This window comes from Citrobacter cronae (assembly GCF_016893685.1).
Classification (GTDB): Bacteria; Pseudomonadota; Gammaproteobacteria; order Enterobacterales; family Enterobacteriaceae; genus Citrobacter; species Citrobacter werkmanii.
Map to the genome: position 1 here is coordinate 3,306,889 of NZ_CP069763.1, position 56,753 is coordinate 3,363,641.

58 protein-coding genes and 2 pseudogenes (1 of these 60 running past the window's edge) are annotated in these 56,753 nt (G+C 50.6%); 37 read left to right on the top strand and 23 right to left on the bottom strand.

Features of this window, described 5'->3' with window-relative positions; all coding sequences use genetic code 11:
* The first annotated feature begins 122 nt into the window (after positions 1–122).
* Entirely contained in the window at positions 123–329 is a 207-nt protein-coding gene (locus JSN25_RS14290) for a hypothetical protein (protein ID WP_038639967.1), read from the top strand.
* 128 nt (positions 330–457) lie between these two features.
* Here JSN25_RS14290 and JSN25_RS14295 read toward each other — a convergent pair whose 3' ends face one another.
* Together JSN25_RS14295 and JSN25_RS14300 are read right to left on the bottom strand one after the other, a co-directional pair.
* Positions 458–748 carry a Bor family protein gene (locus tag JSN25_RS14295; protein ID WP_204525044.1) on the bottom strand — a complete coding sequence of 97 codons (291 nt, stop codon included), beginning with the start codon at positions 746–748 and terminating at the stop codon, positions 458–460.
* Between the two features lie 332 nt (positions 749–1,080).
* Positions 1,081–3,168 carry a TonB-dependent receptor gene (locus tag JSN25_RS14300; RefSeq protein WP_204525045.1) on the bottom strand — a complete coding sequence of 696 codons (2,088 nt, stop codon included), beginning with the start codon at positions 3,166–3,168 and terminating at the stop codon, positions 1,081–1,083.
* A 428-nt stretch (positions 3,169–3,596) separates the two neighbouring features.
* Here JSN25_RS14300 and JSN25_RS14305 point away from each other — a divergent pair, with 428 nt between their 5' ends.
* From JSN25_RS14305 to JSN25_RS14350, 10 genes are all read left to right on the top strand, one after another.
* The gene (locus JSN25_RS14305) at positions 3,597–5,183 is read left to right on the top strand and encodes an ABC transporter substrate-binding protein (protein ID WP_204525046.1); all 1,587 of its coding nucleotides are present in this window, start codon (positions 3,597–3,599) and stop codon (positions 5,181–5,183) included.
* The gene (locus JSN25_RS14310; protein ID WP_069324329.1) at positions 5,183–6,157 is read left to right on the top strand and encodes an ABC transporter permease; all 975 of its coding nucleotides are present in this window, start codon (positions 5,183–5,185) and stop codon (positions 6,155–6,157) included. Before JSN25_RS14305 ends, JSN25_RS14310 begins: the two co-directional genes overlap by 1 nt.
* Positions 6,147–6,959: an ABC transporter permease gene (locus JSN25_RS14315; RefSeq protein WP_069324310.1), complete on the top strand. Its 813-nt coding sequence runs from the start codon at positions 6,147–6,149 to the stop codon at positions 6,957–6,959. Before JSN25_RS14310 ends, JSN25_RS14315 begins: the two co-directional genes overlap by 11 nt.
* Positions 6,953–7,747 (top strand): ATP-binding cassette domain-containing protein, encoded by a 795-nt coding sequence (locus tag JSN25_RS14320; protein ID WP_087857710.1) that lies wholly within the window; start codon positions 6,953–6,955, stop codon positions 7,745–7,747. Before JSN25_RS14315 ends, JSN25_RS14320 begins: the two co-directional genes overlap by 7 nt.
* Entirely contained in the window at positions 7,731–8,321 is a 591-nt protein-coding gene (locus JSN25_RS14325; protein WP_085049532.1) for an ATP-binding cassette domain-containing protein, read from the top strand. The genes JSN25_RS14320 and JSN25_RS14325 overlap by 17 nt, the downstream gene beginning before the upstream one ends.
* A gap of 88 nt (positions 8,322–8,409) precedes the next feature.
* Positions 8,410–9,060 (top strand): metal-binding protein ZinT, encoded by a 651-nt coding sequence (gene zinT / locus JSN25_RS14330; protein ID WP_204525047.1) that lies wholly within the window; start codon positions 8,410–8,412, stop codon positions 9,058–9,060.
* A gap of 138 nt (positions 9,061–9,198) precedes the next feature.
* On the top strand, positions 9,199–9,837 hold the full coding sequence (leuE, locus tag JSN25_RS14335) for a leucine efflux protein LeuE (protein ID WP_032940118.1): 639 nt from the start codon (positions 9,199–9,201) through the stop codon (positions 9,835–9,837).
* Between the two features lie 173 nt (positions 9,838–10,010).
* Positions 10,011–10,373: a DUF1971 domain-containing protein YeaR gene (gene yeaR, locus JSN25_RS14340; protein WP_038640001.1), complete on the top strand. Its 363-nt coding sequence runs from the start codon at positions 10,011–10,013 to the stop codon at positions 10,371–10,373.
* 3 nt (positions 10,374–10,376) lie between these two features.
* Positions 10,377–10,559 (top strand): DUF1869 domain-containing protein, encoded by a 183-nt coding sequence (locus JSN25_RS14345; RefSeq protein WP_047498951.1) that lies wholly within the window; start codon positions 10,377–10,379, stop codon positions 10,557–10,559.
* A 218-nt stretch (positions 10,560–10,777) separates the two neighbouring features.
* On the top strand, positions 10,778–11,422 hold the full coding sequence (locus JSN25_RS14350) for a hypothetical protein (RefSeq protein ID WP_085049529.1): 645 nt from the start codon (positions 10,778–10,780) through the stop codon (positions 11,420–11,422).
* 52 nt (positions 11,423–11,474) lie between these two features.
* Here JSN25_RS14350 and fdhF read toward each other — a convergent pair whose 3' ends face one another.
* The gene (fdhF, locus tag JSN25_RS14355; RefSeq protein ID WP_204525048.1) at positions 11,475–13,622 is read right to left on the bottom strand and encodes a formate dehydrogenase subunit alpha; all 2,148 of its coding nucleotides are present in this window, start codon (positions 13,620–13,622) and stop codon (positions 11,475–11,477) included.
* A 361-nt stretch (positions 13,623–13,983) separates the two neighbouring features.
* Here fdhF and JSN25_RS14360 point away from each other — a divergent pair, with 361 nt between their 5' ends.
* Positions 13,984–14,232, top strand: coding sequence for a GlsB/YeaQ/YmgE family stress response membrane protein (locus JSN25_RS14360; protein WP_005120370.1), 249 nt, complete (start codon positions 13,984–13,986; stop codon positions 14,230–14,232).
* Between the two features lie 48 nt (positions 14,233–14,280).
* Here the strand turns inward: JSN25_RS14360 and yoaJ are convergent, their stop codons facing one another.
* From yoaJ to JSN25_RS14375, 3 genes are read right to left on the bottom strand one after another with little or no spacing between them, the layout of a single operon-like run.
* Positions 14,281–14,355: a protein YoaJ gene (gene yoaJ, locus JSN25_RS14365; protein ID WP_099530266.1), complete on the bottom strand. Its 75-nt coding sequence runs from the start codon at positions 14,353–14,355 to the stop codon at positions 14,281–14,283.
* Positions 14,356–14,357: 2 nt separating this feature from the next.
* On the bottom strand, positions 14,358–14,456 hold the full coding sequence (locus JSN25_RS14370) for a YoaK family small membrane protein (RefSeq protein ID WP_038640017.1): 99 nt from the start codon (positions 14,454–14,456) through the stop codon (positions 14,358–14,360).
* A 47-nt stretch (positions 14,457–14,503) separates the two neighbouring features.
* Positions 14,504–15,529 carry a sensor domain-containing diguanylate cyclase gene (locus tag JSN25_RS14375; RefSeq protein ID WP_087857708.1) on the bottom strand — a complete coding sequence of 342 codons (1,026 nt, stop codon included), beginning with the start codon at positions 15,527–15,529 and terminating at the stop codon, positions 14,504–14,506.
* Positions 15,530–15,715: 186 nt separating this feature from the next.
* On the opposite strand from JSN25_RS14375, the gene JSN25_RS14380 reads away from it, so the two are divergent.
* A complete protein-coding gene (locus tag JSN25_RS14380) occupies positions 15,716–15,967 on the top strand; it encodes a putative hemolysin (protein ID WP_087857707.1) in 252 nt (83 codons plus the stop codon).
* A 7-nt stretch (positions 15,968–15,974) separates the two neighbouring features.
* Here JSN25_RS14380 and JSN25_RS14385 read toward each other — a convergent pair whose 3' ends face one another.
* The gene (locus tag JSN25_RS14385; RefSeq protein ID WP_038640022.1) at positions 15,975–16,322 is read right to left on the bottom strand and encodes a DUF488 domain-containing protein; all 348 of its coding nucleotides are present in this window, start codon (positions 16,320–16,322) and stop codon (positions 15,975–15,977) included.
* A 198-nt stretch (positions 16,323–16,520) separates the two neighbouring features.
* Here JSN25_RS14385 and JSN25_RS14390 point away from each other — a divergent pair, with 198 nt between their 5' ends.
* Entirely contained in the window at positions 16,521–17,228 is a 708-nt protein-coding gene (locus tag JSN25_RS14390) for a CTP synthase C-terminal region-related (seleno)protein (protein WP_204525049.1), read from the top strand.
* A 37-nt stretch (positions 17,229–17,265) separates the two neighbouring features.
* Here the strand turns inward: JSN25_RS14390 and JSN25_RS14395 are convergent, their stop codons facing one another.
* Entirely contained in the window at positions 17,266–18,453 is a 1,188-nt protein-coding gene (locus tag JSN25_RS14395; protein WP_087857704.1) for a CynX/NimT family MFS transporter, read from the bottom strand.
* A 99-nt stretch (positions 18,454–18,552) separates the two neighbouring features.
* Here JSN25_RS14395 and JSN25_RS14400 point away from each other — a divergent pair.
* Positions 18,553–19,345: pseudogene (locus JSN25_RS14400) on the top strand (AraC family transcriptional regulator); the annotation flags it as partial.
* On the opposite strand, the gene JSN25_RS14405 reads toward JSN25_RS14400, so the two are convergent.
* The 5 genes from JSN25_RS14405 to yeaG form a co-directional block, all read right to left on the bottom strand.
* Positions 19,328–19,774, bottom strand: coding sequence for a DUF441 domain-containing protein (locus JSN25_RS14405; protein ID WP_137350557.1), 447 nt, complete (start codon positions 19,772–19,774; stop codon positions 19,328–19,330). The pseudogene JSN25_RS14400 and the gene JSN25_RS14405 overlap by 18 nt on opposite strands.
* 136 nt (positions 19,775–19,910) lie before the next feature.
* Positions 19,911–20,414, bottom strand: coding sequence for a YbaK/prolyl-tRNA synthetase associated domain-containing protein (locus tag JSN25_RS14410; RefSeq protein WP_204525050.1), 504 nt, complete (start codon positions 20,412–20,414; stop codon positions 19,911–19,913).
* A gap of 44 nt (positions 20,415–20,458) precedes the next feature.
* Positions 20,459–21,949 (bottom strand): diguanylate cyclase DgcJ, encoded by a 1,491-nt coding sequence (dgcJ, locus tag JSN25_RS14415; protein WP_087857702.1) that lies wholly within the window; start codon positions 21,947–21,949, stop codon positions 20,459–20,461.
* Between the two features lie 154 nt (positions 21,950–22,103).
* Positions 22,104–23,387, bottom strand: coding sequence for a YeaH/YhbH family protein (locus JSN25_RS14420; RefSeq protein ID WP_038640041.1), 1,284 nt, complete (start codon positions 23,385–23,387; stop codon positions 22,104–22,106).
* A gap of 202 nt (positions 23,388–23,589) precedes the next feature.
* Positions 23,590–25,524, bottom strand: a complete 1,935-nt coding sequence (gene yeaG / locus JSN25_RS14425) for a PrkA family serine protein kinase (protein ID WP_204525051.1) — start codon at positions 25,522–25,524, stop codon at positions 23,590–23,592.
* A 433-nt stretch (positions 25,525–25,957) separates the two neighbouring features.
* Between yeaG and JSN25_RS14430 the strand changes: the two genes are divergently transcribed.
* The 4 genes from JSN25_RS14430 to JSN25_RS14445 all read left to right on the top strand — a co-directional run bounded on the left by JSN25_RS14430 (position 25,958) and on the right by JSN25_RS14445 (position 28,914).
* Positions 25,958–26,704 (top strand): MipA/OmpV family protein, encoded by a 747-nt coding sequence (locus JSN25_RS14430; RefSeq protein ID WP_038640047.1) that lies wholly within the window; start codon positions 25,958–25,960, stop codon positions 26,702–26,704.
* 571 nt (positions 26,705–27,275) lie between these two features.
* On the top strand, positions 27,276–27,518 hold the full coding sequence (locus JSN25_RS14435) for a hypothetical protein (protein ID WP_038640050.1): 243 nt from the start codon (positions 27,276–27,278) through the stop codon (positions 27,516–27,518).
* A 10-nt stretch (positions 27,519–27,528) separates the two neighbouring features.
* Positions 27,529–27,879 carry a hypothetical protein gene (locus JSN25_RS14440; RefSeq protein ID WP_042308899.1) on the top strand — a complete coding sequence of 117 codons (351 nt, stop codon included), beginning with the start codon at positions 27,529–27,531 and terminating at the stop codon, positions 27,877–27,879.
* Between the two features lie 180 nt (positions 27,880–28,059).
* Positions 28,060–28,914, top strand: a complete 855-nt coding sequence (locus JSN25_RS14445; RefSeq protein ID WP_121528946.1) for an aldo/keto reductase — start codon at positions 28,060–28,062, stop codon at positions 28,912–28,914.
* Positions 28,915–28,976: 62 nt separating this feature from the next.
* Here the strand turns inward: JSN25_RS14445 and JSN25_RS14450 are convergent, their stop codons facing one another.
* Complete coding sequence (locus JSN25_RS14450) at positions 28,977–29,861, bottom strand: D-hexose-6-phosphate mutarotase (protein WP_087857699.1); 885 nt, start codon at positions 29,859–29,861, stop codon at positions 28,977–28,979.
* Positions 29,862–29,933: 72 nt separating this feature from the next.
* Positions 29,934–30,929 (bottom strand): glyceraldehyde-3-phosphate dehydrogenase, encoded by a 996-nt coding sequence (gapA, locus tag JSN25_RS14455; RefSeq protein ID WP_003030697.1) that lies wholly within the window; start codon positions 30,927–30,929, stop codon positions 29,934–29,936.
* Positions 30,930–31,270: 341 nt separating this feature from the next.
* Here gapA and msrB point away from each other — a divergent pair, with 341 nt between their 5' ends.
* Both msrB and JSN25_RS14465 read left to right on the top strand, forming a co-directional pair.
* Positions 31,271–31,684, top strand: coding sequence for a peptide-methionine (R)-S-oxide reductase MsrB (gene msrB / locus JSN25_RS14460; protein ID WP_006684886.1), 414 nt, complete (start codon positions 31,271–31,273; stop codon positions 31,682–31,684).
* Between the two features lie 42 nt (positions 31,685–31,726).
* Positions 31,727–32,002: a YeaC family protein gene (locus tag JSN25_RS14465; RefSeq protein WP_003030693.1), complete on the top strand. Its 276-nt coding sequence runs from the start codon at positions 31,727–31,729 to the stop codon at positions 32,000–32,002.
* Positions 32,003–32,045: 43 nt separating this feature from the next.
* Here JSN25_RS14465 and yajD read toward each other — a convergent pair whose 3' ends face one another.
* A complete protein-coding gene (yajD, locus tag JSN25_RS14470; protein WP_137350555.1) occupies positions 32,046–32,390 on the bottom strand; it encodes an HNH nuclease YajD in 345 nt (114 codons plus the stop codon).
* A 94-nt stretch (positions 32,391–32,484) separates the two neighbouring features.
* Positions 32,485–33,738 carry a chitinase ChiD gene (gene chiD, locus JSN25_RS14475; protein WP_204525052.1) on the bottom strand — a complete coding sequence of 418 codons (1,254 nt, stop codon included), beginning with the start codon at positions 33,736–33,738 and terminating at the stop codon, positions 32,485–32,487.
* 295 nt (positions 33,739–34,033) lie between these two features.
* On the opposite strand from chiD, the gene JSN25_RS14480 reads away from it, so the two are divergent.
* The 8 genes and pseudogenes from JSN25_RS14480 (at position 34,034) to JSN25_RS14515 (ending at position 42,770) form a co-directional block, all read left to right on the top strand.
* Complete coding sequence (locus tag JSN25_RS14480) at positions 34,034–35,110, top strand: zinc-binding dehydrogenase (RefSeq protein ID WP_085049517.1); 1,077 nt, start codon at positions 34,034–34,036, stop codon at positions 35,108–35,110.
* Between the two features lie 26 nt (positions 35,111–35,136).
* Positions 35,137–36,516 carry an MFS transporter gene (locus JSN25_RS14485; protein ID WP_150344950.1) on the top strand — a complete coding sequence of 460 codons (1,380 nt, stop codon included), beginning with the start codon at positions 35,137–35,139 and terminating at the stop codon, positions 36,514–36,516.
* Between the two features lie 17 nt (positions 36,517–36,533).
* On the top strand, positions 36,534–37,577 hold the full coding sequence (locus JSN25_RS14490) for an NAD(P)-dependent alcohol dehydrogenase (RefSeq protein ID WP_069324293.1): 1,044 nt from the start codon (positions 36,534–36,536) through the stop codon (positions 37,575–37,577).
* Positions 37,578–37,596: 19 nt separating this feature from the next.
* Positions 37,597–38,433: a ketose-bisphosphate aldolase gene (locus JSN25_RS14495; protein WP_038640077.1), complete on the top strand. Its 837-nt coding sequence runs from the start codon at positions 37,597–37,599 to the stop codon at positions 38,431–38,433.
* Between the two features lie 4 nt (positions 38,434–38,437).
* A pseudogene (locus JSN25_RS14500) lies at positions 38,438–39,384 on the top strand (carbohydrate kinase family protein).
* Positions 39,385–39,393: 9 nt separating this feature from the next.
* Positions 39,394–40,377 (top strand): NADH-dependent methylglyoxal reductase, encoded by a 984-nt coding sequence (ydjG, locus tag JSN25_RS14505; protein WP_087856723.1) that lies wholly within the window; start codon positions 39,394–39,396, stop codon positions 40,375–40,377.
* Positions 40,378–40,512: 135 nt separating this feature from the next.
* A complete protein-coding gene (locus JSN25_RS14510) occupies positions 40,513–41,271 on the top strand; it encodes a DeoR/GlpR family DNA-binding transcription regulator (RefSeq protein WP_032943120.1) in 759 nt (252 codons plus the stop codon).
* 140 nt (positions 41,272–41,411) lie between these two features.
* Complete coding sequence (locus tag JSN25_RS14515) at positions 41,412–42,770, top strand: MFS transporter (protein WP_069324290.1); 1,359 nt, start codon at positions 41,412–41,414, stop codon at positions 42,768–42,770.
* A 37-nt stretch (positions 42,771–42,807) separates the two neighbouring features.
* On the opposite strand, the gene pncA is transcribed toward JSN25_RS14515, so the two are convergent.
* On the bottom strand, positions 42,808–43,446 hold the full coding sequence (gene pncA / locus JSN25_RS14520) for a bifunctional nicotinamidase/pyrazinamidase (RefSeq protein ID WP_085049512.1): 639 nt from the start codon (positions 43,444–43,446) through the stop codon (positions 42,808–42,810).
* Positions 43,447–43,460: 14 nt separating this feature from the next.
* Positions 43,461–44,477: an asparaginase gene (ansA, locus tag JSN25_RS14525; RefSeq protein ID WP_038640081.1), complete on the bottom strand. Its 1,017-nt coding sequence runs from the start codon at positions 44,475–44,477 to the stop codon at positions 43,461–43,463.
* A gap of 200 nt (positions 44,478–44,677) precedes the next feature.
* On the opposite strand from ansA, the gene JSN25_RS14530 reads away from it, so the two are divergent.
* Together JSN25_RS14530 and JSN25_RS14535 are read left to right on the top strand one after the other, a co-directional pair.
* On the top strand, positions 44,678–45,613 hold the full coding sequence (locus tag JSN25_RS14530; RefSeq protein ID WP_233638417.1) for a DMT family transporter: 936 nt from the start codon (positions 44,678–44,680) through the stop codon (positions 45,611–45,613).
* Positions 45,610–46,701, top strand: coding sequence for a GlxA family transcriptional regulator (locus tag JSN25_RS14535; protein ID WP_038640083.1), 1,092 nt, complete (start codon positions 45,610–45,612; stop codon positions 46,699–46,701). Before JSN25_RS14530 ends, JSN25_RS14535 begins: the two co-directional genes overlap by 4 nt.
* Here JSN25_RS14535 and sppA read toward each other — a convergent pair.
* Positions 46,698–48,554, bottom strand: a complete 1,857-nt coding sequence (gene sppA / locus JSN25_RS14540; protein WP_087856720.1) for a signal peptide peptidase SppA — start codon at positions 48,552–48,554, stop codon at positions 46,698–46,700. The two genes, JSN25_RS14535 and sppA, sit on opposite strands and share 4 nt — an antisense overlap.
* A gap of 174 nt (positions 48,555–48,728) precedes the next feature.
* Here sppA and JSN25_RS14545 point away from each other — a divergent pair, with 174 nt between their 5' ends.
* The 3 genes from JSN25_RS14545 to topB all read left to right on the top strand — a co-directional run bounded on the left by JSN25_RS14545 (position 48,729) and on the right by topB (position 52,391).
* A complete protein-coding gene (locus JSN25_RS14545; RefSeq protein ID WP_038640085.1) occupies positions 48,729–49,280 on the top strand; it encodes an NAD(P)H nitroreductase in 552 nt (183 codons plus the stop codon).
* A gap of 116 nt (positions 49,281–49,396) precedes the next feature.
* Complete coding sequence (gene selD / locus JSN25_RS14550; protein WP_204525053.1) at positions 49,397–50,440, top strand: selenide, water dikinase SelD; 1,044 nt, start codon at positions 49,397–49,399, stop codon at positions 50,438–50,440.
* Between the two features lie 4 nt (positions 50,441–50,444).
* Positions 50,445–52,391 (top strand): DNA topoisomerase III, encoded by a 1,947-nt coding sequence (gene topB / locus JSN25_RS14555; RefSeq protein WP_038640087.1) that lies wholly within the window; start codon positions 50,445–50,447, stop codon positions 52,389–52,391.
* A gap of 89 nt (positions 52,392–52,480) precedes the next feature.
* Here topB and gdhA read toward each other — a convergent pair whose 3' ends face one another.
* Positions 52,481–53,824, bottom strand: coding sequence for an NADP-specific glutamate dehydrogenase (gene gdhA / locus JSN25_RS14560; RefSeq protein WP_204525054.1), 1,344 nt, complete (start codon positions 53,822–53,824; stop codon positions 52,481–52,483).
* Positions 53,825–54,061: 237 nt separating this feature from the next.
* Here gdhA and JSN25_RS14565 point away from each other — a divergent pair, with 237 nt between their 5' ends.
* On the top strand, positions 54,062–54,337 hold the full coding sequence (locus JSN25_RS14565; RefSeq protein WP_159121284.1) for a YnjH family protein: 276 nt from the start codon (positions 54,062–54,064) through the stop codon (positions 54,335–54,337).
* Here the strand turns inward: JSN25_RS14565 and JSN25_RS14570 are convergent.
* Entirely contained in the window at positions 54,297–54,710 is a 414-nt protein-coding gene (locus JSN25_RS14570) for a pyrimidine (deoxy)nucleoside triphosphate diphosphatase (protein WP_204525729.1), read from the bottom strand. The genes JSN25_RS14565 and JSN25_RS14570 overlap by 41 nt on opposite strands.
* Before the next feature lie 79 nt (positions 54,711–54,789).
* On the opposite strand from JSN25_RS14570, the gene JSN25_RS14575 reads away from it, so the two are divergent.
* A complete protein-coding gene (locus tag JSN25_RS14575) occupies positions 54,790–55,359 on the top strand; it encodes a carboxymuconolactone decarboxylase family protein (protein ID WP_069324284.1) in 570 nt (189 codons plus the stop codon).
* Entirely contained in the window at positions 55,352–55,975 is a 624-nt protein-coding gene (locus tag JSN25_RS14580; RefSeq protein WP_204525055.1) for a CDP-alcohol phosphatidyltransferase family protein, read from the top strand. Before JSN25_RS14575 ends, JSN25_RS14580 begins: the two co-directional genes overlap by 8 nt.
* A gap of 44 nt (positions 55,976–56,019) precedes the next feature.
* Here JSN25_RS14580 and JSN25_RS14585 read toward each other — a convergent pair whose 3' ends face one another.
* Positions 56,020–56,753, bottom strand: partial view of a sulfurtransferase gene (locus JSN25_RS14585; protein WP_121530005.1) — the 3' portion only. Its footprint extends 574 nt past the window's final position; the window shows 734 of its 1,308 coding nt (coding positions 575–1,308); the start codon falls outside the window, past its right edge; the stop codon is at positions 56,020–56,022.

Below are 56,753 nucleotides of genomic sequence, written 5' to 3' on the forward strand. Positions count from 1 at the left end.
GCCGTAGAAATCCTGTGTTTTTCTTTATCGTGAGATAAATCTCAGATCGCGTTATTCAAAAAACATATCCTTAGTCATGTGGTGGTTATTTGCATTTTTACATACAGCAAACGGATAACAGCATGACAGATATAGCATTTACCAGGGCACGCGATTCAAATCGTGGAGTGAAGGTAGTACATAAGAAAAAATTGGATGTGCGTAGTAACGGTAAGTACACAAACCGCGACCAACTAGCAATTGCCGCTGTTCTGTTTTTAGGCGGTATCGCCGGAGCTATTGTTTTGGCAATGTACTTAATGATGCAGGAGGGCGTTTTTCTGTACTGATTGTTTAATTTTTCTTATGTTTTATTAAGGCGTATATTGACTCGATACTATCATCTCTCAGTAATGTTCAATATTATTAACCATCAATTAAGTTAAGCAGGTATTCCTGAAAATACCTGCTTAAAATATCACTTAGAACAATACACTCTGGCTTCACGAGGGGTATAGATGCCAATCGTGATGATGCGCAAGAAAACATCCATACCCGACTCCTGAACTTCAGTGCGAACAACCTTGTCTGCACCGCCGCAAACAGAAGCTGCATCGATGGTTTGTGACTGGCCAATACCATTAATAAAAAAATTCTGTCTGGTTTCCTGTGTGGTTTTTTCTGCAATACCGTTGTTGATTTTAAAGGTTTGCTGAGCGCAACCGGATAAAGCTGTTGCAGCAATAATCGCAATCATTAACTTTTTCATTTTTACCATTCTCAACTGTTGGATAGTGAGAAAATGATCTTCTTTAATGTCGCTGGTACATATCCGACCAGCGTTTATGCATGACAGTATTGTGCTGGCTGTTTATCTATTATTTAGTTAGATAAATTTTTTGTTTATGCTTTGTAGGTCATTGTTGATAACTTACGGTATCAACTCACATTTTATTAATATCAACATTAAGCACGCACAAAAATAGGGGTGTGTTAATGTTGTTTAGACGGGAATATCGAATTCATGTACGCGAGAATGATATCAGTTGCATATTGGAACAGGACTATCAGAGATAGTCCTGCCAATAAAACATTTTACAATTAGAACTGATAGTTTAACGAAACCCAGTAGTTACGACCCGGATTTACGTAGCCGGTAGTGGATTGTGCAGTCTGATAGTAGTCACCTGCGTAGGTGCTATTGCGACCAACCTGATACAGTTTAACTTCGCTGAAGTCTTTATCCAGTACGTTATTGACTGCCGTATTCAGCGTCAGGTCTTTGGTCAGCTTATAAGACATTCCCATATCGAGAACGGTCCAGGCTTTTAAATTCGCGCCTTTGTCGTCATACACCGCCTTTTGTACCGCGCTGAGGTTCTCATAATTTTCGGTAAAGCGTGGCGCCTTACCGCGATAACGGGCGCTCAACCAGGCGTTCATATCTTCTGTAGCCTGCCAGTTCAGGCGGGCGTTAGCCATATGTTTGGGGGTATAGCTCAACGGTGCGCCTTTATTATCACCATCTTTTTGCTTGCTCTGTGTGTAGGTATAGTTAAGAGATAAACTCAGTACGTCCGACCAGAGAGGGAAGGTGCTGGCGAATTCAATACCATCGGTCCTTGCCTTACCGCTATTGGTATAGCTGTTGGTATTATCATCGATAGAATACGAGACAATTTTATTTTTATATTCGGTATAGAAGCCGGTAACGTTGGCGTTCAGTCCGGCCTCGTTTTCATAATATAGCCCGGTTTCGTAGCTGATACTTTCTTCCGGCTTGAGGTCAGGGTTACCGACAGTATTAACAGTTCCTTGCGCAGTTACGCCGCTAATGCCGTTATGCAACTGGCTGAGTGAGGGCGCTTTATAACCTGTAGTAACACCGCCTTTGAGCGTCCACTCATCGGAGACATCCCAAACCATATAGGCGCGAGGACTCAGGTGGCCGCCAAAGACATCATTATGTTCATAACGTGTACCTGCGGTTAACGCCAGTGAGTCTAGAATATGCCATTCATCTTCCGCATAGGCAGCCCACGTTTTTTGGTGGAACGTCTCGCCGGTATTGGCCAGTACGACACCGTCTTTCATTCGCGCATCCCAGTATTCCCCACCAAGGGTTAACAGGTGTGAGTCACCTAATGGCGTCAGCAGCACCGAGTCCAGAATGACGTTAGTGTTCTTGAGTTCTCGCGCATCACCGGCACGGCCCGCGTTTTCCGGCGTGAGCGCGGAGGAGACCAGTTGTCGGCCTTTGTTCTCGGTTTCATTCCAGCCGAGGGAAGATTTCCAGGTGCCGAACGTTAAAGCGCTATCGTGGCCGAGAGTCACTTTGTTGCGCTCATAGCGCAGCGTTTTATCATAACCTCCCGTCAGGTTGCCCAACTGTCCATCGTCATTGTCATAGCGCTGTCTGGCAGAGTCGAGATCTAACCACAACGTGTTGTTCTCATTGGTTTTCCAGTCCAGGCGCGTGCCGATATTATAGTTCTCAGATTCAGTTGGATAGGGTACGCGAGTAGAGGCGGTATCGCTCAAAGAGGTGACGCTTGAGCCCTGGCGCTGCGTTGTGCTCCCGCGAACCTGCATATCCAGCACGCCTGCGATTAACGGACCGCTGGACCAAAAGTTGGCCACCGTACTGTTACCCCATTTATTACTCTCTTGCAGGTTAACGCCGGTATTGATGGAGGTGCTCCATTTATCGGTACTTTTTTTGGTAATGATGTTCACCACGCCACCGATTGCGTCGGAGCCATACAGCGTCGACATTGGGCCGCGGATCACTTCGATATGATCGATTGCCGCCAGCGGGGGCATAAAGCTGGTATTCATGGCAGAGAAGCCGTTTGGCGTTACATCGCTGCTGCCGTTTTGACGAATACCGTCAATCAGTATCAGGGTATAGCTCGCAGGCATGCCACGGATGCTGATCTCCAGACCACCGGTTTTACCGGTGCTGCTTTCGACATCCACGCCCTCTACTGAACGCAGGGCTTCACCTAAATCATTATATTTATTGGTTTGTAACTCTTGCTGCGAAATCACGGAAACACTGGCTGCTGCATTGGTAATTTTCTTTTCGTATCCGGAGGCGGTGACTACCATGACATCTTCGGCAAAAACCAGGGGGCTGGTAAAACCCATACAGGACAGAACGACAGAGGCAATCGGTTTTAAACGCATAGTCAAACTTCCTTTGTTAAAATTCAAAGGCAGTAAGATAATTGATGAAAATGATAATACAAATAATTATCATTATAGATTTACATAACTTGTCATTTCTGGTGTTTTTCTTGAATAAATATACATAAATTGTCATTGATTTAGCGTAAGGGAATGGTGGTTAAGACAATAGTCTTAATGGTAATTATTAGAATTGAATTAATATGTTATTGAATGAATGGTTGAATTTTAAACAATTTCTGGGGTTCACATCGTACTCATAACGGAGTATCAGAAAAAAGTATGATAATTTTAGAAAATCGTCATACTTTTCTGCGCCGCATCATTTTTTTCGCCAATTCTCTTCGCCATAATCCCTTTCCCAGGAGACTGCTTAACGACAATGCATCGTTAAGCGGCATAAACATAACGCAAATCTGGATAAAATAATGATCAAAGGCAAGCTGGCACTCCTGATGTGTGCATTAACTCTCGCATTAACCTCACCACTCCTCGCCGCGCAGAATGCGGGCGCAGGTCAGACGTTAAAACTGGCGATTGGACCGGAGCCAACGGAAGGGTTTGACCCAATGTTGGGCTGGAGTCATGGCAGCTATTTGCTTTTGCATGCGCCGTTATTAAAACAAAATGCAGATATGAGCTGGGGAAACCTGCTGACGGAGAAGGTGGTGACCAGTGCTGACGGCAAAACCTGGACGCTGACGTTAAAACCTGACCTTAAATTTTCTGATGGGTCGCCGCTAACCGCTGAAGATGTTGTGTTCACTTATAACAAAGCAGCAAAAAGTGGTGGAAAAATTGACATGGGGAACTTCGCTCATGCCAGTTTGAAAGATAACCGCACGGTCGAAGTGACGCTGAGCAGCCCGCAGAGCACCTTTGTGAATGTGCTGGGATCTTTAGGGATTGTTCCGGCAAAGCTTTATAACGAAAAAACATTCGCCAAACATCCGATTGGCGCAGGTCCTTATCGGTTGGTGAGTTTCCAGCCTGGGCAGCAGCTGATTGTGGAGGCTAATCCCTGGTATGCCGGTAAGAAAAATGATTTCAGTAAGCTGGTGTTTGTTTTCCTTGATGAAGATAACGCTTATGCCGCAGCACGCAGTGGGCAACTGGGATTAGTACGTATTGCGCCTTCGATGGCGGTTGCCCCTCAGCAGCAGAATTTGAAACTGTGGGTGCGTGACAGCGTGGAGAATCGGGGCATTGTGTTCCCGATGATTCCTGCAGGTAAAAAAGACGCCAATGGTTATCCGATTGGTAACGATATTACAGCCGATGTCGCGATCAGACGCGCCATCAATTACGCCATTGATCGTAAGCAGCTCGCCGATCAGGTTATGGAAGGTCATGCGATCCCCGCCTATAGCGCGGTTCAGGGCCTGCCATGGCAGGGGCAGTCAGTCGCGTTCAAAGATGGCGACAGCGAAAAAGCACGGACGATTCTGGAAGACGCTGGCTGGAAAGTGGGTAAAGACGGTGTACGAGTGAAAGAGGGCAAAGAGGCGCGCCTGACTTTATGGTATGCCAGCGGTGACAGTACGCGTCGGGATTTAGCCGAAGCCGTACGTGCGATGCTGGAGCCTGTGGGTATCCAGGTATCATTGCAATCCGGAAGCTGGGAAACCGTTGAGCGTCATATGCATGCCAACCCGACGCTGTTTGGCTGGGGAAGCCTGGATCCCATGGAGCTGTTCCATCATTACAGCAATCAGGCTGCGGGCGTGGAGTATTACAACCCCGGTTACTACAGTAATTCTGTCGTTGAAGAGCATCTCAAACAGGCTATTGATGCACCGGACTGGCAAAAAGCGCTGCCTTTCTGGCAACAGGTTGAGTGGGATGGCAAGCAAGGCGCTGGTGTACAGGGCGATGCCGCATGGGCATGGTTATTGAATATTCAGCACACTTACCTGGCAAATCCATGTATTGACTTAGGCAAAGGCGCACCGGAAATTCACGGGAGCTGGTCACTGCTCAATAATCTGGATGAATGGACCTGGACCTGCCGTTGATGAAGTCTGTAGTGGGCCATTTTCTCCGGCTGATGGTGTTATTAGTGCTGGTTGCGGCTGGCACTTTTGTGCTGCTCAGCTTTTCTCCGGTCGATCCGATTCGTGCTTATATTGGCAACGATCTCCTGCACGTGCCACCGGAACAATATGCACGTATCGCCGCTCGCTGGGGATTGGATCAGCCGCTGTGGGAGCGTTTTGGTAACTGGTTTATACGGGTATTGCAGGGCGATCTCGGCTACTCGATGTTGTTTAATGCGCCGGTTGCCAGCGTGATCAAGGAGCGCTTTGCTACCTCGTTTGCGCTGCTTAGCGGCGCATGGCTGCTCTCCGGTATAGTGGGGACGGCAATGGGATTTGTCGCCGGACGCTACCTGAATCGCTGGCCGGATAAAGCAATTTGTCGCCTCAGCTATCTGCTTTCCTCGTTACCGACCTTCTGGATTGGCATGCTGCTGCTGGCGTTATTTGCCGTTCGTTGGCCGATATTCCCGGTCTGCTGTGCGTGGGAGCCGGGCAACAACAGCGATATGGCGACACTAACCGAGCGTCTGCGCCATCTGGTGCTTCCCGTTTGCGCGCTAAGTTTACTGGGGTTGGGGCAGATTACGCTTCATACGCGGGAAAGTATCGCCAGCGTAATGAAGAGCGAATTTGTCCGTTTTGCGCGCTCTCAGGGCGACAAAGGTTGGTCACTGTTACGCCATCAGGTTCTGCGCCACGCTATCACGCCCGCGCTGTGCCTGCAGTTCGCCTCGCTGGGAGAACTGTTGGGGGGCGCGCTGCTGGCAGAAAAGGTCTTTGCTTATCCCGGACTTGGGCAGGCGACCATTGATGCCGGCTTGCGGGGCGATCTACCGTTACTGATGGGGATCGTCTTGTTTAGCACCGTGCTGGTTTTTATTGGCAATTCACTTTCTACCTGGTTTGTTCACGTGTTGAACCGTGCTCTGGAGCGACCCGATGCTCTATAATCCGACACCGACGCTTATTCGTCTGGTGCTCTCTTTTAGTTGTCTGCTATTCATTGCGGTTTATGGCGCGGCCACGCTGGATAACCCGTTGAATGTGAATCTGCTTGCCCGTCATCTGCCCCCTGATGCGCTGTACTGGTTTGGCACCGATAACCTCGGTCGCGATCTGTGGGTGCGTTGCTTTCAGGGGGCGTTAACCAGTCTGCAAATTGGTATCGGCGCGGCCTTGTGCAGTGGCTTCATTGCGTTAATGATGGCGGCGTTGTCGCGCCTGCATCCACGTCTGGACGTGCTTATGCGTCTGATAACTGATGCCATGCTGTCGATGCCGCATCTGCTGCTGCTTATTTTGATTTGTTTTACGCTGGGCGGTGGGAAAAGTGGGGTGATCATGGCAGTGGCGCTAACCCACTGGCCGCGCCTCGCACTGATTCTGCGTGCAGAGGCCGAACGTGTTGCCCATAGCGATTATCTGACGCTGACATGGCGTCTGGGACATGGTCATTTTTACTGCTGGCGACATCACTATTTACCGGCATTGTTACCCCAATGGCTCACGGGGACATTGCTGATGTTCCCTCATGCGGTGCTGCACAGCGCGGCGTTGAGTTTCCTCGGGTTTGGACTGGCGCCGCATGAACCGTCGCTGGGGCTGCTGCTGGCGGATGCGCTGAGGTTTATCAGTCATGGGGACTGGTGGTTAGTGCTGTTTCCGGGGCTGATGTTATTCAGCCTGGTGATGTTATTCGATCAGCTCGCGAGGGCAGTGCATCGTTTATGGTTGCGAGGTGACATATGTTGAGTTTAAGACAGGTCTCGCTGGACGTGGCGCGTTATCGTTGGTTCGGGGCGAGAAAATGGTCTCCGATGTTGCAGAATATCTCTTTCGACGTTGCGCCCGGTCAGATGGTGGCCTTAGTTGGGGGAAGTGGTGAAGGGAAAAGTCTGCTCTTGCAATGTCTGCTCGATCTGTTACCGGAAAATTTGCGTCTGCACGGCGCCATAACCCTTGATGGCAAAATGCTGAACAGTCATGACATCCGCGAATGTCGGGGCAATACCTTCAGCTATGTCCCGCAAGGCGTTCAGGCCCTGAACCCGCTGCTCTCAATTGAAAAGCATTTGCGCAGAGCAAGTCAGCTCTCCGGCCAAACCTGGAATGCCGGAAAAATAGAAAAATTGCTCCAGCGTAGTCAACTGGAAACCAGCGTATTAGATGCCTTCCCGCGTCAGCTTTCAGGCGGTATGGCGAAACGTGTTCTGGCCTGTCACGCGTCGCTGAGTCAGGCCCGCTATATTCTGGCTGACGAAATTACCGCCTGGCTTGATGCGCCATTGGCTAATCAACTGCTTGAGCAGTTGCGTGGTTTATGTGAGCAAGGGGCTGGTGTTTTATGGGTGACGCACGATCTCACGCTGGCGGCCCAACATGCGGATCGCATCGTCGCGCTGTATCAGGGAAGCGTGTCGGATAACGTTAGTCGTGAACAGCTGTTGCGCGGGGAAATTAGCGAGCATCTGCAACGTCAATGGCGGGCTCTGCCTGAGAGAAATCAATTATTTGGAGTGCGCGATGCTGTGCTGTCGTGATGTCGTGATTCGCCAGGGAGGAAAGGTGCTGTGGCAAAACCTTTCTTTCTCTTTGTATCCCGGTGAACGTATTGGGATTTGTGCGCCCAGCGGAACCGGCAAAACGACGTTGGGGCGCGTGCTGGCGGGCTGGCAAAAGCCGACCTCGGGCGACATTCTTATCGATGACCAGCCGCTACCGATGCATCAATATTGCCCGGTGCAACTGGTACCGCAGCATCCGGAATTAACTTTTAACCCACGGCGTAGCACCGGCGATGCGGTTTATGACGCCTGGCGGCCCGGCGCGGAACTCCTTATCCGTCTGCATATCAAGCCGGAGTGGCTAACCCGTCGCCCCGGACAGCTTTCTGGTGGTGAACTGGCGCGAATCGCCATACTTCGCGCGCTGGACCCGCGGACCCGTTTTCTTATTGCCGATGAGATTACCGCTCAGCTCGATCCTTCCATTCAAAGAGATATCTGGGGGCTGCTGCTCGAAGAATGCCAGCGTCGATCGTTAGGCATGCTGATTATCAGCCATCAGCAGGCGCTGCTTGATCAGATTTGCACGCGAGCGCTACTCACGCCGTGATTTTCCCCGTTCCGGTAAGTTACGACGTTGATTAAATGGTTATGTTATATTATAACATTTCACTCGCAAACGATTTGAGGGTGAAATTTTGGCTATTCATTTTAAAAAACTGGCAATCGCTCTGGGGATGATTTTGGTCAGTGGTCAGGTTTTGGCTCACGGTCACCATTCACATGATGTTCCGATGAGTGAAACAGAACAAAAGGCGTCAGAAGGCGTGTTTGATGATGAGCAGGTACAGAACAGACCGCTGACTGACTGGGATGGCATGTGGCAATCTGTCTATCCGTATCTGGTCAGTGGCGAACTTGATCCGGTATTCAAAAAGAAAGCGGAGAAAGATAAAAGCAAAACGGCAGAACAGATTAAAGATTATTACCGTCAAGGCTATGCAACTAACGTAGACACCATCGGCATTGAAAATGGTGTGATGGAATTTCATACCGGTAATCAGGTTACATCATGCAAATACGATTATGCCGGATATAAAATCTTGCACTATAAATCAGGCAAGAAAGGTGTACGTTATTTGTTTGAGTGTAAAGCTGCTGATAGCAAAGCGCCTAAATACGTCCAGTTCAGCGATCATATCATTGCTCCGCGCAAGTCAAGCCACTTCCATATTTTTATGGGAAATACCTCGCAGGCAGCCTTGCTCGAAGAAATGGAGAACTGGCCTACCTACTATCCTTATCAGTTGAAAGGCGAAGAGGTGGTGGATGAGATGCTGCACCATTAATCCGGCCTAAGTTAACGGTACATACCCGCCGCCGGTGGCGGGTATTTTAATTAACAACCTTCTCTTTCCATCCCCTTGCGCATTCGTTAGCATATTGTCTTGCAGCAAGTGCATGTGTTTTTTCAGGAAGAGGTTAACGTGTTTGCAGAGTATGGAGTTCTGAATTACTGGACATATCTGGTGGGGGCTATTTTTATCGTGCTGGTTCCCGGGCCAAATACGATATTTGTGTTGAAGAATAGCGTTGGTCGGGGAGTGAAGGGCGGTTATCTCGCCGCAAGCGGTGTGTTTATCGGTGATGCTGTGTTGATGTTTTTGGCCTATGCCGGTGTTGCCGCCTTGATCAAAACCACGCCTGTTTTATTTAATATCGTTCGTTATCTCGGCGCTTTTTATCTGCTGTATCTCGGTGCGAAGATCCTGTACGCCACACTGAAATCAAAGGCAAGCGACGCCGCGGCTGAGGAAGTCCCGTTTGGCGCCATTTTTAAGCGCGCCTTAATTCTGAGCCTGACTAATCCGAAAGCAATTCTGTTTTATGTTTCGTTCTTCGTGCAGTTCATTGATGTCAATGCGCCGCACTCAGGGCTGTCATTCTTTATTCTGGCTATAACGCTTGAGATAGTGAGCTTTTTCTACCTGAGTTTCCTTATTTTTTCCGGCGCGTTTGTGACCCAGTACATTCGTACCAAGAAGAAGTTGGCTAAGGTGGGTAACTCCCTTATCGGTCTGATTTTCGTTGGTTTTGCTGCCCGTCTGGCGACGCTTCAGTCGTAATCATTGGCCCGCTGAATGTGGCGGGCTTCAATTTTAAGCTTTTCTTCCCCACACATATCAGCTAATGGTTATAACCAATAAATGGTATTTTAAATGTATATTTTGAGGCGTACTCTGTACACAGCAGCGGTTCAATATGACTCGCTGGTTGTCGACTGGAAAAGGGAAGAAAAATGCTTCAAATTCCACAGAATCATATCCATACACGCTCAACTCCGTTCTGGAACAAACAAACTGCACCTGCCGGAATTTTCGAACGCCACCTTGATAAAGGCACCCGTGCCGGGGTTTATCCTCGACTGTCAGTTATGCAGGGGGCGGTCAAATATCTCGGCTACGCAGATGAACACAGCCCAGAGCCAGTAGAGGTGATGGTTATTGAGGCCGGTCAGTTTGGCGTTTTTCCGCCGGAAAAATGGCATAACATCGAAGTGATGACCGACGATACTTACTTTAATATCGATTTTTTCGTTGCCCCGGAAGTACTGATGGAGAGTGCAAATCAACGAAAAGTCGTGCGCACTGGCAAGGAGTAAATCATGGGCAAAGCAACCTATACCGTCACAGTAACCAATAACAGCAACGGTGTGTCTGTTGATTACGAGACCGAAGCGCCGATGACATTATTGGTTCCGGATGTCGCGGCAGAAGTGGTCAAAGAGCTGGTCAATACCGTCCGTTCATACGATACCGAGAATGAGCATGAAGTCTGCGGATGGTAGTGCTTTCACTTCTGATACCGTTTGAACTGATTGATTCTTAACTTGAAAACCGCACTGCATTTTGATAACGCAGGGCGGTTTTTTATTTGCGCCGGATAGATCGCAGTCCGGAAAAAGATTTCTTAAGAATACCTTAAGAAATTCGCATCGTTTGCTAATAGTTGATCATTCATAGGGGTTATGATCGTGAAATAGTAACAATACAGAACTTCGCGCTTATGAAATTGAATACCCGACTTACATTATCCGCATTCATTCTTGGACTGGTCCTCGTCGCGATCCCGTTCACCGCAAACTGGCATCTTCCTCTGCTCAATGGCGCGGTTGTCACATGGATTGAAAATGGCCAGGCGCTATGGTTATTGTTTGGTGCTGTATTTACTTTCTGCTACATCCGGCCTTTATCGCGTCCTGCAGGCGAGAAGCAATTTTGGCTTTGGGCGGCGGTATGGTGGCTGGTATTACTGGGCCGAAGCACCAGTTGGGGCCGTGATTACTTCCCGGAGCATCCTAAACTGCTGTTCAGAGCTATCTCAGTCGTGTTAATTGCGATGATTATTCTGCCGGTCCTGCTGTCGAAGCACCTACGCCAGGATATTGCCCGGCGCTTGCGTAATGAACCGCTACCGCTGTGGCTACTGGCGATCACCGTCTGCGCATTTTTGATTTCCGATACAGTGGAGCATCATCGCCTGCTGGCGCCTGTCTTTTTGCATAACGCCAGTTACGGCGATTTGATTGAAGAATTGTACGAACTGCCGTTTATGGTGGGATTGTTTCTGATGAACCTCGGTTTTATGCAGCGGGATAAACAGCATGAGTCTGCCGCTATTTGCTTCAGTGAACCGCATCTGGCGAAGTAGTTGGAAAAGGCCTGAGTCTGGAAGGCCAGACTCAGGCGGTCAGGGCGATAATTTACGCAATGGCCTCACACAAGCGTGATTTCATTTCGCTGTACGTTTGTGCGGCATACTTCTCCGCCCATCCCTGATCGGTAATGTGCTCAATTTTGACAGCACAATATTTGGTTTCCGGCGTTTTCGAGATCGGATCAAGGTTATCCTGTGTTAACTCATTACACGCGCCAATCCACCATTGATAGGTCATATACACTGTGCCGGCATTAATACGCTCAGATACATCCGCACGGCTGATAACCTTGCCTCGGCGCGAGCTTACCCACACCAGGTCACGATGACGGATACCCAGTTTTTCTGCATCATCGGTGTTGATTTGAACATACCCTGGCTCATCAGCCAGCGCCTGTAATGCCGCGCAGTTACCGGTCATGGAGCGGCAGGAGTAGTGTCCGACCTCGCGCACGGTACACAACACCAGCGGATAGTTCTCATCAGGGACTTCAGCAGGAGCGCGCCACGGAGCGGCAAACAGTTTGCCTTTGCCATTCGCGGTATCAAACTGGCTGTGTGCGTAAAGATACGGTGTGCCCGGGTGATCGAGATCCGGACAAGGCCACTGAACATGGCCCATCTCACCCATTTTCTCATAGGTCACGCCATAGAATAGCGGACACAGTTCGCGCATCTCATCCCAGATTTGCTGATTATTTTGATACTGCATCGGATAGCCCATTTCGCTGGCCAACAGACTGATAATTTCCCAGTCACGTTTAACATCCCCGTGGGGTTCAATCGCTTTCTCAAAACGCTGGAAGCCACGATCGGCGCAGGTAAAGACACCACCGTGTTCGCCCCATGATGTTGCAGGCAACAGGACGTCGGCCATCTCTGCCGTTTTGGTCATGAAGATATCCTGCACGACGATAAAATCGAGCGCGTTAAATCCTTCCCGGACCAGCCCCAAATCAGCCTCGGTTTGCAGCGGATCCTCACCCATGATGTAGTAGGCTTTTATTTTGCCCTCAATCGCCAGATGCGGAACTTCGGTGATGCGTGTTCCGACCTTGTCATCCATCTGAGTAACGTCAATCCCCCAGGCGGTGGCGAATTTCTCCCTGACGGCAAAATCGGTCACGTCCTGATACCCCGGAAACTGGTTAGGCAGTACGCCCATATCACATGCGCCCTGCACGTTATTTTGCCCGCGTACCGGGCCAACACCGACGTTTGGACGTCCCAGATTCCCGGTCAGTAAGGCCAGGCTCGACAGTCCACGCACCACATCAACGGCCTGGCCAAACTGCGTGACGCCCATCCCCCACATCACGGTTGCCGATGGCGCCGCGGCAAATGTACGCATCGCCTGACGAACCTGTTGTGCAGGGACGCCGGTTAAATGTTCTACGGCTTCAGGGGCATAGTCCTTAACGGTTTCCCAGTATGTTTCCAGACCTTCGGCATGTTTATGCACGTACTCGCGATCGTAAAGCTGCTCTTCAATAAGCACATGGCCAAAAGCGTTGACCAACGCCATGTTGCAGCCATTTTTTAACTGCAAATGCTGATCGGCGATACGGGCGGTTTCAATACGGCGAGGGTCGCAAACAATGATTTTCGCGCCGTTCTGACGAGCTTTAATCACCCGACGGGCCACTATGGGGTGTGAGTCCGCGCAGTTATAACCAAAGATGAGCAGGCATTTTGAGTTTTCAATGTCGCTGATGGAGTTGCTCATTGCGCCATTGCCCAGCGTTTCCTGGAGACCCGCAACGGAAGGGCCGTGACAGACGCGGGCACAGCAGTCGACATTGTTGGTGTTGAGCACCCCACGGGCGAATTTTTGCATCACGTAGTTGGTCTCATTGCCTGTTCCCCGGGAGGAACCTGTCGTCATGATGGCGCGAGGACCATAGGTATTTTTGATTTCAGATAAGCGTTTAGCGGTGTAACGAATGGCCTCATCCCAGCTAACGGGAGTGAATTTTCCACCTTTTTCATAACGGATCATCGGGCGAGTCAGACGGGGAGTCAGAAGGCGGGTGTCGTTCAGAAAGTCCCAACCATAATAGCCTTTCAGGCATAACTGATTTTGGTTCGTTACACCCTCAGCGGCTTCGGCGCGGATGATTTTGTTATTTTCAACAACAAGCTTGAGCTTGCACCCGGCCCCACAGTATGGGCATACACTGGTGATTTTTTTCATCAATAACAGACCTGTTAAATGCTGAAATAGCGCGAATTGTAGACGAAGCCACGTGAATAGATATCACGGGCTACGATGTGTCGTAGTGACGGGTTGTTAAAGCATAAAGCATGCCAAAGATGAAAAACCAGCATTGGCAGGGGGGCTGCCCAGAGAGCAGAGAGGAATGACTGTCGATTCGTCACTATTGACGAGAAGCGTCATAAATATCACCGTTTTGTCGTTGGTCTAACTCTATGAAACATCAGAAAAAGATGAAAATTACAGGTGATGCCGATCACAAATTATAATTTTTCAGCGCTATGCTATGCTTTTATACAACGAGTCAATCGTTAACTTAAAAACATAAGTGAGGAAAATAATGGGCATTATTTCATGGGTGATTTTCGGTCTTATCGCGGGGATTTTGGCAAAATGGATTATGCCGGGTAAAGATGGCGGCGGATTCTTTATGACCATTATCTTGGGGGTTGTTGGTGCGGTGGTTGGCGGCTGGATCAGTACCTTCTTTGGCTTTGGCAAAGTTGATGGTTTCAACTTCGGCAGTTTCGTCGTAGCGGTTATCGGCGCGATCGTGGTGCTGTTTATCTACAGAAAGATCAAAAGCTAACTCAATATACAGAGATGAAAGGCCACTGATATGTGGCCTTTTTATTAGTTACCACCAGCCCAGTTCCGTTCCCAGAACCACGATGATAGCCACGCCAATCATAATGAGCGTTGTTTTTTTCATCGTTACGCACCCGGCGCAGCGTAGCCGCCAACAAAAAACCAGGATAAGAAAACGACAGCGGAAATGAAAATAATGACGGGGAAAATAATACCGAGTCGCATAGGATTATCTGCCAGAGTTATTTAAAGACGAGCCAGCATAGCAGGGCTTAATGTACGACAAAAGTGGTTTTATCCTGTCGCTTTTTATCTTTGTACATTGCGCTGTCTGCCATATGGAGCGCACAGTTTACATCGGTCTCATGCGGATCAATTTCCACCACGCCCAGGCTGGCGCCAGGATAAAACAGATGGACGCTGCCCAAGTGATAGTCGCCGCAAATGCGCTGTTGCAGCTGATTTTTTACCTTTTGCAGGCGCTCGCACCGATCGCTTTCATCTTCCGGCGACAGGCTAACGACTAAAAATTCGTCACCGCCCAGTCGACCAAGGATATCATTGTCGCTGCATTCGTGGAGCAGGCGCTGTCCGATTTGGATCAGGAACTGGTCGCCAACTTCATGACCAAAGCGGTCATTAATCAGTTTGAAATCATCCAAATCAATATAGGCAACGACGACCTTCTGTCGGAGATGTCGGGCAAGCGAAAATAGGGTTTCAACATTTTCAAAAATCGAGCGCCGGTTCGGTAACCCGGTCAGCGCATCGGTGTAGGAATGCGCAATCAGCGCGGCGTTGGCTTCGCGTAACTGAGCGACCAGCGACTCTTTTTGAATAGACTGGGCGATCAGGCCGGCAAACAGATTCAGCACCTGTTCACCTCGCTCGCTCAATGCCTGCTGGCGGCGACTGGTGGCGCAGAGCGTACCGTAAAACGTTCCGTCCGGAAGATGAACAGGCGTGCTGAGAAACGTAGTGATTTCCAGCGCGCGGGCTGCGCTGCATTCCGGCCAGCGTGCGGGCACGTTGTCGCTATACAGACAGTTATCTTCGATGGCGCGTTTGCATAGCGTCTCATCCCACGGGACGGACAGCCCTTCCGGGATCTGCATTTGTTTGCTATTGCGCGCGTACAAAATATGCTGCAGGCGAGCATCTAAATCGACCTTGGTTAAATAGGTTGATTCCATCTCTGTCACCACCTCCAGCATCTCCAGAAGTTGCCGAACCAGACTCTCAACAGACTGCTCCGTGGCTAAGGATTGTGAGACTCTGGCGAGGATCATGTCCGACATGAGGTGTAAATACTCCTGAGTAATGACAAGGCTGGCGTTGCCCGCATGATAGAACATCAAGGTGAAAGATGAAACACGTGCTCCCGGTTAAAATGTAAACATAAAATTGAAGCCCGGTGGTAAAACATGGAGATATATGAGGAGTCGGGGTAATCTTGCCGGATAACGTTCTTAGCAGGAGTTGATATGAAACTGGCGTCTGTTATTTTGCCCGGCATGCTGGTGCTGGCAGGGTGTAGTACCCCACAACCAGAAGCGCCAATGCCGCCGAAAATTGGTATGGCGAATCCGGCATCGGTGTATTGCGAACAAAAGGGCGGCTCGCTGATTGCGGTGCAGACTCCGCAAGGGGTAAGGTCTGACTGCAAACTCCCCGGAGGGGAAGTGATAGATGAATGGGAACTCTGGCGTAGAGATCATCCGGCAGCGGGGAAGTGATCCGCTGTTAGCATTGACGTAGCCATTCAGCCAGCACCAACGCGTGGTTTTGCTGAGTATTCTTCGCCGCATACAGCAGCGTTAAGGTTTGCTGCCGGGCAATTTCTGCGAGGCGCTTCCCTTCCTGCTGCTGTTGGGCCAGTTCGCTACGGTACTGCTGGGAGAAGTGAGAAAAATCAATCAGCTCTGCGTGGAATGCTTTACGTAAATCTGATGACGGCGTCAGCGCTTTATTCCATTCATTGAAAGCAAGGTCGGTCTTTTTTATCCCCCGTGGCCACAACCGATCGACCAGAACGCGATAACCATCGCTTGTTTCTGCCGGGTCATACACGCGTTTACACTGAATATTCATCTTTTCATCCGCTCCATTAAGCCGCCGCGTTGGTATTTAGCATCATTTTTATGACGGTTAAATAAGATCCTAAAACGTGACCATTATAGCATTTTGCCAGCCTGGACTCCCAATTTAAGGGATTGTGATACCGATGAAAAGTCGGTAGGCTGAGGCTCCTTATGTTGTCCCTTATTGTCTGGACATAAGGAAACCTTAATGGACATTTCCCCGATAAAAGATACGCTTCGCATTGCGCTGGTGGGCGATTACAACCCCGATATTGTGGCGCACCAGGCGATTCCCCTTGCCATTGATGATGCTGCTGCCGTGCTGGAGTTGGTGGCTGATTATGACTGGCTAACCACTTCCGATATCAACAGCAGCGAAGATTTGATTGGCTATGATGCCATCTGGGTCGTGCCAGGCAGCCCCTATCGACACCAGGAAGGGGCGCTGATTGCGATACGCTACGCACGCGAGAACAGCATTCCATTTTTAGGCACCTGTGGTGGTTTCCAACACGCCATACTGGAGTATGCCCGAAACGTGCTGGGCTGGAGTGATGCCGCGCATGCTGAAACGGATACCGCTGGGCGAATGGTGATCGCGCCGTTGACCTGCTCGTTGGTTGAAAAAACGGATGATATTGAGCTCCGGGCCAATACGCTGATTGCGAAAGCCTATGGACGCGATGCTATCACGGAGGGGTATCACTGCAACTATGGTGTGTCGGACGCTTTTGCCACCGAGCTTGAGAGCGGCGATCTCCGGGTGACCGGTTGGGATGACGCCGGGGATATTCGCGCCATTGAACTGGTAACGCATCCTTTCTTTGTTGGCACACTCTTTCAACATGAGCGTGGCGCGCTGGCGGGAAAACCCGTGCCGTTAGTCCAGGCGATGCTCCGCGCTGCGCGGGGATAAAATGCCGGGCAGGAGGTTAGCTAACCTGCCCGCTACATTATGCGTTCGCGATCTCCCGATCGCGCCCAGCGCACAGACCAAACACGGCCATCAGCATCGCTAACACGGCGACACCCGCTAATGGAATCAGCCAGCTACCGTTGAGGTCGTGAATTTTACCCATCAAGGGCGGCCCGCAGGCGGCCAGTAAATAGCCGACAGACTGCGCCATTCCGGACAACGCCGCGGCCTGATGTGCGGAACTTGCGCGCAGGCCAATGAAGGTCAAGCCGAGGATCATGGTCGCACCTGAGCCAAAGCCAAACAGAATGGTCCACAGTAAAGCCTGGTCGGGCATTATGGCGAATCCCGCCGCGCCAACGGCGCACATTACTGAAACCAGGGCGGCGATGGCACGCTGATCCTTAAATCTGTTCAGGACGAGAGGAATCAATAACCCTGGCGCGGCGGTCGCCAGTTGCAGTAAACCGTGCAACGAACCGGCCTGCGCCTCGCTGTAGCCGTGGCTGATTAAAATGGCGGGCAACCAGCCGATGATCACGTAATAGATAAGCGAGTTGATTCCCAGAAACAGGGTCACCTGCCAGGCGAGGCTGGAGCGCCAGATAGCACGGGAATGTAATGCGCGTGAGTTACTCAAGCTGGCATTGCCCGTCTGACGACATTGGGGTAACCAGATAACCAGCGCCAGCAGCGGAAAAACCATCAGTACCATCAGTGCGCCGCGCCAGCCAAATCCATTTAACGCCAGCGGAACAACCATGGCTGAACCCAGCGCTGCCGCTGCGCCCATGGTCAGCGAGTAAGCGCCAGTAAGTTTTGCCACATGCTGGGCATAATCACGCTTAATCAGCCCTGGCAACAGGACATTTCCCAGGGCTATTCCGCACCCGATGATAGCGGTTCCGCTAAACAGCAATCCCGGTGAGGGCAGCGAGCGTATCGTAATACCTGCGCAAATCAGCAGCATAGCGGCAAACAGGCTGCGTTCGATGCCCCAGCGGCGCGCAACGGCTGCGGCCAGAGGGGATACCAGCGCGAAGGCCAGCAGCGGAAGGGTGGTCAAGAGTCCCGTTTGGGCAGTGCTCAGACCGTAGTCGGCACGAATTGCATCTAACAGCGGGGCGGCGCCGGTAAAGGTAACGCGCAGCGTGGTGGCAATCATCAGGATACCCGCGATCAGCAAAGCAGCGTTTTTACCGCGGGAGGAAGGCGTATTTATCATTTTTTTCTCATCTTGTCAGGCGAGGCGATACCTTAGCGTTTTTACGCCATGAGTGAATCAAGCTAAAATGACAGTTTATCGCTAAAATCGGACATTCTTATGTTGGGACTAAGATTGGATGGGTATGAACCTGACCTTCACCATGATGCCGCGGTGGCGTTCTGCATTCAGGCCCGGGAAGATGAACTCTTTAGTCCGCTGCATCAGCATCGTAAGGGGCAGTTGATTCTGGCTTTGCATGGCGCGATTACCTGCGAGGTCGAAAATGCCATGTGGATGGTACCTCCCCAATATGCGGTGTGGATCCCTGGTGAAATTCCGCACAGTAACCATGTAACCGTAGGCGCACAATTGTGTTTCTTGTTTATTGAACCTCATGCCGTCGTGATGCCTGAGCGTTGTTGTACGCTAAAGATATCTCCCTTGTGCCGGGAGCTCATTCTCTCGCTGGCGTCGAAAACGGACGACCAACGACTGGAACCGTCAACTCAGCGACTGACGCAGGTGTTGTTTGATGAACTCCCGCAGCAGCCGCAGGAGCAACTGCAGTTACCGGTTTCCGATCATCCGAAAATCCGCAGAATGGTCGCGACAATGGCGCGAGAGCCTGCCCAATGGCAGACGCTTGGGCAGTGGGCCGATGTATTTGCGATGAGTGAGCGCAACCTTGCCCGGCTGGTCGTCAAGGAAACGGGATTGAGCTTTCGCCGCTGGCGTCATCAGCTGCAGTTGATTCTGGCGCTGCAGGCGCTGATCGATGGTCATAATGTGCAGCAGGTCGCGCAAATGCTCGGTTATGATTCAACCACCGCATTTATCACGATGTTCAAAAAAGGCCTGGGGCAGACCCCAGGCCGTTATCTGAGCTGACTTGCTACTGCTTCCCAACAATCAACGAGACCAGACCTGCCGCAATAAGCGGCCCCACCGGTACGCCGCGAAACAGCGCCACGCCCAGCACCGTACCGACCAGTAAACCGGCCACAAGCTGGGGCTGGCTGCCCATCAGCGTGACGCCGCGCCCGCCAAGCCAGGAGACAACCACGCCGACGGCAATTGCGACCAGTGATTTCCAGTTTACAAAAGAGTGCATGAGCGTGGAGGGCGGTAGCGTTCCGCTGGCGATCGGTGCCATTACGCCGATAGTCAGAATAATAATCCCGATGGTCAGTCCCTGTTTTTCAATCCACGGAAAGAACGTATTCAGCGGGGTTACACGGACGATGATCAGCACCAGAATTGAAACAGCGACAGTGGTGTTGTGGCTGACAAAGCCCAGAGCTGCCAGTCCGAGGAGGATCAGCAGAGTGACATCAAACATCGTAGTTTCCTTGCCAAAAGAAAAAATAAGCCTGCTTACTGTACGCGTAAACGCGTGACGGAACAGGCTTTATTTAATAATTATGATTTTTTTGAGCTAATGCACGATGCGGCGTTATTTGCTGCTAACTCGGCTGTTATTGAACGCGGCGGAACGAAATTAATTCCGGTTGTGCAATTCGCAGGTAATCAGCAGTATCCATGATCACGGATTTTTCCAGCATTCCGGCATTGAACGCAATTTCAGTAAAACGTTCAAACAACAGCGGATCGGCGACCAGTTTGAGATTCGGATGGAAACTAAATGGTGGGATGGCGCCAAATACGCAACCCGTCAGTTCATCGACTTCCACCGGGCTGGCGAGCGACGCTCTCAACCCGCCGATATGGCCGGCCAACAGGCTCAGGTCGGCCTGCTGGTCGGCAGAGAGAATCGCCAGAACATGCTGATTAACGCCGTTACCCTTTACTTTACAGACCAGCGCTTTTGCGCCCTGGCCCAATGCAGTACCGCGAATTTCAGAGACCGCTTCACATTTGCCGACGGCTTCATGGCTAACCACGCGATACGTCGCGCCTTGTTCTGATAATAACGAAATTAAACGCTGATGCGTTGCGTTACCTTTGTTCACTTCCGTCATGACTTGCTCCTGGTACAACAATGAAAATCCTGGCTGAAAAATGATTACGCATCGGTGCGTTTTTTCTGTTTGTTCAGATAGAGTTGGGCATCCGATGCTTTGTAAGCATCATCAATGGTGTCGTTTGGCTGCATATTATAAATCCCGGCAGAGAAGCTGATTGATATATCTTGCGCAATAATTTGTAAGTTGTAGCGAATCCGTTCCAGCACGCGGTGCGTTAATTCACTGGGATGATCGATGAGGATAATGCAAAATTCATCCCCGCCGAGTCGGATGGCATAGTCGCTTTTGCGAATCGAGGTTTGAATGGCTTTAGCCAGAAGGGTGATAATGCGATCGCCTTCCTTATGCCCCAATGTGTCATTAATGACTTTAAGCTTATCGCAATCAATGGCGATAAAGGTCACGAGGGTTCCCGTGTTGACCAACTGCTGCAAACGCTGTTCGAGCATCGGCGTCAAAATTTTACGGTTATAGAGTCCGGTCATCGCATCGCTGATATTTTCCCGCGTGACGTTGTGATACAACCGAAAATGAGTTCTGACCATATTCAGCAGCAATATCGTTGCCAGAAGATAAAAGGCGAATATTTTCCATGATGAGACGATAAAGTACATAAAATCAAGAGATAACGTGACGCGTATGCCGCCAGGGATGTCCTTTTCGTAGTGAACGTAGCGGAATAAATGGGTCTCACTTTGGTGAACAATAATCTCTTTTCCTGAGCTGATATCCGAGAGCGTCACGTTAAGAAAACGCCAGACGAGAGGGCGGTCACTGGTATAAAAGATATTTTTTAAATTTTCTTTGTTAATATCCACCATCACCACGCCTTTTAGCTTACCGGCATAGTAGACCGGCGTTAAAAAGCTCATCACCTTTTTCTCGGTCAGATTATCCTCATAAATACTGGAGATCACCGTACGACCAGTGAAAATACCGTCAATATCATTCTGATCGATTCCCAGCGAGCCTTTTTGCAAAAATGTCCAGTTGTGTATCGCAAATTTCCGTGAGTCGATCAGGTCATAGAAATAGACGTAGTTATTTTTCAGATCGACGTAGTAGCGAAATTTATACTCCAGCGTCCCTAATCCCTGCCCATAATCCTTTTGCAGGCGATTGACGTTCACCGCCCGGTCAAAAGAGGGTAACAGGAATACGTCTTCAAGTTGCCCGCTACATTTCGTAGAGGTGGTCTGCAACGTACCGTGTAATGGCAGATAATTATGCGCTGTGAGATTGAGCCCATGTGTACCGTTAACGCTATCGAAAGCATCGCAGAACGCTTTTTGTTGTTCGACAGATGCGGGTCCCTTAGGGGATGAAAATGTGCGCATCAGATGGGCTGCAATACTCTGATTGGTGTACTTATCATAGAGAAAGGAGGAGTCGGCTTTCTCATTGATATAGCGCATATAGGCATTCATTGCCTTATCGCTGGCAATGAGTTCATAAACTAAAAAAGAAGATGTCAAAACAACAACGCTGACTGAGATAAAGAGCCTGAGCGCTTTATGATGCAACTTCATAATGAATTACAGCCCATAGGTTAGAGATGCGATTTTACCACATGCTCCACATTCGCTCTAACGAAGCGGCGGGATAAACCATTGCAAAATGTCACGATCATGATACAGGGTAATGTAATCAGCCGAAGCCTGAGCCTCGGCCGAAAGTGGTTACTTAATTATTGCTGGTGGTACTTTGCTTATGAAACAGTTCGCGGAATACCGGATAAATATCATCCTGATCGCGGATATGCTGCATCGCAAAATTTTCAAAGGTTGATTGCAGATGTTCATATTCACGCCATAAGGTCTGGTGCGCGCGGCGGGTAATTTCGATATAGCTGTAATATCGCACTACCGGCAACAGTTTTTTCGCCAGAATCTCATGACACAACGGTGAATCATCCGCCCAGTTATCACCATCCGACGCCTGTGCGGCATAGATATTCCACTGAGCAGGGTCGTAGCGGTCTTTCACCACTTCATCCATTAACTTCAGCGCGCTGGAGACAATAGTTCCCCCGGTTTCCTGAGAGTAGAAGAACTCATGCTCATCTACCTCTTTCGCCTGGGTGTGGTGGCGAATATAAACCACTTCCACGTTCTTATAGGTGCGGCTTAAGAACAGATACAGCAGAATATAAAAGCGCTTTGCCATATCTTTGGTCGACTGATCCATCGAACCGGAGACGTCCATCAGACAGAACATCACCGCCTGGCTGGAAGGATCGGGCCGTTTCTCATAATTCTTGTAGCGTAAGTCAAAGGTGTCGATAAACGGCACGCGTTCGATTTTTGCCCGTAGTTCGGCAATTTCTTTGCGTAACCGTTCTTCTTCCAGCAACTGAGCCGGTTCACTTTTCGCGATGGTCTCAAGATCCGCTTCGAGCGCATGCAGTTCGCGACGCTTACCTGCCGTCATTGCCGTGCGACGCGCCAGTGAATTTTGCAGGGAGCGCACCACGCTGATGTTGGCCGGCACACCGTTAGAGGTAAAACCAGCCCGGTGCGTTTTGTACTCCGTTAGCTGACGCTGCTGATTCTGTTTAAGGTTTGGCAGTGCTAAATCTTCGAAAAGCAGATCGAGATATTCATCTTTAGAAATCTGGAAGACGAATTCATCCTGACCCTCGCCATCCTGACTCGCCTGGCCTTGCCCGCTTCCCGAACCGCCGCCTCCGCCCTGTGGACGTTCAATACGGTCATTCTGCACAAAATGGTCATTACCCGGATGCACACGATGGCGCAAGCCACCGCGCCCCTGATGGAACATCGGTTCGCTAATATCATCAGTCGGAATAGAGACAGATTCGCCGCTATCCACATCAGTCACCGAACGCTTGTTAATGGCCTCGGAGATCGACTGTTTAATTTGCGATTTATAACGGCGTAAGAAGCGCTGGCGGTTTACCGTGCTCTTGTTTTTGCCGTTAAGACGCCGGTCAATAAACCAGGTCATAAGCCCCCCGTACTGCATTTGCCAACTTACGCTTCATCCTTCAAGTTGTCTCCGCGTTGGCTGCATTCGCTCACCCAGTCACGTACTTATGTACGCTCCTGGGAATTCACTGATTTGCCGCCTTGATAACTCTTGAATGATTTCGCGTACAGAAGAAATATTGGCCCGGTAAACGAATAAATTTTCCGGGCCATTTATGCTCTTAAGACGATTTACGTACGCGCAAATACCATTCGCACAGTAAACGCACCTGTTTACGCGTGTAGCCTTTTTCCATCATACGGTCGACAAAATCGTCGTGTTTTTTCTGCTCGTCAGTCGAGGTTTTGGCGTTGAACGAAATAACCGGCAGCAACTCCTCGGTATTGGAGAACATTTTCTTCTCAATCACCGTGCGCAGTTTTTCGTAACTGGTCCAGTTTGGATTGCGACCGCTGTTATTCGCTCTGGCGCGCAGAACAAAGTTGACGATCTCGTTACGGAAGTCTTTCGGGTTACTGATACCCGCTGGCTTCTCAATTTTCTCCAGTTCTGCGTTCAGCGACTCGCGATCGAACAGTTGACCGGTATCCGGGTCGCGGTACTCCTGATCCTGAATCCAGAAATCCGCATAGGTGACGTAACGGTCGAAAATGTTCTGTCCGTATTCGGAATAGGATTCGAGATAAGCTGTCTGAATCTCTTTGCCAATAAATTCAGCATATTTCGGGATCAGGTAGCCTTTCAGGAACTCAAGATAACGTTCTGCCTGCTCCTGAGGGAACTGTTCACGCTCGATTTGCTGTTCCAGGACGTAGAACAGATGCACCGGGTTCGCCGCGACTTCGGCATGATCAAAGTTAAAGACGCGAGAGAGGATCTTAAACGCGAAACGCGTGGACAGACCGTTCATTCCCTCATCGACCCCGGCGTAATCCCGATACTCCTGATAGGATTTCGCTTTTGGATCGGTATCTTTCAGACTTTCGCCATCGTAAACGCGCATCTTCGAGTAAATGCTCGAGTTCTCAGGTTCTTTCAGACGAGAAAGAATGGTGAAACGGGAGAGCGTTTCCAGCGTGCCTGGCGCGCAAGGCGCATGGGTCAGCTCACTGTGATTAAGCAATTTCTCGTAAATTTTGATCTCTTCGGAGATCCGCAGGCAATAAGGCACTTTGACAATGTAAACACGGTCAAGGAACGCCTCATTGTTTTTGTTGTTGCGGAACGTCACCCATTCGGACTCGTTCGAGTGGGCAAGAATAATTCCGTTAAACGGCAGGGCAGAGATACCTTCCGTCCCGTTGTAGTTTCCTTCCTGGGTGGCGGTCAGCAGAGGATGCAACACTTTAATCGGTGCTTTAAACATCTCTACGAACTCCATAATCCCCTGGTTAGCGCGGCACAACGCCCCCGAGTAACCGTAGGCATCAGGATCGTTCTGGGCGTGGTGTTCGAGTTTACGAATATCCACTTTCCCGACCAGCGCAGAGATATCCTGGTTGTTTTCATCGCCAGGTTCCGTTTTGGCGATAGCGATCTGCTCCAGAATAGACGGCCAGACTTTGACGACGCGGAATTTTGTAATGTCCCCGCCAAATTCGTGCAGGCGTTTCGCCGCCCATGGCGACATGATCGTCCCGAGGTAGCGACGCGGGATCCCATACTCTTTTTCCAGGATCTGCGCATCTTCCTGTGGATTAAACAGGCACAACGGATGATCGTTAACCGGGCTACGTTCGTCATTGGCGCTCAGGACATAAATCGGAACTCTCTGCATCAGCGACTTGAGTCGCTCAGCGAGAGATGATTTCCCCCCTCCCACAGGCCCCAACAGATACAGAATCTGTTTCTTCTCTTCTAACCCCTGAGCCGCATGTTTCAAATAAGAAACAATCTGCTCAATGGCATCTTCCATGCCGTAAAACTCTTCGAAAGCGGGATAGCGTGCAATTACCCGATTCGAAAAGAGTCGAGAAAGACGAGGTTCGTGGGCAGTGTCAACCATGACAGGCTCACCAATAGCCATTAATAGCCGCTCTGCCGCGTTGGCATAAGCACTGCGATCTTGCCGACAAGTGGTAAGAAACTCCTGCAGCGTGAACTCTTCGTCCTTGGCAGCTTCGTAACGCTGGCGATAGTGATCGAATATATTCATGGTATGCCGTCCTTTCGTTTTTTAGCACATGTTAAGAGCCGTTCATATGAATAGTAGAGGCCCCTGAAGAGGTAAACTGAACGACGTCGCTGCTGAAGAAATAAGCAACTCTCATGCCATTTTGATGGTCAGGAGATCAACGTATTCGGTGATACACCTTCTAAAATTAAGCGTAGATGGCATTTGCAAAACTTGCCTGGGTGCGCAAATGAATTTCAATGGCATATCAATAACTCATCAGCAAAAAAAGCACATCTTATGTAAAGAAATGGGGCGGGATTCATGTGGTGTTCACCATCCTGCAAGCAAAATGTCATCACTCGCTGAGAAATTAGGGGGTTACATTCCTGGACTAATACGTAAAATAGTTGGGCTGAAGCGTATTGGCGGTTACACTTTGACCGCTACACATTTGAATAAGGAATTATGGATTGTGACCAAACTCAAACTTCTGGCACTTGGCGTGCTTGCCGCAACCGCAGTTAGCACCGCACACGCGGAAAGTCAGTGGACTGTTGGTGCAGGTGTCGGCGTGATTAACAGCCCGTACAAACAGTATGACCGCGATGTTTATCCCGTTCCGGTTGTCACCTATGAAGGCGATAACGTCTGGTTCCACGGTCTGGGTGGCGGCTACTATCTGTGGAATGATACGGCAGATAAGCTCTCCATCATGGCGTACTATGATCCGACGCATTTCAAGCCGGGTGACAGCGACAGCCATGCTTTGCGCCAACTCGACAAGCGTAAAAGCAGCCTGATGGCTGGCCTCTCGTATGTACATAACACCCAGTATGGTTTCCTGCGTACCGCTCTGGCGGGTGATACCCTGGATAATAGCAACGGCTTTATCTGGGATCTGGCCTGGCTCTACCGTTACACTAACGGTGCGCTGACTTTGACGCCGGGTATCGGTGTGCAGTACAGCAGCGAAAACTACAACGACTATTATTATGGCGTGTCCAATCACGAGTCTCGCCGCAGTGGTCTGAAAAGCTACAGCGCTGACGATGGATGGGATCCATACCTGGAGTTGACTGCAAGCTATAACTTCCTTGGCAACTGGAACGTATACGGCACTGGCCGTTATGTGCGTTTGAGTGATGAAGTGAAGGATAGCCCGATGGTCGATAAATCCTGGTCTGGCATCTTCTCGGTGGGTGTGACCTACAAGTTCTGATGCTATTGCGTGTCAAATACAAGCCTGCAGAGATGCGGGCTTTTTTATGCTTCGTGGGGATGAATATTGATCTAAAACATGAGATTGCATTTTTATAGTGGTTTTATGTTTCGCCTGGCCGCAACGATTATTTAACCAGGTATTTCTTTTGCCGTTACTAAAAATAAACCTCTCATTTGATAGCCTGATAGCTATTGTTTTTTTTCATGAGGTAATATCGTCATGCCTTAATGATTTATTGTTGTGGTCTGTTGTTTTCTGGGTTCATAATTTATTGATAATACTGTGGTTTATTGTGTCGCGATGCGCGGGGTATTTATTCTCAAGTGGCATAAAGATAACTGATAACTATTTTGGCTTATTTCGAATGTTAACTTTCAGGTGAAAAAATAAAAAATTAATCATTTGTTTTTATTTTACATCCTTTAGGTATTTGTCTGAAAAAATTAAAATTGACATTAAATATCCTATTGCCGATATTCATTAAACTTTAAAAGTAGTGATAGCAACTCTCGTGGTAAGGCCTTAAATATGCCACGGGGATATCTTGAGTAAAAACCTGGTATAAATAATGAAAAAGTTAATCATGATAGCTGTGATGGGCGGGGTCCTGGCTGGATGCACCAGCGAGGCTTCACGCATGAGTGCATGCGAAAACAAAGGGATCAGCCGCGATGCCTGCTACATCGCCGAACAAAACCGTCAGGCGACAATCAATGCCGCGGCTGAAAAACAGGCCCTGGAAAACGCGCAAAATCTGTATAGCTCTGATGGCACCCATCCCGACCATCACCACAAACACGATAAATACTAAGGTTTAACTCATGAAGAAATTGATTATTATCGCTGCGCTGGTGGCTTCATCTGCTGCGCCTGCTTATGCTATCAGCGAAGCATATCGTCAGCAATTACAGCATGAACACAAAACTCAGGTCAGCGACGCTAATGCCCCGGTGCACGCCAGCAAAACCACATCCGTGCATGTGAATAAGCTGGGCGTGGACTTTAAACGTGGCGCTGATGGTATTGCATATATTAATGGCAACCCTGCGGCAAATGATGAAAATAATGCCGATGCACAAACTTACAGTGCGGGTTTGATTTCCGTCATTGTCTATAAAAACGGAAAAATTAACGCCATGAAAGAGGGCAAATATTTAGGTCGGTTGAAATAAGCGCTGGGTAGTGAAAATTTTGCATTATTTAGGTCCGGGATCTGCATCAGATCCCGGGCCTTTGATTTTAATCGCATTAACGGGCGACACGCCAAACTATGATGGTGCAATTTGTGCACCATAACAAGACACATGTCTGTTGTTTTGCTTTACTGTGGTGCATTAACACAGGAGGGTGCGATGACAGCGAAACAGGTGATGTTTACGGAGCAGGTATCGCTTCCTGCGATTGGGCAGGGAACATGGTACATGGGCGAGGATTCAGCCCGACGTCGGGATGAAGTCGCCGCGTTACGGGCTGGGCTGGATCTTGGCCTGCGATTGATTGATACAGCCGAAATGTACGCAGATGGTGCAGCGGAAGAGGTTGTTGGCGAGGCGCTGTCAGGTCGGCGTGATAGCGCTTTTTTAGTTTCGAAGGTTTATCCATGGAATGCCGCGGGCAAGAAAGCGATTGCCGCCTGCGAAGCCAGCCTGCGTCGTTTGAAAACCGATTATCTGGATCTCTATTTGTTGCACTGGACGGGAGACTTTTCATTTGCTGAGACCGTTGACGCTATGGAAACGCTTATTGCGCAGGGCAAAATCCGCCGCTGGGGCGTCTCTAATCTTGATTACGATGATATGCAGGCATTATGGCAGGTTGCAGGTGGACGACACTGTGCAACTAATCAGGTGCTCTATCATTTAGCATCACGCGGCATTGAATATGATTTACTGCCATGGTGCCAGCAACAGCAGATGCCGGTTATGGCCTACAGTCCGCTGGCTCAGGCAGGGCGGCTACGGGGGGACTTGCTTTCTAACCCAGTGGTCAATGACATTGCGCGCGCCCACAATGCCAGCGCTGCGCAGATTTTACTGGCATGGGTTATTCGTCTTTCGGGGGTGATAGCCATTCCGAAAGCCGCGAATGTGGCGCATGTCGAACAGAATGCCGCGGCACTGGAGATAACGCTCTCTGCCGATGAGCTGACGCAGTTAGATAAGGAATATCCGGCGCCAAAAGGTAAAACGGCGCTGGATATGGCCTGATTTGCTGCATGGCGCGCTGAGTTGCCTGATGGCGCAAACACTATCAGGCAACTGACACGATCTTAGCGCTTAGCAACACGAATCGTTTGTGCCAGACGAGACGGTTTTTCTTCGGTGGTTTTCTGCGGTGCCGTGGCGTAAGCCGTTTCTACGCAAACAAATGTTTTGTAGCCGTCATCCGGCATGTCGCCCATGCTGACAGACAGCGCCGGGCCTGGGTTCCAGCCCACGACATTCAGATGGTGGTGGTGGATTACGTCAATATTGCGATTCAGCGCATCATCATGAATGACGCTGCACGCTTCCGGATTCAGATAGACACGATCGGTACGGTCCGGGAAGGTCTGGATACCATCAGCCAGTACGTCTTCTTTGGCATCATTCACTTTATCGATTAGACGATCGCCAAGACCGCTGACTTTCACCGCCGCAATATCACCCACATTGAAATAGGTATGCAGCGCGGAGGTGGTTTCAAACTCACCGTGCGCTTCCAGCTCCATCTCGCAGGTGGCGCCCACTTTGAAACGGGCCAGCAGGCAGAACTCGTGCGGCCAAAGCTGACGCGTTTCAGCGCTGCTTTGCAGTTCGAACGTCAGTACGACACCTTTCTCGTCTTCGTTATGCGCCTTCAGCGTCCAGGGCAGGTTACGTGCAAAACCATGAGACGGCAGGCCTGGCTGAGCGGCAGGGCCAAACCACGGCCAGCAAATCGGTACGCCGCCACGCAGCGCAACACCGGTTTTAAACGGCGTATTGTTACTTAACCACAGGACTTCTTCTTCACCGTTTGGTTTCCAGGAAAGAAGATGTGCGCCCTGCAGCGCAAAAGAGGCTTTAACCTGCGGGTGATCGACAACAATGACCTCAAGCTCATCAAGCTGACGGCGGGAGAGTACCGGGGCAATTTGTTCGACTACCGGAAGTGCAAAAATTTTATTAATCATTACGCAATCCTTTCTTCAGGCAAAAAAAAGAGCGACCATAGTCGCTCTTACAGATTACTGTTTCATCTCAACTTATTTGGAGATGTGAGCAATCAGATCCAGAACTTTGTTGGAGTAGCCGGTTTCGTTGTCGTACCAGGATACCAGTTTCACGAAGTTGTCGTTCAGTGCGATACCTGCTTTAGCATCGAACACGGAAGTGCAAACTTCACCGTTGAAATCGGTAGATACTACGTCGTCTTCGGTGTAACCCAGAACGCCTTTCATCGGGCCTTCGGAAGCAGCTTTGATTGCTTTCTTAATTTCTTCGTAAGAAGCAGCTTTTTCCAGACGAACGGTCAGGTCAACAACGGATACGTTCGGGGTAGGAACGCGGAACGCCATACCAGTCAGTTTGCCGTTCAGTTCTGGCAGTACTTTACCTACAGCTTTAGCAGCGCCGGTAGAGGACGGGATGATGTTCTGGGATGCGCCGCGGCCGCCGCGCCAGTCTTTGTGAGACGGGCCGTCAACGGTTTTCTGAGTAGCGGTGGTCGCGTGAACAGTAGTCATCAGACCTTCGATGATGCCGAAGTTGTCGTTGATAACTTTAGCCAGCGGAGCCAGGCAGTTAGTGGTGCAGGAAGCGTTAGAAACGATGTCCTGACCTTCGTATTTGTCAAAGTTAGCGCCTTTAACAAACATCGGAGTGTTATCTTTGGACGGACCAGTCAGAACCACTTTTTTCGCGCCAGCAGTGATGTGCTTACGAGCGGTTTCATCTGTCAGGAACAGGCCAGTAGCTTCAGCTACTACGTCAACACCAACTTCGTCCCATTTCAGGTTAGCCGGATCACGTTCAGCGGTAACACGGATTTTTTTACCGTTTACGATCAGATGACCGTCTTTCACTTCAACGGTACCGTTGAAACGGCCGTGAGTGGAGTCATATTTCAGCATGTAAGCCATGTAGTCAGCGTCTAACAGGTCGTTGATTGCAACGATCTCGATGTCAGAGCGTTCTTGAGCAGCACGGAAAACAATGCGACCGATACGGCCAAAACCGTTGATACCTACTTTGATAGTCATATATTCCACCAGCTATTTGTTAGTGAATAAAAGGTTGCCTGTAAAATTACAAAAACCTTACGCAGCGTCAAGCGGAATCGTGTCAATCATTGCGACAAATCAATCTGCTGCCTAAGCTTTGCGCAACTGACTCGCCTCACTCTTCCTTTGGGCTTGAAACCACATGGGGTCGGCGGCCCGAATTTTAAAGGGCAATCAAGATAAAAACGTGATTCTGATCACGAATTGCAGGCTGCCATTTCGCAAGGATCAAGTTTAGAACAAAAGTTCGCACTCCGGTGTTAATGTTTTGTTAGAATCTGTCTCGCGATGTGAGTTTAGATAAAGCGAGATGTGAGCAAATGGCTAATCAACCTTCTCCAGAAGAACTGAAAAAAAATTTAACAGAAATGCAGTTCTACGTGACGCAGAATCACGGGACAGAACCGCCATTTACCGGGCGTTTGCTGCATAACAAGCGTGACGGCATCTACCACTGTTTGATCTGCGATAAACCGCTATTTCGTTCCGAGACAAAATATGACTCTGGCTGCGGCTGGCCCAGTTTTTACGAGCCGGTCAGCGAAGAGGCTATCCGTTACATAAAAGATACCTCGCATGGTATGCAGCGCATTGAAATCCGCTGTGGGAACTGTGATGCGCACCTGGGACACGTCTTCCCGGATGGCCCAAAACCTACCGGTGAGCGCTACTGTGTCAACTCAGCCTCTTTGAACTTTACCGATGGCGAAAACGGTGAACAAATTAAGGGCTGAAGAAACGATTCAGCAAATTATTCTACGGAGGGGGGATTTAACATGAATCTTGATGAGATGATCAACAGCATGACGCCGGAAGTTTATCAGCGCTTATCTACCGCCGTTGAACTCGGAAAATGGCCGGATGGCGTGGCGCTAACGGCAGAACAAAAAGAGAACAGCTTACAACTGGTGATGTTATGGCAGGCGCGCAACAACATTGATGCGCAACATATGACGATTGATACCAACGGTGAGATGGTGATGAAGAGCAAGCAGCAGCTAAAGGTTGAATTTGGTATTACGCCTGAGCCTATAGCAACGTTCAAATCCTGATAATCCTGGCCCGGCAGTCATGATGTCGGGCCCGCAGTCGCTGTTATTTTTTGTTCATCATAGCCTTCAGTTCGGCAAACGGATTATATTTCGCTTCGCCAACAGCCTTCTGCGCATCTTCTCCGGCAACCACCGTTGAACCATACTGGTCCGCTTCCGTATATTTAGAATGCTCGTGATCGTGACAATACAGGCACAACATTTCCCAGTTGCTACCATCTTCCGGGTTATTGGAGTGATCGTGATCGATATGGTGTACCGTCAACTCGCGCAAATTTGAATAGACAAACTCGCGGGAACAGCGTCCGCAGACCCAGGGGAAGAGCTTAAGCGCTTTTTCCCGGTAACCAACTTCCAGACGAGCGTAATTTTTAGGGATAAAAGCCATAAAAGCTCATGCCTCCAATAGAAAATGAATAGCTGCGCCAAAGGCTGGCGCAGCGGAATTCGGTAATCATAACCTATTGTGTCAGGCGTTGGGATCAGTGTTTGATGCCCAATGAATCGGCTAACTGTTTAGCCAGTTGATTGTTGTCATCCGCACCGTATTCCCAGAACATGGCGCCTCCCAGCCCCTTACTCTTGATGTAGTCGGCTTTGATCGCCACCGAGCGCGGGTTTTCATAGGAGAGGGCAAAGAGCGCTTTCCCGTCTGCTGACTGTACCGACAGCCACGGTACTTTCGCCTCATCATCCCAATGCTGGCTAAAGCGCTTCTGCGGATCGTTGATCAGCTTCGCCACGATATAGTTGTACTTCACATAGGTATCTTTGCTCAGATCGACGCCCAGTGATTTGAACAACGCAATTTGTGCTGCTTCGAAATAGGGTTGGGTGGCAGGATTCTTCTGCGCGTCAGGTTTGCTCCAGTCAATTCCCGGTTCAACGGCGCGTTTTGGTACGCGTCCATAAAAACCAATACCCAGATTCATCTGGCTCGGCTTTAACCCGGCGGCGAGATAGTTATTGACCACAAAATCCGCACTGTACTTATCTGCGGCGGCGACGGTCGGCCATTTCGTCGAATCATACAGGTTTGAGTTGAAATATTGAGTGCCGTAGGCCATGTCATAGGTCATCAAATTGATGTAGTCGAGTGATGGCGCAATGGCTTTTACATCCACCCAGCTTTTCGGACTTTCCGCATTCGCACCCACGGCAATGGTCAGTAGCTTTTTATGCCCTAATGCTGCCCGCAGCTCTTTTAACAGCGCGGTAAAGTTAGCGCGATCGGTTGGTTGGCTTTCGACCAATCCCCATGCGCCATTGACCGGATATTCCCAGTCGAGGTCGATGCCATCCAGACCGTATTTCTCAATGATTTCCTGCGCAGACTGAATGAATACCGCTCGTGTTTCTTTCGTTGCTGCCGCGCCTGAGAATCCACGCGCCCCCCAACCCCCGACAGAAAGCAGAACTTTCAGATTCGGATTCTGCTTACGCAGCTCCGGGATTTTCTGCAAATCAGCCTGCACTTTCTCTGAAAGCCAAATCTGATGCAGCTTGCTGGCGTCTTTTAAGGCGTCATTGGTTTCGTCTTTCTCGTTGTTGTAGACAAGACCAAACGAATAGTTGAGGTGGGTTATCTGGCGCACATCCAGTTTATTGATATCGCCGCCTGGACCGGCAGTGACATCGCCACCGCCATTAAAGTAGCCAACTGACATCAGTGAATTGGCGGAAACAACGCTGGCGCAGAGCAGGGGGAATGCTGCCAACAAAGGCAATAGTTTCATCGGTGTTCCTCTTTGACATTTAAACAAGTAAACACGCCACGGAAAGGCGTGGCGAAAAAAACAGCTCTTACAGATTAACCGTTTCATAACAGAAAAAATGCGAAGGGGTTCACGGCGTACAGGCGAAGCGGCCTCCACGTTTCTGTAGGTTTCAGTACATCTTTGCACTTATTTGTGATCTGAGTTGTGAAATGCAGATCTTAATCTGTGTTTTAAAGATTTTGTGTTGACCTCAAAAATTACATGGATAAGTATGATGACCACTGATGCAAAACTAAACACAAAGGAAAATTCAATGAAAGCACTGGCAAGATTTGGCAAGGCCTTTGGTGGCTACAAGATGATTGATGTTCCGGAGCCGGTATGTGGTCCGGATGACGTTGTGATTGAAATCAGGGCAGCTGCTATCTGTGGCGCAGATATGAAGCACTATAACGTTGACAGTGGTTCCGACCAGTTTAATTCGATTCGTGGTCACGAATTTGCCGGTCGAATTGTCCAGGTCGGCGACAAGGTTAAGGACTGGAAAGTGGGTCAGCGCGTGGTTTCTGACAACAGCGGGCACGTTTGCGGTGTCTGTCCTGCCTGCGAACAAGGTGATTTTCTTTGTTGTACAGAAAAGGTGAATTTAGGCCTGGACAACAATACCTGGGGCGGTGGGTTTTCGAAATATTGTCTGGTTCCTGGGGAAATCCTCAAAATTCACCGCCATGCGCTGTGGGAAATCCCGCCTGGTGTTGATTATGAAGAGGCGGCAGTCCTGGACCCCATCTGTAATGCCTACAAATCTATCGCCCAACAGTCCAAATTTCTCCCAGGTCAGGACGTGGTGGTTTTCGGTACTGGCCCGCTAGGTCTCTTTTCCGTGCAAATGGCACGCATTATGGGGGCCGTTAATATCGTCATGGTCGGGCTGGAAGAGGATGTCGCGGTGCGCTTTCCTATCGCCAAAGAGTTGGGGGCGACGGCGGTCGTCAACGGTTCGAACGAAGATGTGGTCGCCCGTTGTCAGGAAATCTGCGGCAAAGACAATCTGGGATTAGTTATCGAATGTTCCGGCGCCAATATTGCCCTGAAACAAGCTATTGAAATGCTGCGTCCCAACGGTGAAGTTGTCCGCGTAGGGATGGGTTTCAAACCACTCGACTTCTCCATTAATGATATTACCGCGTGGAACAAAAGCATTATTGGTCATATGGCTTACGACTCCACTTCCTGGCGTAACGCCATTCGTCTGCTTGCGAGCGGTGCGATTAAAGTCAAACCGATGATCACTCACCGTATCGGCTTATCGCAATGGCGCGAAGGTTTTGACGCCATGGTCGATAAAACCGCGATTAAAGTCATCATGACTTACGACTTTGATGAATAACATGTTTATTAAAGGGACGTTATCGCATGGAACAGATTGCAAAACCGCACTGCGGCGCCAGGCTGGACAGGCTGCCTGACTGCCGCTGGCATACGTCGATGTTCGCTATGGTAGCCTTCGGATTACTGGTTTGCTGGAGTAATGCCGTTGGCGGATTAATTCTCGCGCAGCTAAAAGAACTTGGTTGGACCGATAATTCTACCACCGCCACGTTTTCCGCCATTACTACGGCGGGTATGTTTCTTGGTGCGCTGGGTGGCGGAATTATCGGTGATAAAACCGGGCGTAAAAACGCGTTTATCCTGTATGAAGCGATTCATATTATTTCCATGGTAATTGGCGCGTTTTCACCCAATATGACCTTTCTGATCGCCTGTCGTTTTGTTATGGGGGTGGGTTTAGGCGCGTTGCTGGTAACCCTTTTTGCCGGGTTTACCGAATATATGCCAGGACGGAATCGTGGCACCTGGTCCAGTCGGGTCTCGTTTATCGGCAACTGGTCTTATCCGCTCTGTTCACTGATTGCGATGGGGTTAACACCACTGATCAGCGCGGAATGGAACTGGCGCGTACAGTTGTTGATTCCGGCTGTGCTGTCGCTCATTGCAACCGTTATTGCATGGCGCAGTTTCCCGGAGTCGCCCCGCTGGCTGGAGTCTCGCGGACGCTATCAGGAAGCTGAACAGGTGATGCAGGCCATTGAAGACGGTGTCATTCGACAGACAGGTAAGCCACTACCGCCGGTCGTGACAGAAGATGATGACAAACAACCGCGTTCAGTGCCGTACTCCGCCTTATTAACGGGAGTTTTATTAAAGCGGGTGATTCTGGGCTCCTTTGTTCTGATTGCCATGAACGTTGTGCAGTACACCTTAATTAACTGGTTACCGACAATATTTATGACTCAGGGGATTAATCTGAAAGACTCCATAGTCTTAAATACCATGAGTATGTTCGGTGCGCCGTTTGGAATTTTCATCGCCATGCTGGTAATGGATAAAATTCCGAGGAAAACGATGGGGGTGGGGTTATTAGTGTTAATTGCCGTGCTGGGTTATATCTATTCGCTGCAAACCAGCATGTTGCTAATCACATTAATTGGTTTCTTCCTGATTACCTTTGTGTATATGTACGTTTGCTATGCCTCCGCGGTATATGTTCCAGAGATATGGCCGACTGAAGCGAAGCTGCGCGGGTCTGGGCTTGCTAACGCGATAGGGCGTATCAGCGGTATCGCCGCGCCTTATGCGGTCGCTGTATTACTTAATAGTTATGGCGTGACGGGCGTATTTGTACTGCTGGGCGCAGTCTCAATTATTGTCGCTGTTGCTATTGCCACCATTGGAATTGAAACAAAAGGCGTCTCTGTCGAGAGTCTCGGTATTGATGCCGTTACCAGCAAATAATATTGACGGGAAATAAAATGAAAAATTCAAAAGCGATATTAAAAACGCCGGGCACGATGAAAATCATTGCCGCCGATATTCCGGTACCTAAAGAGCATGAAGTGCTAATTAAAGTTGAATATGTTGGTATTTGCGGTTCAGATGTTCACGGTTTTGAATCGGGCCCCTTTATTCCGCCGAAAGATCCCAATCAGGAAATAGGTCTTGGGCATGAATGCGCCGGTACGGTGGTGGCAGTGGGAAGTCGCGTTAGTAAATTTAAACCGGGCGACCGGGTCAACATTGAACCCGGCGTGCCGTGTGGCCACTGCCGCTACTGTCTGGAAGGGAAATACAACATCTGTCCTGACGTCGATTTTATGGCCACACAGCCAAATTATCGCGGTGCGCTAACGTACTATCTGTGCCACCCGGAAAGCTTTACTTACAAGCTGCCGGACAATATGGACACCATGGAAGGCGCTCTGGTAGAGCCTGCGGCGGTAGGGATGCATGCCGCAATGCTGGCGGACGTTAAGCCGGGCAAGAAAATCGTCATTCTGGGAGCTGGCTGTATTGGTTTAATGACCCTGCAAGCCTGTAAATGTTTGGGGGCTACCGACATCGCTGTTGTTGATGTCCTGGATAAACGTCTGGCGATGGCCGGGCAGCTTGGCGCGACGGTCGTGATTAACGGTGCGAAGGAGGACACCGTTGCCTGCTGCCAACAGTTTTCCGGCGATATGGGGGCAGACATTGTTTTCGAAACTGCCGGTTCGGCCATCACGGTTAAGCAGGCGCCATATCTGGTAATGCGCGGTGGGAAAATCATGATCGTGGGCACGGTGCCTGGCGATTCAGCGATTAACTTCCTCAAAATTAATCGTGAAGTCTCAATACAAACTGTTTTCCGCTATGCCAATCGCTACCCGGTCACCATTGAAGCCATCTCCTCCGGGCGTTTCGATGTGAAGTCGATGGTGACGCATATTTATGATTATGCAGATGTTCAGCGCGCGTTTGACGAATCCGTCAATAACAAACGCGAGATTATTAAAGGCGTTATTAAAATTAACCATTAATTAAATAGGGAGAAACACCATGCTGGCAGATATTAAATATTGGGAAAACGATGCTCAGAATAAACATTATGCGATTGCTCACTTTAACGTGTGGAATGCGGAAATGCTAATGGGGGTCATTGATGCGGCAGAAGAGGCTAAATCGCCGGTAATTATCTCTTTTGGCACCGGATTTGTGGGGAATACCTCGTTTGAAGATTTTTCGCACATGATGGTTTCGATGGCGAAAAAGGCCTCGGTACCGGTTATTACTCATTGGGATCACGGACGTAGCATGGAGATTATTCACAACGCCTGGGTTCATGGCATGAACTCTCTGATGCGCGATGCCTCCGCCTTTGATTTTGAAGAGAATATTCGTCTGACCAAAGAGGCTGTGGACTTCTTTCATCCGTTAGGCATTCCGGTCGAAGCGGAGCTGGGCCACGTGGGCAATGAGACGGTCTACGAAGAGGCGCTGGCGGGTTATCACTATACCGACCCGAGCCAGGCGGCGGAATTTGTCGAGCGTACCGGCTGTGACTCTCTGGCGGTGGCGATTGGCAACCAGCATGGCGTATATACCTCCGAGCCGAAACTCAATTTCGAGGTGGTTGAGCGCGTACGCCGAGCGGTTTCTGTTCCGCTGGTGCTGCACGGGGCATCCGGCATTAGCGATGCGGATATTAAAAAAGCCATCTCATTAGGCATCTCTAAAATCAATATTCATACCGAACTGTGTCAGGCGGCAATGGTGGCGGTGCAGGAGAACCAGAACCAGCCATTCCTGCATGTTGAACGTGAAGTTCGTAAAGCAGTAAAAGAGCGAGCGTTGGAAAAAATCAAACTGTTTGGCTCTGACGGTAAAGCGGAATGACAATATGGATAATATCGAGGTTATTTGTATAGGGGCTGCAATTGTTGATATCCCCTTACAGCCAGTGAGTAAAAATATCTTTGATGTAGATTCTTATCCGTTAGAACGTATTACCATGACCACCGGGGGCGACGCGATTAATGAAGCGACTATTATTTCTCGCCTTGGGCATCGTACTGCGTTAATTAGTCGGGTAGGGGATGATGCGGCAGGTCATTTTATTCTCGACCACTGTCGTCGGGAGAACATTGATATTCAAAGTCTGAAACAGGATGCGGATATTGATACTTCTATTAACGTGGGTTTGGTTACAGCTGATGGCGAACGCACCTTTGTCACCAACCGCAATGGTAGCCTGTGGAAGCTGAATATAAACGATGTTGATTTTGACCGCTTCTCTCAGGCAAAGCTGCTGTCGCTGGCGAGTATTTTTAACAGCCCGCTACTCGACGGCGAAGCATTAACGACGATCTTCACTCAGGCGAAAGAACATCGGTTAATTATTTGTGCCGATATGATTAAGCCACGACTTAATGAAACGCTGAACGATATTCGCCAGGCTTTGAGCTACGTAGACTATCTGTTTCCTAATTTTGAGGAAGCAAAACAGCTTACCGGCAAAGAGACGCTGGATGAAATTGCCGACAGTTTCCTGAGCTGTGGCGTAAAACGGTAGTAATTAAGACCGGTAAAAGAGGCTGCTTTATCAAGCGTACCGATATGAAAATGGAGGTCCCGGCGGTTTCAGGAATTACCGCTATCGACACCATCGGCGCGGGAGATAATTTTGCCTCGGGATTTATCTCCGCGTTACTTGAAGGCAAGTCGCTGCGCGAGTGCGCACTGTTTGCTAACGCAACGGCAGCAATATCGGTACTGAGCGTGGGCGCCACAACGGGCGTAAAAAACAGAAAGCTGGTTGAACAACTTCTTGATGAATATGAAGGGTAATAACGGCAGATGAAAAAGATTCCTTTAGGCAGTACGGATATTATGCTTTCCCGCATGGGATTAGGGACATGGGCCATTGGCGGCGGTCCGGCATGGAACGGCGATCTCGATCTACAGGTTTGTATCGATACCATTGTCGAGGCGCATCGCTGCGGTATTAATCTGATTGATACCGCTCCAGGCTACAACTTTGGTAATAGTGAAGTCATTGTTGGGCAGGCGCTGAAAAAGTTACCGCGTAAAGATATCGTGGTTGAAACTAAATGCGGCATTGTCTGGGAGCGGACAGGCAGCCTTTTTAACAAAGTGGGCGATCGCCAGTTGTATAAAAACCTCACGCCCGAGTCGATTCGTGAAGAGGTCGATGCCAGTTTGCAAAGGTTGGGTATAGAAAGCATTGATATCTATATGACCCACTGGCAATCGGTCGAACCCTGTTTTACACCGATTGCGGAAACCGTAGACACGCTGAACGCACTTAAGAAAGAAGGCAAGATTCGATCTATCGGTGCTGCCAACGTGGATGCAGGGCATATCAGGGAGTATCTCAAACACGGTGAGCTGGATATCATCCAGGCTAAGTACAGCATCCTTGATCGCGGACTGGAAGCTGAGTTGTTGCCGTTATGTCAGCAGCATGGCATCGTCGTGCAGGTTTATTCACCGCTCGAACAGGGTTTACTGACTGGAACAATCGCGCGGGATTATATTCCTGGCGGCGCACGGGCCAACAAAGTCTGGTTCCAACGGGAAAATATGCTGCGGGTGATTGATATGCTCGAGCAATGGCGACCATTGTGTGAAAAATACCGTTGCACGATCCCCGCGCTGGCGTTGGCGTGGATTTTGAAGCAAAGCGATTTAATCACCTTACTGAGCGGAGCGACCGCGCCTGAACAGGTTCGCGAAAACGTCGAGGCGCTGACCGTTGCCCTGACTGATGGCGATTCATCATTGATGAGACAAATGGCAGAAGCGTTGGATATAAAATAACCCAGCTGGCAATGACCTCTGTTTCTGTGTAAAAGAGTACTAAATCTGTGATTCAGACATGTTCTTTTGAAAATAAACATAGCCTGTGAGATACTAGGGTCTTATTATTACTTTGCAGGAAACAGAGGTGTCATCGTGGCGGCAAAAGACAGGATTCAGGCCATTAAGCAAATGGTGGCTAATGATAAGAAAGTGGCGGTATCTAATTTAAGTTCCATCTTTCAGGTAACTGAGGAAACAATTCGCCGCGATCTCGAGAAGCTGGAAGATGAAGGTTTTTTGACCCGAACATATGGTGGTGCGGTACTTAATACCACCGCGTTGTCTGACAATATTCATTTTTATAAACGTGCAAAGTCTTTTTTTGAAGAGAAGCAGATCATTGCTCGTAATGCATTACCGTTTATTAAAAATAAGACCACAATGGCCGCTGACTCCAGCAGTACGGCGATGGAATTATTAAAGCTGTTAAAGGAAAGAAACGATCTGACGCTGCTAACCAACTCGGCTGAAGCATTTCATGAACTGGCGCAGTCAGAAATTAACGTCGTTTCTACTGGCGGCGAACTGAATAAGAATACGTTGTCGTTGCAGGGAAGGATCACCAAGGAGATCATTAGTCGCTATCATGTTGATATTATGGTGATGAGCTGCAAAGGTCTGGATATGCAAAGTGGGGCGCTTGACTCTAACGAAGCAGAAGCGGAAATCAAAAAAACCATGATCCGCCAGGCGACTGAGGTGGCCCTGTTGGTTGATCACTCAAAGTTTGATCGTAAAGCTTTCGTCCAGCTCGTGGACTTTAGTCATATTAACTACCTTATAACCAATAAGGCACCGGGTGCAGAGTGGATTGCATTTTGTAAAGAGAATAATATTCAACTCGTTTATTAATTTTAACGTTACTCGTGTCGATATTATTTTAGTTTGTACCTGGATAATGCCATAAAAATCTAATGATGATGGATGGCGCGGCAAAATTACCACTGCCGCGATCGCCATACTTTCTATTTAGTTGAATTTGAGGCATCCAGATGGAACAATGTGACCCTATCGGTGCAAGATTAGATCGTTTACCCTTATCGCGATTTCATTTTCGTATTTTTGGCATTATTAGTTTTAGTTTATTAGTCACCGGTTTCCTCAGTTATTCCGGGAATGTGGTATTGGCAAAATTAGTCAGTACTGGTTGGTCTAACAATTATCTCAACGCAGCATTTACCTCGGCGCTGATGTTTGGCTATTTTGTCGGTTCGCTAACCGGGGGCTTTATTGGTGATTATCTCGGTCGACGCAAGGCATTCCGCATTAATTTGCTGATTGTTGGGGTCTCTGCTTGCGCGGCAACGTTTGTGCCCAACATGTACTGGCTTATTTTTTTCCGTTGCCTGATGGGGATCGGAATGGGGGCGCTGATTATGGTGGGCTATGCTTCATTTACCGAATTTATTCCGCCTGCAGTACGTGGAAAGTGGTCTGCCCGCCTGTCATTTGTTGGTAACTGGTCGCCGATGCTGTCCGCGGCTGTTGGCGTCGTGGTTATTGCCTGGTTAAGCTGGCGGGTGATGTTTCTGCTCGGTGGCGCGACAATGCTGTTGGCCTGGTATCTGTCCGGAAAGTACTTTATCGAATCTCCCCGTTGGCTGGCTGGTAAGGGACAGAGAAGTGAAGCTGAAAAACACCTGATACTGGTGGAGTCGCAGATTGAAACAGAGAAAAATATCACCTTACCCTCCTGTCAGAGCCAGTGCCTGGCGGTGCACTCTGGCGTGGAAAGTGGTTCATTTTGGCTACTGTTCAAGGGGCCGATGTTGCGCTGTACGCTGGTGGCGATCACCGTGCTTATCGCGATGAATATTTCGCTCTATACCATCACAGTATGGATCCCAACGATTTTTGTTAATTCGGGAATCGATGTGACGAAGTCTATCTTTATGACCGCGATAATTATGATTGGCGCGCCCGTTGGAATATTTATTGCCGCGATGATTATCGATCGTTTTCCACGGAGGCTGTTTGGTTCATTCTTACTCGTTATTATCGCGCTGCTCGGATATTTCTATTCGATTCAAACTGAAGAGTGGGCCATTTTGAGCTACGGGTTGGTGATGATCTTTTTTCTGTATATGTATGTTTGCTTTGCCTCTGCGGTATATGTCCCGGAGTTGTGGCCGACACATCTGAGATTGCGTGGTTCGGGTTTCGTGAATGCGGTGGGCAGGATTGTCGCGGTATTTACGCCTTATGGCGTCGCTATTCTGTTGACACGCTACGGCTCGACCACTGTCTTTATCGTGCTGGGCGTTATGCTGGTGCTCTGCGCACTGATTCTGTTGTGCTTTGGCATCGAAACACGCAAAGTTTCTCTGGAAGAGATTTCAACCCTGGCCTGAAATAACGTGCCGACAGGAGCGATCCTGTCGGCGTCGCTTACGGTTGGGTTTCCAGCCAGTCATCCAGCGTATACAACGTCGCACCCGCCGCCGCCATTTCCATAAAGGCGTTTGCACTGTCATGGGGGTGAATATTGACGCCACGACAACCGTCGGTAATGACGCTGACGGCGTAACCCAGATCGAGCGCATCCAGAACGGTAAATTTTACGCAATAATCGGTCGCCAGCCCCATGATGATGAGCTCGGCAACGCGATGTTCGAGCAGCCATGCGTTCAGTGCGGTTGCCTGACGACGACCATTATCAAAAAACGCACTATAACTGTCGACCAGCGGGTTTTCGCCCTTAGTGAAGGTTTGCGCAATCGCACGCTGGTTCAGCAAAGGATGCAGGGCTGCCCCTTCGCTGTTTTGCACGCAATGGTCGGGCCAGAACGTCTGCGCCAGGCCGTCCAGTTGCCCCTGACTGTAAGGTTCAACCTGGTGCTGGCTGGCAAAACTACCATGATTAGCCGGATGCCAGTCCAGACTGGCGACGACGGTGTCGCCGCGCGGGGCGCACCAGTCGATCAGGCGGTTAGCAATATCGATGGTGCTGTCGCCTTGCGGGACGGCGAGGGCGCCGCCGGCACAAAAGTCATTCTGTAAATCGACCAACAGTAAGGCTCGGGCCATGGGCATTGACTCCTTTATTCGTCTGGCGTGAGCTCGCCACGCAGGTTTTGCGACATTGCTTGACGAATGCTCTGCGTGTCCAGCCCCTGACTCAGCAAATAGTGCAGTTTGGTGAGCGTTGCTTCGACCGTCATATCCGCACCGCCGATAACGCCAGCATGCGCCAGCGCGTTCCCCGTCGCGTAACCCCCCATGTTCACCTTGCCGGACATACACTGCGTAAGGTTAACCACTACGATGCCGCGTGAGCTGGCATCTTCAAGCTCTTGCAGAAACTCTTTATTTTGCGGCGCATTGCCCACGCCGTAAGAGCGTAAAATTAACGCTTTAACCGGCTGGCGCAAGAAGTTGCGTACCACATCCGCAGAAATCCCAGGATAAATAGTCACCACGCCAATCGGTTGTGGCGTGATAGGGTGAACAATCAGTTCGCCCGTACCGTGTGGCGCAGGTGGTGTTCCCAGTCGACGGATATGGATACCCGCTTCCAGGAGAGGGGAAAGATTGGGTGAGGCAAAGGCGTCAAAACCATCGGCATGCGCTTTGGTAGTACGGTTGCCGCGAAACAGTCGATTATTGAAGAACAGGGTCACTTCGTTAATCGGATAATTCGCTGCAACGTAGAGCGCATTCAGCAAATTAATTTGTCCGTCGGAGCGTAATTCTGCCAGTGGTATTTGTGACCCTGTCACAATCACCGGCTTGCCGAGATTCTCCAGCATGAAAGAGAGCGCCGAAGCGGTAAACGCCATGGTGTCGGTGCCGTGGAGAATGACAAAACCATCGTAATCGTCATAGTGCGATTTAATGTCTTCCGCAATATGCTGCCAGTCTTCCGGCGTCATATCGGAAGAGTCCATCAGCGGATCGTATTCATGGATGGTGAAGTCTGGCATCTCAGGGCGGTGGAATTCTGGCATCAATGCCAGCTGGCGCTGAAGATGACCAGAAACGGGGATATAACCCTGTTCTGAGCGCTGCATACCAATGGTACCGCCGGTATAGGCAACGTAAATCGATTTCTTTTGCATGGGCGTCACAGATTAAGTTGTGCATGAACAGGCGCAGTATAAAGTCCCTCCTGAAAAAAGACAGCGCAAATGACGCATACCGGTTGTCTGATCAATATGTCATTTACGTTCAGTGCGTTGTCCCGATTATACAGTGTGGTTCTCCCCCCTCAGTCCTACAGTATCGACCTTCTTTTACGCGTACTTTTACGGATCGAGAAATGATCAGAAAGAGAATTGATAATGCCGCTATTTTGCTGATGGTGGTGATTTGCGGTGTCTGGGGCAGTCAACAGGTTGCGATTAAATCCGCGGCTGATGATATGTCGCCGTTTCTTCAGGTGGGGTTGCGTTCTGCAATCGCCGCGCTGCTGATTGGACTGCTTTTTCACCGCCGGGATAATATATTTGGCCGCCTGCGTGAGCGCAGTATTGCCAGAATGGGTACTATCGTTGGGCTGCTTTTTGCGCTTGAGTTCGTGTTGGTTTCTGTCGGAATAACACTGACGACTGCCTCTCATATGGCGCTTTATCTGTACACCGCGCCGTTGTTTTCCGCTGTCGGGTTACATATTATTTTGCCTGAGGAACGCCTGAGCCGCCTGCAGTGGTGCGGGTTGGGCATCGCCTTTTTCGGGATTGCCGTCGCCGTGATGTGGGTTGCGCATGACGGGAATACGCAGTGGAGTCTGACAGGCGATTTGTGCGGGCTGTTTGCGGGCATTGCCTGGGGAACGTCCAGCGTTGTGATTCGCTGCAGTCGTCTTGCTACCATTCCTTCATCGTGTACGTTGTTTTATCAACTCGCTATCACCGGTATTGTGTTATTGCTTATTGGTTTGATGCTGGGTGAAACGACGATACATATGACCTCGACATTGATGGCTAGTCTGACTTTCCAGACGCTGGTCGTCGCATTTTCAAGCTATCTAATCTGGTTTACTCTGCTGCGTAATTATCATGTTGCTTCGCTGGGAACGCTGGTTCTGATGACGCCTGCGATGGGGATTATCGCCGGCGTGATGTTTCTGGGAGAATCGCTACAGCCTGCGTTTATCGTAGGGGCGCTGTTGATACTGACAGGATTGCTTTGTGTGTCATTACCGTCCCGGGCAATTTTGCGCCATCGCCCGGGTTTAAACCGGAGCCTGAAGTGAAGAAAAACAACATTGCGTTGCCCCCAGGTGGAAAAGCGGATCGCGATATTATCACCGCCATTGATGCGAACCAGACAGCGATGCCCCTCAGGCCGCAATTAAATGTCGGGATTGTACTATGGCCTGAATTTCCTTTACTGGCACTGGCGGGGTTGACGGATGCGCTGCGTCACGCGGCGGATATGGGTGATGACAGTCAGAAGATCCGCTGTTCCTGGCGTCTGATGAGCGCTACGCCAGAACAGCCTGTTTTAAGCAGTTCGGGCATGGCGATGATGCCGGATAGCGCATTCGTTACCCCGGAACAGTTCGATTATATCGTGGTGATCGGTGGGCTATTGCGCAGTATGGCAAAAGCGGACCCTGCCGCGCGGCGTTATCTGCATCTTGCCCATCAGCGGAATATCCCGCTGGTCGGTGTTTGTACGGGCAGCTTTGTTCTGGCGCAGGAGGGTTTTCTACAGGGATTAACTGCGGCGGTTCATCCCTGGCATCTGAACGATTTTAAGACGCAATTTCCTCTGTTGACCGCCCGAACCGGCGTCGATTTCCATGAAGAAAAGGGGATACTGACTTGCCCGGGCGGTATCTCAACGATCGGACTGGCGACGGAGCTTATTCGCCGACACTGTGGCCCCGACAGAGCGACAAAAGCCATTTTCCAGATGTCAGTGCCTAACCGAATAGACGGCACTTCCGTGGCGGTTTCCAGAGCGATAGGCTTTACGCATGTGAGCGATAGCCGCTTACGTAAGGCCGTATTTTTGATTGAGAAAGGGTTGGTTAAACCTATCTCCACCCAATGGCTTGCCGCAGAAGTCAATCTGAGTCCACGGCAGTTGACCCGGTTGTTTAATGCTGAGTTTTCTCAGTCGCCGGGGGAGTTTATCCGTAGCGCCCGATTGCGTTATGCCCATTGGCTGCTGATAAATTCTGGAGAGAGCGTAACGGAGATTGCGCTGCGTCTGGGGTTTAGCGACTGCGCGCACTTTATTCGCATGTTTAGTCGGGAATTTGGCTGTACGCCTGGGGATTGTCGGAATACCCGAATCAATGCTGCCCCATCCGGGGCAGCATTTGACGGTTAACGAACGTTGGCGCAGGTCAGGCAAAACGCATAGCGGTTTTGCGGATCGTTAAACGCGGCCAGCTTATCGCTTTCAGCTTTTACCGTACTTGCCGCAGAAGCCAGCGGAGCCGGAAGCATTGCCTGAATGGCAGCGGGCAGCATGGCGCGAACCGAACCTGACATACTGTCCATGACCATATCCACAAATGTGGGTTCGTCCTGGTAATACTCAATGTGCCATTGTTTCAGTTTGGCCAGTTCAGCCGCTTTCGCGACGGCGTCGTCAAAATCCCCCAGACTGTCGACCAGACCGTTGGCTTTCGCATCCTGGCCGGTCCAGACGTGGCCCTGAGCGATTTTGTCAATCTGCTCTGGCGTTGTCTTACGTGCATTCGCGACCAGCGTGATAAAGCGCTTATAGCCGTTCTCGATGCTCAGTTGCATCATTTGCTGTACTTCAGGCGGTAACGCTTTAGTGATGGAAATGTCCGCCAGCGGGGAGGTGGCTACGCCGTCGGTATGTACGCCAATGGAATCCAGACTGTTTTCCACGGTGTTGATCACGCCAAAGATCCCGATTGAACCGGTCAGTGTGCTGGGGTTAGCCACAATGTAACTGGCTGGCGTGGAGATCCAGTAACCGCCTGATGCCGCCATACCGCCCATCGACACGACGACCGGTTTGCCCGCTGCTTTGGCCGCAGCCAGTTCAGCGCGGATCACTTCGGAGGCGCTGACGCTGCCGCCAGGACTGTTCACTCGCAGAACAATGGCTTTCACCTTCGGATCAAGACGCGCTTCGCGGATTTGTGCGGCAGTGGTGTCGCCGCCCACATTCCCTGGGGTTTCTTCACCGTCCATAATCGCGCCATTCGCGAAGATGACGCCAATGCTCTCTCCGGTATCCGCCGGGGTTTTCAGCGAATAATCGTAGTAGCTGACGGCGCGGAAGTTTTTATCCGCTTTGCTCCAGCCGAACTGTTTGGTCAGCATTTTTTCGACTTCAGCGCTGGAGGCGAGTGCATCCACCAGTTTGTTGTCGAGCGCGTATTTTGCGGTATCACCCTCGACTTTTGTCAAACCGTCCAGCATCGCTTGCGCGCCGGGGAACACCTGTTGGGCTGGGATCTGACGGTTTGCGGCTACCGTATCGAGATAGTTCTGCCACAGCTCGCCGATCCAGCGGCTATCGGCCTCGCGCGCGGCAGGGGACATATCATCGCGGATGAAGGGTTCTACCGCAGACTTATAGGTACCGACGCGGAACACGTGCGTTGAGACTTTCAGTTTATCCAGCAGGGACTTGTAGTATAGACCGTTAGTGGCAAAACCGTGCAGATCAACGGAACCCTGCGGAGAAAGGTAAATTTTGTTGGCAAAACTGGCGAGGTAATATTGCCCCTGGCTGAAGTTATCGCCCACGGCAAAGACCGGTTTGCCGCTGTCGCGGAATTCCCGCAGCGCTTTACCGATGTACTGCATGGACGGCTGGTCGGCCCCGGCAAAGTTTTTCAAATCCATCACGATGCCGGTGATGTTGCGGTCATCTTTCGCCTGGCGAATGGTATTCACGATATCAAACAGGGAGTTTTCCTGCAGTCGGTCAGAACTGGCGCCAAACAGCTGACGACCAATGGCGCTCAAGCGACTGGTGCTTGAAGGCTTGTCGACAATCACGCCCGAGATATCCAACAGCAGCGCGCCACGTTCAGCATGTTCACTGGTGTTGCTGCTACTGACCTGCATCCAGATCCCCACGCCAACCAGCACCAAGAAGATAAAGAACAGGTTAAGCACAAATTCACGGACGAAATTGAGTAATCGCCATGTCCATTTAAAAAATCCGGCAATAAATCGCCACAGGGTTCGCATGTATTCTCCCTACCGATTAACAACACGCCACCCGGTTATCCCGAAAAAGGCGTTAAGATGTGGCTATCGTAATGACCCAACGGGCACTTGTCAGCAGGAATCACCGCCTGTGCTGTAACAAAATCCGCTCACGTGTTAATTTTGTGAATAAATCTCATTGTTGGAGTTAAACAAATGGATGCACTCGAATTACTCATCACCCGTCGTAGCGCTTCTCGTCTTGTCGAACCGGCACCGGCGGGAGAGCAACTGCAAAACATTCTGCGGGCGGGAATGCGCGCGCCAGACCACAAAACGCTGCAACCGTGGCAGTTCTTTGTCATTGAGGGCGAAGGGCGCGAGCGCTTTAGCGCCGTGCTTGAAAAAGGCGCTATTGCCGCAGGCAGCGACGAGAAAGCTCAGGAAAAAGCGCGGACGGCGCCGTTTCGCGCCCCGCTGATCATTACCGTCGTCGCGAAATGTGAAGAAAACGACAAGGTTCCGCTGTGGGAACAGGAAATGTCTGCCGGTTGCGCGGTAATGGCCATGCAGATGGCCGCTGTTGCTCAGGGCTTTGGCGGTATCTGGCGTAGCGGCGCATTAACGGAAAGCGCGGAAGTTCGCGAAGCGTTTGATTGTCGTCCGCAGGATAAGATCGTCGGTTTTCTCTATCTGGGTACGCCGCAGCTAAAAGCGTCCACGACCATTAGCCTGGCCGATCCGAGCGCTTTTGTTCGTTATTTCTGATATCAACGGCAAAACTGTCTGGATTATGAGCAAAGACACCTGAATTCAGACAGTCACTCTTACCACATCATGGAATGAGCGCTACCATATCCGAATTGCAATGACAGGAGATGTCCATGAGCGAGCAAGCTATTCGTTTAACGCAATACAGCCACGGAGCCGGTTGCGGTTGTAAAATTTCCCCTAAAGTGCTGGAAACCATCCTGCACAGCGAGCAGGCGAAGTTCGTTGATCCAAACTTACTCGTGGGTAATGAAACCCGCGATGACGCCGCTGTCTACGATTTGGGTAATGGCACCAGCGTTATCAGCACCACCGATTTCTTTATGCCGATTGTCGATAATCCGTTTGATTTTGGCCGTATTGCCGCCACCAACGCCATCAGCGATATTTTTGCTATGGGCGGCAAACCGATTATGGCAATTGCTATTCTGGGCTGGCCGCTGGATAAGCTGGCGCCGGAAATCGCCCGTGAAGTGACCGAAGGCGGACGCTTTGCCTGCCGTCAGGCGGGTATCGCGCTGGCGGGCGGTCACTCTATCGATGCTCCTGAGCCTATCTTCGGTCTTGCGGTTACCGGCGTTGTGCCGACTGAACGCGTGAAGAAAAACAGCACCGCCGAGGCGGGATGCAAGCTGTTCCTGACCAAACCTCTGGGCATTGGCGTCCTGACAACCGCAGAGAAAAAATCGCTGCTGAAGCCGGAGCACAAAGGGCTGGCGACGGAAGTGATGTGCCGGATGAATATTGCCGGTGCGGCATTTGCCGATATCGATGGCGTGAAAGCCATGACCGACGTTACCGGTTTTGGTCTGCTGGGACATCTGAGCGAGATGTGTCAGGGCGCAGGCATTCAGGCGCAGATTGTCTACCAGGATATTCCTAAGCTTCCTGGCGTTGAAGAGTACATCGCGCAGGGCGCGGTGCCGGGCGGTACCCAGCGTAACTTTGCCAGCTACGGACACCTGATGGGTGAAATGCCGCAGCCGGTTCGCGACCTGCTCTGCGATCCGCAAACTTCCGGCGGTTTGCTGCTGGCGGTAACGCCACAAGCGGAGGCCGAAGTGAAAGCGGCAGCGGCGCAGTTTGGTATCGATCTCACTGCGATTGGTGAGTTAGTGGAAGCTCGTGGCGGTCGCGCCATGGTTGAGATCCGTTAACTCGATGCGGTTGTTTATTGCCGAAAAACCGAGTCTGGCGCGCGCTATCGCCGATGTGCTGCCAAAGCCGCATCGCAAAGGTGACGGCTTTATTGAATGCGGAAACGGACAAGTGGTGACCTGGTGTATTGGTCACCTGCTTGAACAGGCGCAGCCAGACGCCTACGACAGCCGTTATGCGCGCTGGAGTCTGGTCGATCTGCCGATTGTCCCGGAAAAGTGGCAACTGCAGCCACGTCCTTCGGTGACCAAACAGCTCAACGTTATCAAGCGCTTTTTACATGAAGCCAGCGAGGTTATTCACGCAGGAGACCCCGATCGTGAAGGACAACTGCTGGTGGATGAAGTGCTTGATTACCTGCAACTGGCTCCCGAAAAGCGCCAGCAGGTGCAACGTTGTCTGATTAACGACCTCAACCCGCAGGCCGTTGAACGGGCTATTGAGCGACTGCGGGCCAACAGTGAGTTCATCCCGCTGTGCGTGTCGGCCCTGGCGCGGGCGCGGGCAGACTGGCTGTACGGCATCAATATGACCCGTGCTTACACCATTCTTGGGCGAAACGCAGGCTATCAGGGTGTGCTCTCGGTCGGGCGCGTACAGACGCCGGTGCTCGGCCTGGTTGTGCGTCGCGATGAAGAGATTGAAAACTTCGTCGCCAAAGATTTCTTTGAAGTGAAAGCGCATATCGTGACGCCCGCCGATGAGCGGTTTACCGCTATCTGGCAGCCCAGCGAAGCATGTGAGCCGTATCAGGACGAAGAAGGGCGCTTGCTGAATCGTACGCTGGCCGAACACGTGGTGAACCGTATTAGCGGGCAGCCGGCGCTCGTTACCAGCTATAACGATAAACGGGAATCAGAATCCGCGCCGCTGCCGTTTTCGCTGTCGGCGTTGCAGATTGAAGCGGCGAAACGCTTTGGTTTGAGCGCGCAGAACGTTCTGGATATCTGCCAGAAACTGTATGAAACCCATAAACTGATTACCTATCCGCGTTCGGATAGCCGTTATCTGCCGGAAGAACATTTTGCCGGCCGTCATGCGGTAATGAACGCAATTAGCGTTCATGCGCCGGATCTGCTTCCGCAACCCGCGGTGGATCCCGATACGCGAAACCGCTGCTGGGACGATAAAAAGGTGGATGCCCACCACGCCATCATTCCTACCGCGCGCAGTTCGTCCATCAACCTGAATGACAACGAAGCGAAAATTTACAACCTGATTGCCCGTCAGTATCTGATGCAGTTTTGTGCGGATGCGGTATTCCGCAAGTGCGTTATTGAGCTGGATATTGCCAAAGGCAAGTTTGTCGCCAAAGCGCGTTTTCTGGCGGAGGCCGGATGGCGCACGCTGCTTGGCAATAAGGAGCGCGATGAAGATAACGACGGGACGCCGTTGCCGGTGGTGGCTAAAGACGATGAATTGCTGTGCGAAAAAGGCGAAGTGGTTGAACGTCAGACTCAGCCGCCACGCCATTTTACCGATGCGACGTTGCTGTCAGCGATGACCGGGATTGCGCGCTTTGTGCAGGATAAAGATCTGAAAAAGATCCTGCGCGCCACGGATGGATTAGGTACGGAAGCGACGCGCGCCGGGATTATCGAGCTGCTGTTTAAACGCGGATTCCTGGTGAAAAAAGGGCGCTATATCCATTCGACCGATGCCGGAAAAGCGCTGTTTCACTCTCTGCCGGAAATGGCGACGCGTCCGGATATGACCGCGCACTGGGAATCTATTCTGACCCAAATCAGCGAAAAACAGTGTCGTTATCAGGATTTCATGCAGCCTCTGGTGGGAACGCTGTATCAGCTCATCGATCAGGCGCGCAGTACGCCGGTACGGCGCTTCCGGGGAATTGTCGCGCCGGGTGGCAGTGGTGGCGATAAGAAAAAGAGCGCGCCGCGTAAACGCCCGGCGAAAAAAAGCCCGCCATCCGAAGAGGCAGGCGTGTAAGTCTGTAGGCCTGATAAGCGTAGCGCCATCAGGCTTTGCCGGATGCGGCACCCGTGCCTTATCCGGCCTACGGTTCTACAGAGACAATATTAAATCACACCCTGTCCCAGCATCGCGTCGGCAACCTTCACGAAGCCCGCGATATTGGCGCCACGTACGTAGTTGGTTTGTTTGCTTTCGCCGCCGTATTCAACGCAGGCATGGTGAATATCCAGCATGATGTGGTGCAGGCGCGCGTCCACTTTCTCCGCTTTCCAGCCCAGACGAGCGGCGTTTTGCGCCATTTCCAGACCGGAGGTTGCTACGCCACCGGCGTTGGCGGCTTTACCCGGCGCGAACAGAACGCCCGCTTCGAGGAACATGTCGGTGGCTTCGATGGTTGTCGGCATGTTGGCCCCTTCGGCGACAGCTTTCACGCCGTTGGCGATCAGTACGCGCGCCGCGTCGACATCAAGTTCGTTCTGGGTGGCGCACGGCAGGGCGATATCGACCGGAACCGACCACGGCTGCTTGCCTTCGAGATAGGTCAGGCCAAACTCACGGGCGTAATCCGCCACGCGACCGTCACGGCTGTCTTTGATCGCGCACAGACGCGCCAGTTTTTCTTTGGTAAATCCACTTTCGTCGACCACTGTGCCGCTGGAGTCGGAAGCGGTCACCACCCGGGCGCCAAATTCCATGGCTTTCTCAATGGCGAATTGTGCAACGTTACCGGAGCCAGAGACCGCCACGCGCATGCCTTCAAAGCTGAGGCCATGACGTTTAAGCATCGCTTCGGTGAAGTACACCAGGCCATAGCCGGTCGCTTCCGGGCGGATCAGGCTGCCGCCGAAAGAGAGACCTTTACCGGTAAAGACGCAGGCGCTGTTGTTGGACAGTTTTTTCATCATCCCGGCCATAAAGCCGACTTCACGACCACCCACGCCGATATCGCCCGCCGGAACGTCGGTATCGGGACCTAAATGGCGGAACAACTCGGTCATCAGCGCCTGGCAGAAACGCATCACTTCACCTTCGCTTTTACCTTTCGGGTCGAAGTCACTCCCGCCTTTACCCCCGCCCATCGGCAGCGTGGTGAGGGCATTTTTAAAGGTCTGCTCGAAACCGAGGAATTTCAGGATCGACAGGTTTACGGAAGGGTGGAAACGCATACCGCCTTTGTATGGGCCAATGGCTGAGCTAAACTGCACGCGCCACGCACGGTTAACCTGTACCTGATTACGATCGTCGAGCCAGACTACGCGGAACTGGATCACGCGCTCCGGCTCAACCAGACGCTCCAGCAGCGACATTTGGCGATAACGTGGGTTTTGCTCAAGGAAGGGCCACAGTGTCGTCATTACCTCACGAACGGCTTGCGCGAACTCGGTTTGGTTTGGGTCGCGCTTTTGTACATGGTTAAGAAACGACTCCAGAGAACATGTCTGATCCATAGATATAAAAACCTCTTATGTATTGATATGGTTATATTTTTGATATTTGTGTTAAGTGTTTTGCAGTTTTTGACTATACCACCAGCAGCGTGACGGGACGCAAGAAAAAATTAACCCCGCTAAGTAAATTAATATCGTGGCGTGGGTCATAACCAAAAACGATGACGGGAGGGACTAAAGTTTCTGCCGATTTATACCGTTATACTGAGCATAACTGTCAGTCACAAAGGAAAGAATATGCGCCGTTTAATCATGGCAGGAGCGTTGGTATTGGTGTCCAGCGCGACGCTGGCAAATCAGCTTTATCGCCCGGATGTGCAGGTGAATGTGCCGCCGGAAGTGTTCAGTTCCAGCGGGCAGCGAGTGCAGCCCTGTAGTCAGTGCTGTATTTACCAGGATCAAAACTATTCCGAAGGGGCGGTGATTAAAGCGGATGGTGTACTGCTTCAGTGCCAGCGCGATGATAAAACGATCAGCACGAATCCGCTGGTCTGGCGGCGCGTAAAAGAATAAAGGCTTCTAACAGTGGGATATCGGCAGGCGCCAGCGGATAACGCCGCGCCTCTTCGGGTGAACACCAGACAATATCCTGATGTTCATACGCATTCAGTTCTCCCTGAAAAGACGGTACATGCCAGGCATGTAAATGAATCAGCCGGCCTGAAACCTCACGTTGATGGCTGGCGATATAGCGCCCAACGACTGCGTCGATGCCTAATTCTTCACGCAGTTCACGCACCAGAGCCTGAGACTGACTTTCGCCCGACTCAACTTTACCGCCAGCAAATTCCCACATGCCTGGCTGATCCGCATCCGGCGAACGCTGAGCCAGTAAAATTTTGCCATCACGTTCAATGATAGCGGCGACCACGTCGAGGGTTTTCATCATATTCATCAAGATCTAACAGCAGAAAATGACATACTATATTTATCTTTGAGTTATCTAAAGTATTCAGGAGTCATCGTTGAACGATCCTCACTCGTGGGTAAGTCCGTTAACGCGTATTCCCTCCAGTTTGCAACCGCTCGTCGCGACGCAGAAAAAACATTATGGCGATGTGCTGCATCCCACGCGTTGGTGGGGGCGGATGCCGTTTCTGTTTTGGCTGGTGGCGCTGTTTGTCGGGTTTCTGGAGCGTAAAAAGGCGCGCTTAACGCCGGTGATGCGCGCATTGTTAATGACCCGCGTTTCTCAGGTATGTCATTGCGCCTTCTGTGTTGATGCCAACAGCTTACGGCTGGCGGAACGCTGTGGCGCGCTGGATAAAGTCTTGCAGGTCGCCAACTGGCAAGAATCAGCGCTGTTTAACGCAGAAGAGCGCATAGCGCTGGCCTATGCGGATGCGGTGACCGCCACGCCACCGCAGGTTGACGATGCGCTGAAAACGCAAATGAAGCAGCATTTTACCGATGACGTCATTACTGAAATGACCGCGCTGATTGCGTTTCAAAATCTCTCGGCGCGTTTTAATGCCGCCCTCGATATTCCTGCGCAAGGATTGTGCGACAGTTTTAAAGGACGCCCGCATGCTTGACCGTCATCTTCATCCACGGTTAAAACCGCTGTTGCATCGCTGTGTGGGCATTATTGATAAACCTGCGATTACCCCGGATGGCCTGACGCTGGTTGGTTTTGCTATTGGCGTGTTGGCCCTGCCATTTCTGGCGTTAGGCTGGTATCTGGCGGCGCTGGTGGTCATTGTGCTTAATCGCTTGTTTGACGGGCTGGACGGGGCGCTGGCGCGGCGCAGAGGGCTAACCGACGCGGGAGGATTTCTCGATATCTCACTCGATTTTCTGTTTTACGCCTTAGTACCGTTTGGTTTTATTCTTGCCGCACCTGCGCAGAATGCACTGGCTGGGGGCTGGCTGTTGTTTGCGTTTATTGGCACTGGCAGCAGCTTCCTCGCCTTCGCGGCCCTGGCAGCGAAACACGATATTAATAACCCAGGCTACGCGCATAAATCGTTTTATTATCTGGGGGGGCTAACCGAAGGCACTGAGACTATTTTGCTGTTTGTTTTGGGCTGTTTGTTCCCGGAATCTTTTGCCGTGCTGGCGTGGGTCTTTGGCGCGCTGTGCTGGATGACGACGTTCATTCGGATCTGGAGCGGATATCTGACGCTGAAAGCGGTTCAGCGTCAGGCGTAATGTCTTGTGTTGCCGGATGCGCTTATCCGGCAATAATGCCAATCTTAATTGCTGCTGTCCGGACCCCGTTCACCGCTGGCGACCGGGTTTTTCGGATTGCTGCTCCACTCATACCAGCCACCGTCGTAAACAGAGACGTTTTTCCAGCCCATCGCGCGGGCATACATAAACGTTTCTGAAGCACGCCAGCCGGTGCCGCAGTAGAAAGAAACCTGCTGGTCTGGCGTGATATTCCACTGTTTCCACATGGCGGCGATATCATCCGCGCTGCGCATGGTGCCGTCCGGGTTATGGAAATCTTCCATATGCGTGGAATCACTCCCCGCGTGGCCCCAGCGTGCGCCTGCGATCTCACCTTTTGGCTTGATGTAGCTATAGCCGCTGGTGGTACCAATAAACTCAGGCCACGAGCGGATGCTGACCAGCGACGCATCCTGGCGATGCAGCAGGCCGCGAGCCTGTTCCGTATTCAGCATCAGTTGTGGTTGGGCAGGGATAGCAACGCCAAAATCAGGAGCCGCTTTCACCGTCGGCGGCGTTCCGCGTTCCACCGGTAAACCTGAATCTGACCAGGTTTGCCACCCGCCGTCGAGCAGACGCACATCTTTCACGCCTGCATACAACATGATTTGCGCCACGCGCGCGGCGGCATAGACATCACGACCGTATAAAATCACCGTGGTGTCGTGGCGAATACCATGTTTTGCCAGCATGGCTTTGAGTTGCGCGTCGGAAACTTTATTCCACAGTGGTTCGCTCTCGACTTCGTTGGTATCAA

Excerpts from the sequence above, each read along its gene's own strand:
- yeaG (WP_204525051.1), bottom strand. The coding sequence starts at position 25,524 with ATGAATATATTCGATCACTATCGCCAGCGTTACGAAGCTGCCAAGGAC.
- JSN25_RS14300 (WP_204525045.1), bottom strand. The coding sequence starts at position 3,168 with ATGCGTTTAAAACCGATTGCCTCTGTCGTTCTGTCCTGTATGGGTTTT.
- ydjG (WP_087856723.1), top strand. The coding sequence starts at position 39,394 with ATGAAAAAGATTCCTTTAGGCAGTACGGATATTATGCTTTCCCGCATG.
- JSN25_RS14320 (WP_087857710.1), top strand. The coding sequence starts at position 6,953 with ATGTTGAGTTTAAGACAGGTCTCGCTGGACGTGGCGCGTTATCGTTGG.
- msrB (WP_006684886.1), top strand. The coding sequence starts at position 31,271 with ATGGCTAATCAACCTTCTCCAGAAGAACTGAAAAAAAATTTAACAGAA.
- JSN25_RS14305 (WP_204525046.1), top strand. The coding sequence starts at position 3,597 with ATGATCAAAGGCAAGCTGGCACTCCTGATGTGTGCATTAACTCTCGCA.
- selD (WP_204525053.1), top strand. The coding sequence starts at position 49,397 with ATGAGCGAGCAAGCTATTCGTTTAACGCAATACAGCCACGGAGCCGGT.
- JSN25_RS14545 (WP_038640085.1), top strand. The coding sequence starts at position 48,729 with ATGGATGCACTCGAATTACTCATCACCCGTCGTAGCGCTTCTCGTCTT.
- fdhF (WP_204525048.1), bottom strand. The coding sequence starts at position 13,622 with ATGAAAAAAATCACCAGTGTATGCCCATACTGTGGGGCCGGGTGCAAG.
- JSN25_RS14315 (WP_069324310.1), top strand. The coding sequence starts at position 6,147 with ATGCTCTATAATCCGACACCGACGCTTATTCGTCTGGTGCTCTCTTTT.
- JSN25_RS14450 (WP_087857699.1), bottom strand. The coding sequence starts at position 29,861 with ATGATTAATAAAATTTTTGCACTTCCGGTAGTCGAACAAATTGCCCCG.
- ansA (WP_038640081.1), bottom strand. The coding sequence starts at position 44,477 with ATGCAAAAGAAATCGATTTACGTTGCCTATACCGGCGGTACCATTGGT.
- JSN25_RS14440 (WP_042308899.1), top strand. The coding sequence starts at position 27,529 with ATGAAGAAATTGATTATTATCGCTGCGCTGGTGGCTTCATCTGCTGCG.
- JSN25_RS14350 (WP_085049529.1), top strand. The coding sequence starts at position 10,778 with ATGAAATTGAATACCCGACTTACATTATCCGCATTCATTCTTGGACTG.
- JSN25_RS14325 (WP_085049532.1), top strand. The coding sequence starts at position 7,731 with ATGCTGTGCTGTCGTGATGTCGTGATTCGCCAGGGAGGAAAGGTGCTG.
- gdhA (WP_204525054.1), bottom strand. The coding sequence starts at position 53,824 with ATGGATCAGACATGTTCTCTGGAGTCGTTTCTTAACCATGTACAAAAG.
- JSN25_RS14565 (WP_159121284.1), top strand. The coding sequence starts at position 54,062 with ATGCGCCGTTTAATCATGGCAGGAGCGTTGGTATTGGTGTCCAGCGCG.
- JSN25_RS14445 (WP_121528946.1), top strand. The coding sequence starts at position 28,060 with ATGACAGCGAAACAGGTGATGTTTACGGAGCAGGTATCGCTTCCTGCG.
- JSN25_RS14420 (WP_038640041.1), bottom strand. The coding sequence starts at position 23,387 with ATGACCTGGTTTATTGACCGGCGTCTTAACGGCAAAAACAAGAGCACG.
- JSN25_RS14410 (WP_204525050.1), bottom strand. The coding sequence starts at position 20,414 with ATGACGGAAGTGAACAAAGGTAACGCAACGCATCAGCGTTTAATTTCG.
- yajD (WP_137350555.1), bottom strand. The coding sequence starts at position 32,390 with ATGGCTTTTATCCCTAAAAATTACGCTCGTCTGGAAGTTGGTTACCGG.
- JSN25_RS14495 (WP_038640077.1), top strand. The coding sequence starts at position 37,597 with ATGCTGGCAGATATTAAATATTGGGAAAACGATGCTCAGAATAAACAT.
- JSN25_RS14480 (WP_085049517.1), top strand. The coding sequence starts at position 34,034 with ATGAAAGCACTGGCAAGATTTGGCAAGGCCTTTGGTGGCTACAAGATG.
- JSN25_RS14375 (WP_087857708.1), bottom strand. The coding sequence starts at position 15,529 with ATGTCGGACATGATCCTCGCCAGAGTCTCACAATCCTTAGCCACGGAG.
- JSN25_RS14345 (WP_047498951.1), top strand. The coding sequence starts at position 10,377 with ATGGGCAAAGCAACCTATACCGTCACAGTAACCAATAACAGCAACGGT.
- dgcJ (WP_087857702.1), bottom strand. The coding sequence starts at position 21,949 with ATGAAGTTGCATCATAAAGCGCTCAGGCTCTTTATCTCAGTCAGCGTT.
- JSN25_RS14390 (WP_204525049.1), top strand. The coding sequence starts at position 16,521 with ATGGACATTTCCCCGATAAAAGATACGCTTCGCATTGCGCTGGTGGGC.
- chiD (WP_204525052.1), bottom strand. The coding sequence starts at position 33,738 with ATGAAACTATTGCCTTTGTTGGCAGCATTCCCCCTGCTCTGCGCCAGC.
- JSN25_RS14385 (WP_038640022.1), bottom strand. The coding sequence starts at position 16,322 with ATGAATATTCAGTGTAAACGCGTGTATGACCCGGCAGAAACAAGCGAT.
- JSN25_RS14310 (WP_069324329.1), top strand. The coding sequence starts at position 5,183 with ATGAAGTCTGTAGTGGGCCATTTTCTCCGGCTGATGGTGTTATTAGTG.
- JSN25_RS14395 (WP_087857704.1), bottom strand. The coding sequence starts at position 18,453 with ATGATAAATACGCCTTCCTCCCGCGGTAAAAACGCTGCTTTGCTGATC.
- JSN25_RS14580 (WP_204525055.1), top strand. The coding sequence starts at position 55,352 with ATGCTTGACCGTCATCTTCATCCACGGTTAAAACCGCTGTTGCATCGC.
- JSN25_RS14490 (WP_069324293.1), top strand. The coding sequence starts at position 36,534 with ATGAAAAATTCAAAAGCGATATTAAAAACGCCGGGCACGATGAAAATC.
- JSN25_RS14360 (WP_005120370.1), top strand. The coding sequence starts at position 13,984 with ATGGGCATTATTTCATGGGTGATTTTCGGTCTTATCGCGGGGATTTTG.
- yeaR (WP_038640001.1), top strand. The coding sequence starts at position 10,011 with ATGCTTCAAATTCCACAGAATCATATCCATACACGCTCAACTCCGTTC.
- JSN25_RS14485 (WP_150344950.1), top strand. The coding sequence starts at position 35,137 with ATGGAACAGATTGCAAAACCGCACTGCGGCGCCAGGCTGGACAGGCTG.
- JSN25_RS14435 (WP_038640050.1), top strand. The coding sequence starts at position 27,276 with ATGAAAAAGTTAATCATGATAGCTGTGATGGGCGGGGTCCTGGCTGGA.
- JSN25_RS14290 (WP_038639967.1), top strand. The coding sequence starts at position 123 with ATGACAGATATAGCATTTACCAGGGCACGCGATTCAAATCGTGGAGTG.
- JSN25_RS14405 (WP_137350557.1), bottom strand. The coding sequence starts at position 19,774 with ATGTTTGATGTCACTCTGCTGATCCTCCTCGGACTGGCAGCTCTGGGC.
- sppA (WP_087856720.1), bottom strand. The coding sequence starts at position 48,554 with ATGCGAACCCTGTGGCGATTTATTGCCGGATTTTTTAAATGGACATGG.
- topB (WP_038640087.1), top strand. The coding sequence starts at position 50,445 with ATGCGGTTGTTTATTGCCGAAAAACCGAGTCTGGCGCGCGCTATCGCC.
- pncA (WP_085049512.1), bottom strand. The coding sequence starts at position 43,446 with ATGGCCCGAGCCTTACTGTTGGTCGATTTACAGAATGACTTTTGTGCC.
- JSN25_RS14380 (WP_087857707.1), top strand. The coding sequence starts at position 15,716 with ATGAAACTGGCGTCTGTTATTTTGCCCGGCATGCTGGTGCTGGCAGGG.
- JSN25_RS14570 (WP_204525729.1), bottom strand. The coding sequence starts at position 54,710 with ATGAAAACCCTCGACGTGGTCGCCGCTATCATTGAACGTGATGGCAAA.
- JSN25_RS14465 (WP_003030693.1), top strand. The coding sequence starts at position 31,727 with ATGAATCTTGATGAGATGATCAACAGCATGACGCCGGAAGTTTATCAG.
- JSN25_RS14515 (WP_069324290.1), top strand. The coding sequence starts at position 41,412 with ATGGAACAATGTGACCCTATCGGTGCAAGATTAGATCGTTTACCCTTA.
- JSN25_RS14370 (WP_038640017.1), bottom strand. The coding sequence starts at position 14,456 with ATGCGACTCGGTATTATTTTCCCCGTCATTATTTTCATTTCCGCTGTC.
- JSN25_RS14530 (WP_233638417.1), top strand. The coding sequence starts at position 44,678 with ATGATCAGAAAGAGAATTGATAATGCCGCTATTTTGCTGATGGTGGTG.
- JSN25_RS14295 (WP_204525044.1), bottom strand. The coding sequence starts at position 748 with ATGAAAAAGTTAATGATTGCGATTATTGCTGCAACAGCTTTATCCGGT.
- gapA (WP_003030697.1), bottom strand. The coding sequence starts at position 30,929 with ATGACTATCAAAGTAGGTATCAACGGTTTTGGCCGTATCGGTCGCATT.